We start from the raw sequence: 56,885 nt of genomic DNA, 5'->3' as shown, positions 1-56,885 counted from the left end.
CACAGCAGCAGCGCCCGCTCGAACGCGCCGACGAACAGCTCGTCCTCGTAGGGCCAGAGCGCGAAGTCCAGGACGGTGTCGCCGGTCTCGCTGAGGGTGTCCGCCGGGTAGAGGCGGCGGGCGATCACGGCCGCCTCGTCCGGGTCGGGTACCAGACCCGGACGGAACACCTCGGTGGCCTCGCCCACCCTCGCGCACGCCAGCGCGACCGACCAAGCCATGCTCTCCCCTCCCGCGGCCGGGCGCCGCCCCGGACGCCTCGTTCCGGGGAACGCCCCCAGCCCCCCGACAAGGCCCCGGTCACCGGCCGCGCCGCCAGCGTAAACCCTGTCAGGGCGTGCTGTGGAGAGGGGGGTGCCCGATCTGCTACCAGCCCCGTCCGGCGAACTTCTGGTCCTCGCCGAGGGAGGCGGCGTTGATGCCGACCATGGCCTCGCCGAGACCACGGGACACCTTGGCGATCACACCGGGGTCGTCGTGGAAGGTGGTGGCCTTCACGATGGCCTCGGCGCGCTGCGCCGGGTTGCCGGACTTGAAGATCCCGGAGCCGACGAAGACGCCCTCGGCGCCGAGCTGCATCATCATGGCCGCGTCGGCGGGGGTGGCGATGCCGCCCGCGGTGAACAGCACGACGGGCAGCTTCCCGGCCTCGGCGACCTCCCTGACCAGCTCGTAGGGCGCCTGGAGTTCCTTGGCGGCGACGTACAGCTCGTCCTCGGGCAGGGACTGGAGCCGCCGGATCTCCTGGCGGATCCGCCGCATGTGGGTGGTGGCGTTGGAGACGTCGCCGGTGCCGGCCTCACCCTTGGAGCGGATCATCGCCGCGCCCTCGGTGATGCGGCGCAGCGCCTCGCCGAGGCTGGTGGCGCCGCAGACGAACGGGACGGTGAACGCCCACTTGTCGATGTGGTGCTCGTAGTCGGCGGGGGTGAGCACCTCGGACTCGTCGATGTAGTCGACGCCGAGCGCCTGGAGCACCTGCGCCTCGACGAAGTGGCCGATACGGGCCTTGGCCATGACCGGGATGGACACCGCGTTGATGATCCCGTCGATCATGTCGGGGTCGCTCATCCGGGAGATGCCGCCCTCGGCGCGGATGTCGGCGGGCACCCGCTCCAGGGCCATGACGGCGACCGCGCCCGCGTCTTCGGCGATCTTCGCCTGTTCGGGGGTGACGACGTCCATGATCACGCCGCCCTTGAGCATCTCCGCCATTCCGCGCTTGACGCGGGCGGTCCCCGTCTCCGGCGCCGTCTCCGGTGCGGTGGTGTCGGGGGCGGAAGTGGAAGTGGACACGGGCATACCTCACGAGAACGGGCGATAAGTCGCCTTCCATGGTATTCCCTGCTCGTACGAGCGTTCGACCCGGCACAGTGTCAACGACCCGGGCCCCCGGCCTTACGAGTTGTAGGGCCTGGGTGGAGGGCCTAGGGGATGTAGGGCTTGCCGTCGTTGACGAGGACCACCCAGACCTGTCCCGGCGCGAAGGTCATCGGTTCGCCGGTCGCGGTGGTGAACGTGGTGCCCTGCTCCTCGGACGGACGCGACCACGTGGTCTTGTACGCCTTACCGTCGCGCAGGACGAGGGCCCGTCCGGTTCCGGTGGTGTGGATCAGCGGGGTGTAGCTGCCGAGGAAGTCGTGGAACTTCGACCGGGTCGTCCTGGCGTACTGGACGACGATCGTCCGGCCGCCCAGAATCCCGCCCTCGGCGGCGCGGTCGGGGCGCCCGCCCCAACTGGCGAGCCAGCGCCGGTGCTTGGCCGACCAGGTGAAACCCATCCGCGCGGACGGCCATCTGGCGGTGAAGGACTTGAGTGGCCTGCCGCCCGCGGGCGCGGCGCCGAAGCGGAACCCGATGTCGCGCGGCCCTTCCGCCTTGGGCGCGTGCCTCAGCAGGGCCCTCGGGGCGGCGTAGAGGTTGTACGGCATCGGCTTGGCGCTGGACCTGAAGTAGGCGGCGCCCGTCTTCTCGTGGGAGACGTCGTACACCGGCGCGGCGCGGACGTGCTTCTTCATCTTGCTCTGGACACCGGAGAAGGCGAAGGCGGGGCGCCCGAACTGCGGCAGGATGTGCAGGTCGGAGATCCGGGCGCTGCGGACGGGCCCGACGCGTTCGGGCAGCCGTGACGAGTACACCGTCATCAGCCGGGTCTCGCCGCCCTCGACCTGCTCGACGTACACGATGTCGGCGGCGGCCACCCCGCTCTGCGGCAGCGCGGGACTCGTGTTCTCGATCTTGACGGCGAGAACGGGGTTGGTGACACCCTTCGTCCCGCCGGTGAACGGGTGCGTCGCGGGCGTGGGCGCGGGCGTCGCGGACCCCACCGGCCCGCCGGGATCGCTCGGCGGGGGCGCCGTGGCGGGGCCGCCGGAGTCCGAGCAGGCGGGCAGCGCGGCTGCGCCGAGGACGAGAACGCCGAGCCACGCACCCGCCCTCCGCCGGACGACGGTTCCCCGGCCGCCGCTTTCGGCCCTAACGGATCGCACGTTTCGCCCCTCCCTTGACCGGTCTGCCAGAGGGTAGCGAACGCGACCGAACGCACTCGCCGGTCACGGCACGGCCCGGCCCGCCCCGGATCAGATCCCGGGCGGGTCGTCGTCGATCTCGAAGAAGTCGGGAAGGGGGGCGCGGCCCGCGAGCGGCAGGATCCGGATGAGGGGTTTGCGGCGGGCGATCCTCGCCTGGGCGACGGCGTCGTTGTAGAAGCGGCGGGCGTAGGCGACCTTCGCCGCGGACGAGGACAGTTCGTCCAGCATCGCCGCGCCCTCCCCGGTGCCGCCGGCGGTGAGCGTGCCGACGAACTCGGGCTGGTCGACGACGGCGCGCAGCGCCCGCGACAGGTCGCTCTCGGCGAACTCCCGGTTGTCGGCGTCGGCGGTGCGGGCCTCGTGCGCGGCGGTGGCCAGCACCAGGCTCGCGGCCGGGTCCAGGAGCCGTGAGGCGGCCAGTTCCAGCGCGGCGGCGGCCCGCCTGACCAGGGCCGCGTCCAGCGCCGCCCGCGCCGTCTCGACACGGACGTGCAGCCGGTCGAGCCGGGTCGCGCGCCACGACACGTACACGGCCACCAGGAACACGACGGCGACCCAGAACAGGACGTCGATGATCCAGTCGTACATCGTGCCGCACCCCCTACGCGCCGGGTCCCGACTCGACGACGCCCGCGCCGGCGCCGCCGAGCGTGACCGTCTCGTACACCCTCAGCACGTCGCGGGCCACCGCCGACCAGTCGTAGGCGCGGACGGCCGCGCGGGCCTCCGCCGACAGTTGCTTGCGGCGCGCCGGGTCGTCGAGCAGCTCCCCGGCCGCCGCCGCGAGGGCCTCGTGGTCGCCCGCCGGGAACAGCGCCCCGGCCCGCCCGCCGCGCAGCACCCGTTCGAACGCCTCGATGTCGCTGGCCAGGATGGGGGCGCCCGCCGACATCGCCTCGGCGAGGACGATGCCGAAGCTCTCGCCGCCGAGGTTCGGCGCGACGAACACGTCCACCGAATGGTAGGCGCGGACCTTGTCCTCCTCGCTGACGAGGCCGAGGACGACGACCCGGTCCCGCAACTGCGGGGCGACGCGGGCCGTCACGTCGTCGGCGTCGCCCGGCCCGGCGATCAGCAGCCGCAGGCCGGGCCGGCGCCGCCCGAGGATCTCGAACGCGCGCAGCAGCACGTCCAGGCCCTTGCGCGGCTCGTCCATCCGGCCGAGGAAGCCGAGGGCGCCGCCGTCACCGAGGGGAAGGGACGGGTCCGCCGGGTCCGCCGCCGAGGCGCGTCCGGGCCAGCCGGGCAGCGGTTCGGCCATCGCGTACCGATCGGTCGCGACGCCGTTGGGGATCAGCACGGCGTCGCCGCCGAGGTGCTCGACGAGGCTCGTGCGGGCGGCCTCGGACACGGCGATCCGCCCGGTGATCTTCTCCAGCGCGCTGCTGAGGACCGGCGACATGACCGACAGCGCCCGCGACCGCACATAGGACGCGTGGAAGGTGCCGACGATCGGGCCGTCCGCGGCCCAGCAGGCGAGCAGGCCCAGCGACGGCGCGGCGGGCTCGTGGACGTGCAGGACGTCGAAGCCGCCCTCGCGGATCCAGCGCCGGACGCGGCCCGCCGACCGGAACCCGAAAGCCAGCCGGGCCACCGAGCCGTTGTAGGGCACGGGCACGGCGCGGCCCGCCGACACCACGTACGGCGGCAGCGGCACGTCGTCGTCGGCGGGGGTGATGACCGACACGTCGTGGCCGTGCGCGATCAGCGCCTCGGCGAGGTCGCCGATGTGCTGCTGGACGCCGCCCGGCACATTCCACGTGTACGGGCAGACGATTCCGATCTTCATGCGGCCGATCTTCATGAGCCGACTCTCACCGGCCGCCATCCGCCAGGTCGTCCACCCAGACCTTCTGCAGCATGTGCCAGTCCTCGGGGTGGGCGGCGATGCCCTGCTCGAAGACCCGCGCGAGTTCCTGCGTCATGGCCTGGATCTTCTCCTGCCTGCGGCCCTCCTCCGGCACGGGGATCTCCTCGTGGACCCGCGCCGCCCAGTACTCGCCCTCGTACCAGAGTGTCACGGGGATGAGGGCGGCACCGGTCTGGATCGCGAGCGCCGCCGAAACGGCGGGCATCCGGGCGGTGGCGCCGAAGAACTCCACGTCGATCCCGCTCTCGGTCAGGTCGCGGTCGACGACGAGGCACACCGGCCTGCCGGCGCGGAGCCGCTGGGCCATGCGCCCGTACGCCGACGCGCCCCGGTGCGCGAGGACCTCCATCCCGAGCCCCTCCCGGAACTCGACGAACCGTTCGAACAGCGACTCGGGCCTGAGCCGTTCCGCGACCGTGGTGAACGGGTACCCGCGGTGCACGAGCCACGCGCCGGCGTGCTCGTAGTTGCCCATGTGCGGCAGCGCGAGGATGACGCCGCGTCCCGAGTCGAGATTGGTGAAGATCTTCTTCTCGCCGGTGACCCGCATCCTGCCGAGGATCCGCGCCCGGTCGTACTCGGGCAGCCGGAAGACCTCCAGCCAGTAGCGGAAGTAGGAGCGCAGCACACGTTTGCTGAGCACCCGGACCTCGTCGTCGACGGTGTCCTTGCCGACGACGCGGCACAGGTTCTTCTCCAACTGCCGCACGCCCGCGCCGTGCCGGTGCCAGGTGTGGTCGGCGAGGGCGGTGAACGCGAGCCGGGCCGCGCGCTCGGGCGTCTTCCGGACGACCGTCCAGCCGACCGTGAACGCGGCGTCCATCACCTCGTCCCGCAGGTCCGCGGCACGCGACCGCGGACGGGTCGCGTTCATGGGCGCGGCTCCGGCGCGGGGTCCCTCGGCCGGGCGGCGTCCCTGTCCTGCACGTAGACGGTGGCGAACCGCTGCCCGATCGTGACCGTGCTCAACCCCGCGAGCACCCACAGTGCGACCGCCAGGACGTAGGGGACGCCGAGCCCGTCGAGCCCGGCGGCGACCAGGGCGACGATGAGCCGTTCCGCGCGCTCGGCGATGCCCACGTTGCAGGTGTATCCGAGCCCCTCGGCGCGGGCCTTGGCGTACGACACCACGACCCCGGCGACCATGCAGTACAGCGCGACCCCGGCGAGGGGCTCCTGCCCGTCCCGGTACAGGCCGATCATCAGCCCGGAGAAGATCGCGGCGTCGGCGACCCGGTCCATCGTGGAGTCCAGGAACGCTCCGAACTTGGAGATCTTGCCGGTGACACGGGCGACGGCGCCGTCGAGCATGTCGAACAGCACGAACGCGGTGATGACCATCGTGCCCCAGAAGAACTCACCGCGCGAGAACAGCACGAGCGCGCCCCCGGCGACACCGAGCGTGCCGACGACGGTGATGGCGTTGGGCGAGAGCCCGGTCCGCGCGACCGCGTTTCCGACGGGTTTGAGGACGCGTTCCAACCCGGGCCTGATCTTGTTGAGCATCGCCGTCCGTTCTCGTGTTCTCGGGGCGCCCAATCGTAGTCCGACCGGGGGGTTCCGGTGGCGCGACCGAACCCGCGGCCGGAGTTGCGGTCCGGTTCGCGGCCGGGTTTGCGGTCTCGCGGCACGGACAGATCACGGTTGTTTGCCCTTCGCCCCTTGTGGTCCCGCGCGCCACGGGAAAAGGTGGTGGTACGGGTGTGACGTCGGTCACCCGTTAGGACGAGGTCGGACGCCGCACTCGGACGTCAGGGCCTGACCCCGCGCGGGGGCCGGGCCCCAACCGTACGCGGGCCTGCACGCGGGAGATGACGCGCGAAGACCCGTCCGAGGAGGTAGGCATGGCGGACAAGGGAGGCCACTCGGGAGCCCCCGGCAGGGCACCGGAGGCCGGCGGGTGTGACAAGGTGCGCAACGTCGCGCTGGTCGGCCATTCAGGGGCCGGAAAGACGACGCTCGTGGAGGCGCTGCTGGCCGCCACGGGCACGCTGCAACGGGCGGGAAAGGTCGAGGACGGCACCACGGTCAGCGACTACGACGAGGTCGAGGTACGCCAGCAGCGCTCGGTGAACCTCACGCTCGCGCCCTTCAGCCTCGGCGACATCAAGGTCAACCTCATCGACACACCCGGCTACGCCGACTTCGTCGGCGACCTGCGGGCCGGGCTCCGCGCCGCCGACGCGGCACTCTTCGTGATCTCCGCGGTGGACGGCATCGACGGTCTCAGCCGGATGCTGTGGGAGGAGTGCGCCGCGGTCGGGATGCCCCGCGCGGTCGTCATCACCAAGGTCGACCAGCAGCGCGGCGACTTCGACGACGTGGTGATGTCCTGCCAGGACGTCTTCGGGGAGGGCGTCGCGCCGCTGTACTTCCCGGTGAGCGGCGGGGACGGTCTGAAGGGGCTCATCGGGCTGCTGACGCAGCGCTGCCTCGACTACTCCAACGGGCAGCGCACCGAATGCGACCCCGACCCCCGGTACCTGGACCAGATCGCGGAGCAGCGCGCCACGCTGATCGAGGGGATCATCCAGGAGAGCGAGGACGAGTCCCTCATGGACAGGTACCTGTCCGGTGAGGACATCGACGTCAAGGCGCTCATCGAGGACCTGGAGACCGCGGTGGCGCGCGGCAGCTTCTACCCCGTCCTCGCCACCTCCGTCCCCCACGGCGACCATCCCGGCCCGGTCGTCGGCATGCAGGAGCTGCTGGAGGTCATCACCCAGGCGTTCCCGTCCCCGCTCGAACACGGCATTCCCTCCGTGAACCCGGTGAAGGGCGGCCCGCCGCGGGAGGTCGCCTGTGACCCGGACGGACCGCTGATCGCCGAGGTGATCAAGACGACGTCCGACCCGTACGTCGGGCGGATCTCGCTGGTGCGGGTGTTCTCCGGGACGCTTCGCCCCGACATGACCGTGCACGTCTCCGGGCACGGCATGGCGGACCGCGGCCACGAGGACCACGACGTCGACGAGCGGGTCGGCGCGCTCACCTCGCCGCTCGGCAAGACGCAGCGCACCATCTCGTCCTGCGGCGCGGGCGACATCTGCGCCGTCGCGAAGCTCACCCGCGCCGAGTCGGGCGACACGCTGTCCGATCCCGGCGCCGCGATGATCATGGCGCCCTGGTCGATGCCCGACCCGCTGCTGCCGGTGGCGATCCGGGCCAGGTCCAAGGCGGACGAGGACAAGCTCAGCCAGGCCCTCGGCCGGCTCGTCGCCGAGGACCCCACGCTGCGGCTGGAGAACAACTCCGAGACGCGGCAGCTGGTGCTGTGGTGCATGGGCGAGGCGCACGCCGACGTGCTGATCGACCGGCTGCGGTCCCGGTACGGCGTCGAGGTCGAACGGGTCGAGCTGCGCGTGCCGCTGCGGGAGACGTTCGGCGGATCCGCCAAGGGCCTCGGACGGCACGTCAAGCAGAGCGGCGGGCACGGCCAGTACGGCATCTGCCACATCGACGTCGAGCCGCTGCCGTCCGGTGAGGGCTTCGAGTTCGTCGACAAGATCGTCGGCGGGGTGATCCCCCGGCAGTTCATCCCGTCGGTCGAGAAGGGCGTCCGGCAGCAGATGGCCCGCGGCGTCTCCGCCGGATACCCGCTCGTCGACATCAAGGTCACCCTGCACGACGGGAAGGCGCACTCGGTCGACTCGTCCGACATGGCGTTCCAGGCCGCCGGGGCGCTCGCGCTCAAGGACGCGGCGAGCCAGGTGCCGGTCCTGCTCCTCGAACCCGTCGACGAGGTGGACGTGCTCGTCGCCGACGAGTACGTCGGCCCGATCATGTCCGACCTGTCGTCGCGGCGCGGCCGGGTCCTCGGCTCCCAGGCGGTGCCCGGCGGCCGCACCATGATCAAGGCGGAGGTGCCCCAGCTGGAGATCGTCCGGTACGCGATCGACCTGCGGTCGATGTCGCAGGGCACCGGCACGTTCAGCCGGGCGTTCCTGCGCTACGAACCGCTCCCCTCGCACCTGGCCGACAAGGTCGCCGCCGAGTCCAAGGAGGGCTGACGTCCACCCTGGGAACTGCTCCGGTACGGGGAGAACCCGTACCGGAGCTCATCCCCCGGACTGATCATGATTCGGCCCTGAGGCGGAGGCCGCGCCGGGTCTGACCGTGGGAACCTCGTTTCGCCATGAGAAAAACGGGGGACGCGGCGTCCGGGCCGACGCGCCGCAAGCTCATCAAAGGCCTGGGGATCGCCGCGAGCGGCCTCGCGCTCGGGGGCGGGATCGGCGCCGCGGCACCGCGGGAGGACGGCGAGGCACCGGCGATGGCCGTACCGGACGCCCGGCCCTGGAGCCCCTCCCACGGCCATGTGGACGTCACCTGGTCCGTCGACACCGCGCAGAAGCTGGTGGCCTTGACGTTCGACGACGGCCCCATGCCGAAGTGGACGCCGATGGTCCACGACATCCTCGACGCCGAACGCGTCAAGGCGACGTTCTTCATGGTGGGCGAGCGGGTCGTTCGCAACGCGCGGCTGGTGCACGGGCGGATGGACCGTCACGAGGCGGGCAACCACACCTGGACGCATGTGGACCTGGCCGTGCTCTCCCACGAGGACGTCTGCCGGCAGGTCCGCCGGGCGCACAACGCCATCGCGACGATCACCGGCAAGGAGCCCCGGCATCTGCGGCCGCCGTTCGGCCGGCTGGGCGGCGCGACCCTCAGCGCCGCCGGACAGTTCGGCTACGACCTCACCATCTGGTCGATCAAGATGCTGGAGAAGACGTACCAGCACGATCCGCCGCAGCTCGTCGACTACATCGTCAACAACACCCGGCCCGGCTCGATCGTCCTCGCCCACGACACCGGCAACGAGGACCGGCTGGTCGCGTTGCGGAACCTGGTCCCGATGATCCGGGGCCTGCGCGCCAAGGGGTTCGAGTTCGTGACGGTCTCCGAACTGATGACGGCGGCGGGCCCGCCGCCCGCGGCCGTCCGGGCACGCGGAACCTGACCGCCGACCGTCGGTCGACGGGCCCGCTCAGGAATCGGGCCAGGCCTCGGCGAGCAGCCGGCGGGTGTCCCGCAGGAGCTGCGGCAGGACCTTGGTGTGCCCGACGACCGGCATGAAGTTGGTGTCGCCGCCCCAGCGGGGAACGACATGCTGGTGCAGGTGCGCCGCGATCCCCGCGCCCGCGACGAGACCGAGGTTCATGCCGACGTTGAAGCCCTGCGCGCCGCTGGCCTTGCGCAGCGCCGCGAGAGACCGCTGGGTGAACACGGCCAGTTCCGTGTACTCCGCCTCGTCCAGGTCGGCGTAGTCGGCCACGTGCCGGTACGGGACGACCATCAGATGCCCGGAGTTGTAGGGGTAGAGGTTCAGCACCGTGTACACCGACTCGCCGCGCGCGACGACGAGGCCCTCCTCGTCGGGCATCTTCGGGATGTCGCAGAACGGGCAACCGTCGTCCGCTCCCGCCCCCGTCGGCTTGTTCTCCCCCTTGATGTAGGCCATCCGGTGCGGGGTCCACAGCCGCTGGAAGTTGTCGGGCGCACCGGCGCCGCCCGTCTCCTCCTCGGAGCGGGGCGTCCGCTCGTTCTCTGCGCTCAAGGCGGCGGTCTCCTTTTGTTCACTGCCTGACCAGCAGCATAGAGAGAACCGGCGGTGGGGCAGTAGGCGGGATGCCCGTCGCACGCCCGTCCGGGCGGGCCCGGGACGCGCCCGCGTATCCGACTTCGCGTGACGTTCCGAGGGTCCCTCCGTCACGATGGTCACCCGACCGAACCGTGGGGAGCGATCATGACCGGGCTTGACAGGGGCTTCACCGGCGACGGCGGACCGAGGCCGGAGGGCGGGCCGTTCTTCCCCGGAGCGCCGCTGCCCGCCCCGTCCGCCGCGGTGACGTCCACCACCGGCTCGGGGGCGAACGCGCTGCCGATGACGTTGCACGGCTCGTCCGAGGACATCACGACCCCGGTGGACGGGCGCGTCACGATCGAGAACGGGGTCATCGGGAAGATCGCCGCGCTGGCCGCGCTGGAGGTCGCCGGGGTCGCCGCCCTGGTGCCGCGTCCCGGCGCCCCGAGCCCCGGACCGGGCCCGGACGCGCGGCGCCCGGCGGCCGGGGTGCGCGTCGACCTCGACGAGGACGCGGACGAGGTCACCCTCGATCTCGCCATCGCCGTCGAGTACGGCAGCGTCGTCAAGGACGTGGCCAGGGTGGTGATGGGGAACGTGGCGCGGGTGACCGGGCTGATGCTGGGCACGCGGGTCACGGCCGTCAACGTGTCCGTCGAGGATGTGCGCGTGCCGGGCGATCAGGCCACGGCGCGGGCGTAGCACGTCCGCATCGCGACCCCGACGGAGATCGCCGTGACCTTGACGCGCTGGACGAGCCGGGGCGCGGCACCCCGGAAATGGAACGTGTGCGATCCACGGCCCCGGACGGTGGCCTGCCGCGACTCCGGCGTCCCCCCGCCGCGCAGGAACAGTTCGGCGCGGATCGCGCCGCCGGCGGAGACGCCGACGACGACGTCCACGCCGCCGGGGACGGCGCGGTAGTACGCCGACCCCCGCGGGCACGGGGCGAGGGCGGCCGAACGGCCCTGGTCGGGGAGCGGCGGCCCGCCGGCGCGCCCGCCCGGGTACGGCTCCCCGCCACGATCCCGGCTCGGCGCGGAACCGGTCGGGGTCACGGGGACGGTGCCGCCGGGTACGACTGACCGACCACCGGACGGGACCGCCGGGGTCGAGGCTCCGGTCGTGGTACCGCGCTTCCCGCCGTCCATCAGTGGCATGAGCAGGACGACCACGGCGGCCACCGCGAGCAGCGCCGCGCCGCCGTAGCCCGCGGCCCGGAACCAGGCGGACCGGGCCCAGCCGGGCCGGGCGCCCGGCACCGGCCCGCTGGACCTCATGTCCGCCGTCCTTCGAACAGGTCGTTCCGTCAGATCTGGACGCGGGCCTCGACGGCCTTGACGATCTCGTCGACCGCCTCGGCGATCGGGACGCCGTTCTTCTGCTCGCCGTTGCGGTACCGGAACGACACGGCGTCCTTGGCCACATCGTCGTCGCCCGCCAGCAGCATGTACGGGATCTTCTGCTTCTGCGCGTTGCGGATCTTCTTCTGCATCCGGTCGGCGGAGGCGTCCACCTCGACGCGGACACCGCGCTCGCGCAGCGCCGCGGCGACCCCGCGCAGGTGCGGGACATGGGCGTCGCCGATCGGGATGCCGACGGCCTGCACCGGCGCCAGCCACGGCGGCATCGCGCCCGCGTAGTGCTCCAGCAGCACGCCGAAGAACCGTTCGATCGAGCCGAACAGCGCCCGGTGGATCATGACGGGCTGTTTACGGGTACCGTCCGCCGCCTGGTACTCCAGCCCGAACCGCTTGGGCTGGTTGAAGTCGACCTGGATGGTGGACAGCTGCCAGGTCCGGCCGATGGCGTCCTTGGCCTGCACGGAGATCTTCGGTCCGTAGAACGCCGCGCCGCCGGGGTCGGCGACGAGTTCGAGCCCGGAGTCCGCGGCGGCCTCCTCCAGCGCGGCGGTGGCGGCCGCCCAGTCCTCGGCGGAGCCGATGAACTTCGCCGACTCGTCGCGGGTCGACAGCTCCAGGTAGAACTCGTTCAGCCCGTAGTCGCGCAGCAGGTCGAGGACGAAGGTGAGCAGGTCCTTGATCTCGTCGACCATCTGCTCCTGCGCGCAGTAGATGTGCGCGTCGTCCTGGGTCATGCCGCGGACGCGGGTGAGGCCGTGCACGACACCGGACTTCTCGAACCGGTACACCGAGCCGAACTCGAACAGCCGCAGCGGCAGTTCGCGGTACGACCGCCCGCGCGCCCTGAAGATCAGGTTGTGCATCGGGCAGTTCATCGGCTTGAGGTAGTAGTCGCCGCCGTCGACCTCCATGGGCGGGAACATGTCGTCCTTGTACCAGCCGAGGTGCCCGGAGGTGTCGAACAGGTCGCCCTTGGTGATGTGCGGGGTGTTGACGAACTCGTAGCCGCTCTCCTCGTGCCGCCTGCGGGAGTAGTCCTCCATGACGCGGCGGACGACGCCGCCCTTCGGGTGGAAGACGGCGAGCCCGCTGCCGATCTCGGGCGGGAAGGAGAACAGGTCGAGTTCGGCGCCGAGCCTGCGGTGGTCGCGCTTCTCGGCCTCCTCCAGGAACCGCAGGTACTCGTCCTGCTTCTCCCTGGACTCCCACGCGGTGCCGTAGATCCGCTGGAGCTGCGGGTTCTTCTCGCTGCCGCGCCAGTAGGCGCCGCCGGACCGCATCAGCTTGAACGCGGGGATGACCCGGGTGGACGGCAGGTGCGGCCCACGGCACAGGTCCTTCCAGCGCAGGTCGCCGGACTTGGCGTCGAGGTTGTCGTAGATGGTCAGCTCGCCCCCGCCGACCTCGACGCTCGCGCCCTCGGCCGCGTCCTCGGCGGAGCCGGACCCCTTGAGCCCGATGAGCTCCAGCTTGTACGGCTCGGCGGCGAGTTCGGCGCGGGCCTCGTCGTCGGAGACGGCGCGGCGGGAGAACCGCTGCCCCTGCTTGACGATCTCGCGCATCCGCTTCTCGACGCGCTTGAGGTCCTCGGGGGTGAACGGCTCGGGGACGTCGAAGTCGTAGTAGAAGCCGTTCTCCACGGGCGGACCGATGCCGAGCTTCGCCTCGGGGAACAGTTCCTGGACGGCCTGCGCCATGACGTGCGCGGCGGAGTGCCGCATGATCGCCCGGCCGTCGGCGGAGCCGATCTCGACGGGCTCGACGACATCGCCGTCGCGCAGCTCGGACGCCAGGTCGCGCAGCTCGCCGTTGACCCGGGCGGCGATGACGGCGCGGCCGTCGGCGTCCAGCGCCTGGCCCGCGGTGGTGCCCGCCGGCACCGCCCGCTCGCTCCCGTCGAGGGTGATGCGCAGCTCGGACACGGATACTCCTCGTGGTGAAGGGCCGGGTGGCGATGGATCGGCGGGTTCCGATGCTATCGACTCGGGGTGCGCGCTGAACGCATCCGCTTCCATGTGCCGTTCCTCTCGTCGTGGAGGGCACGGGGCGGTCCCGGAAGGCGGCCCGGACAGCACTGGGGCCCCGGGATCGCTCCCGGGGCCCCACTGCGTGCAATGTCAGGACATGCCGCCGTCGCGCCGGGAGTGACCCGGCGTCGTCGTCTCGAACATGTGCGGCATGGGTCCGATTCTAGCCGATGGGGCGTCGCTTTTTCATTCGCGGACGGCGACGCCGATGACGTGCGGCGAGGCGGGGTTGGCGCGGCCGGAGGCGGGGAACTCGAACCGGCGCTCCTCCCGGACGGTGAAACCCGAGCCGGCGATCCACTCGTCCGTCGGGCGGGACACGTGACAGCCCGCGACGAGGAACGGCCACACCACGTCGGCGTAGCGCTGGAAGCGCACCTTCCCCGGTGTCCGGGCCCGGACATGTTCGTAGTAGCGCAGCTCGCCGCCGGGTTTCAGGACGCGCCGAAACTCGGCCAGCGCGCGGACGGGGTCGCGCACCGAGCACAACACGAGGGACGCCACCGCCACGTCGAAGGAGGCGTCGTCCGCGTCGAGGTGCTCGGCGCGGCCCGGCCGGACGGTGACGGGGACGGGGGCCCGGGCGGCGGCGCGGGCGGCCCTGGCGCGCAGCCGCGGCTCCGGTTCGACGGCGACGACCTCGGTGACCTCCGGCGGGTAGTGCGCGAAGTTGGCGCCGTATCCGGCGCCCACCTCCAGGACGCGGCCGGACGCCCCGGCGAGCAGCTCGGCGCGGTTGGCGTCGCCGCCCGCCTTGGCGCACCCGGCGTCCAGACGCGGGTAGAGCCGGGCGAAGATCGGATGGCTCAGGTCGCTCATTCCCGCAGTCTCCGTCGCCCCGCCGATCACCGCAAGATCATGCACGACGGGATCGGCTCCGCGTTCGCCACCCGCGCTGATACCAGGGAGGCGGGTCGAATCTCCCTCCGCCGGGGCAAGCCGTTCCTGGACCGTTCGTTCTAGGCTCGACCACGATGAACGAGGCAGACCACACCCCCTCCGGGGCCCGCTCCCAGCTGATCGCGGGTGTCCGCTCGGCCGTCGTCCCCGGCCGGGACGACCCGACCGTCCTGTTGCTGCCGGGGCGGCTCGCGCTGCGCGTCCCGATCCTGGTGGTCCTGCTCGCGCTGACGATCGGCTTCACCGGGGGGTCCATCGCCATCGCCATCGTGGACTACCACGTGCGGCCGGGGATCGCCTGGCCGCTCGGCCTGTTGCAGGCGGGGCCGCTGATCTTCGCGGCGCGCTGGCCGCTGGCCGCGTGGCGGGTCGCGGCGGTCGGGCTGCTGCTGACCGTCTTCGTCCGGCATGGAACGGGTTTCATGCCGTGGCCCGTCACCGCGATCCTCGCCCTGGTCGTCATCCTGTTCTTCACCGGGGTCGGCGCGGACCGGCAGACCAGCGTCGGCGTCGGTGCCGTCACGATCTGCGGGGTGCTGACGCCCGCGGTGCTGTTCGGGATGCCGGGCTGGTTCGGCACGATCCTCGCCGGGGTCACGATGACCGCGCTGGCGTTCGGCGACGCGGTCGGCGGCCGGCACTCGGCGGTGGAGGAGCTGCGCAGGCGCGAGGAGCAGCATCGGCAGGACCTGGCCCGGCAGGCGGTGCTGGAGGAGCGCGCCCGCATCGCCCGGGAGCTGCACGACGTGGTGGCGCACCACATGTCGGTGATCGCGATGCAGGCGGAGGCCGCCCCCTACAAGATCCCCGACATGCCGGACGCGGCGAAGCAGACGTTCGGGGTGGTGCGGGACGCGGCGCGCGAGGCGCTCACCGAGACGCGTCGCGTCGTGGGATTGTTGCGGGCGGACGACGAGGGCGCCGAACGGGCCCCGCAGCCCGGTCTGGAACGGCTGGACGACCTGGTCGCCGCGGCCCGCCGCTCGGGGCTGTCGGTCGCGACCGTCGTGGTCGGGATGCCGCGGCCGCTGGACACGGGCGTCGACCTGTCTGCGTACCGGATCGTCCAGGAGTCGCTGAGCAACGCGTCCCGGTACGCGCCGGGCGCGCGGGTCCACGTCGAGATCAAGTACGGCGGGGAGGCGTTGACGGTGTCGGTGACCGATGACGGGCCGCGCAGCACCCCGGAGGAGTCGCAGGGCGGCGGGCACGGCCTGGTCGGGATGCGCGAGCGGGTCACGATGCTGGACGGTCGCCTGGACGCCGGCCCGCGCGACGACAAGGGCTGGTCGGTCGTGGCGGAACTGCCCTATGGAGACGCGAACTGATCTTCGGGGCCCGTAGTGTGGGCGCCGTGACGATTCGGGTGCTGATCGCCGACGACCAGGTGATGATCCGCGACGGGCTCGCGGCGCTGCTGTCCTCCGATCCCGGAATCGAGGTGATCGGGCAGGCGGGCGACGGCCGCGAGGCGGTGGAGATGGCCCGCCGTCTCGACCCCGACGTGGTCGTGATGGACATCCGGATGCCGGAGATGGACGGCCTCGCCGCCACCGCCGAGCTGGTCGGCCCGCCGGACCCGGACGGAAATCCGGCGGGGGCGCGGCCGAAGGTCCTCGTCCTCACGACGTTCGACCTGGACGAGTACGTCTACGAGGCGCTCGGCTCCGGCGCCAGCGGGTTCCTGCTGAAGGACGCCTCCGCCGCGGACCTGGTGAACGGCGTGCGGATCGTCGCGGGCGGGGACGCGCTGCTCGCCCCGTCCATCACCCGCCGCCTGATCGGCGACTTCGCGAGGCGGCGGCGCCACCAGCGGCCGAGCCCGAAGGCGACCGCCGCGCTCACGCCACGGGAGCTGGACGTGCTGCGGCTGATCGCCCGCGGGCTGTCCAACGCCGAGATCGCCGCCGAGCTGGTGCTGGCCGAGCAGACCGTGAAGACGCACGTCGGGCATGTGCTGACCAAGCTGGCGTTGCGCGACCGCACGCAGGCGGTCGTCTACGCCTACGAGAACGGCCTGGTCGGCTAGCCGAACACGTCGTCGCGGGCGAGGTCGAGGGCGGTCAGCACCGCGCCCCGCAGGATGGTGTCGCCCTCGACCGCGCTGGGCCGGATCTCGGTGGCGGCGGGCGACATGGCGGCGAGCCGTTCGGCGACCAGCCCGGCGAGGTGGTCGCCGCCGCGGCGACCGATCCCGCCGCCGAGCACGACCAGCCCGGGGTCCAGGACGGCGACGAGCACGAACACGCTCTGGACGATCCTGTCGGCGAGCGCCTCGGGGCCGAGGTCCCGGGCGATCTCGGCCTCCATCAGGCAGCAGAAGTCCTCGCCGCCGAACCTGAGCAGCGCGACCTCGCCCGCGCCGCCGGACGCGCCGCGCCGCAACCGGCCGTCCAGGACGATCGCCGCGCCGACGCCGTCGTCGATCCACAGCAGGGCGAAGTCGTCGCGTCCCACCGCCACGCCCTCGCGATGCTCGGCGATCGCCGACAGGTTGACCTCGTTCTCCACGATCACCTGGCCGTCGAGCCGCTGCCGCAGCGCCGGACCGAGGTCGGGGCGCCAGCCATGGACGCCACTGTCGTTGACGAGTCCGGTGCGCGGATGGATCAGACCGGGGGTGCCGAGGACGACCGTGTGCGGGGCGCGTCCGCCGCCCGCCTCGGCGATGGCCCGGTCGATGAGCGCCACCAGATCGGGGTCGTCCGGCAGCCGGCGCGACACCGCGCCGAGTTCGTTCCCGGTGATGTCGGCGACGCTCACGTGGACCACGTCCCGGCGCAGGTTCACCCCCGCGACGTGCGCGCGGTCCGCGACGAGCCCGTAGAGGCGCGCGTTCGGGCCCCGCCGGTCGGCGCCGCTCTCCCCCGCCACCTCGATCAGCCCGGCGTCGCGCAGCCGCTCGATCAGGTCGGACACGGTCGGGCGGGACAGCCCGGTCAGCGCGCGCAGCTGCGGCGCGGTCAGCGGGCCGCGTTCCAGCAGCAGGTCGAGCGCGAGCCGGTCGTTGATCGCGCGGGCCATCGTCGGGTCGGCGGTCTTCACGACGCCCATATTAGTCAGGGAGCCTGCGTATTTCTCTTTTCATCAGGAACCCTACCTGTTAATTTCTGGACCATGCATCCTCAGCACCGCGCCATCGGCATCGTGTTCGCGGTCCACGGGGCCGTGGCCGGAACCCTCGCCACCCGCATCCCCTGGATCCAGGACCGGCTCGACCTCTCTCCCACCGTCCTCGGCATCGCCCTGCTGTGCCCGTCCATCGGCGCGTTCACCGCCATGCCGACCGCGAGCCGCGCGGCGCACCGGATCGGCGAGCGGCGCGCCGTGCGCATCCTGCTGACCGCGTGGTGCGCGGTCCTCGCGCTGCCCGCGCTCGCCCCGGCGCCCGTCTGGCTGTTCGCGGTGATGCTGATGTACGGCGCGACCTCCGGCATGTGCGACGTCGTGATGAACGGCCACGGAGTCGCGGTGGAGCGGCATCTGAAGCGCCCGATCATCTCCGGGTTGCACGGCATGTGGTGCCTCGGCAGCCTGGCGGCGGGCGGCGTCGGCATCCTCGCCGCGCACGCCCGCGTGGACGCCCGCCTCCACCTCGGGGCCGTCGCCGCCGTCCTGCTCGCCGTGGGCGCCCTGGCCGGACGCGGACTTCTCGCGGACCGGCCGTCCGAGGGCGTCCCCGCGCCGCGCCGGTTCGCGCTGCCGACGCGGGCCGTCCTCGGCATCGGCGTCGTCGGGTTCTGCGGCACCTTCGCCGAGGGCGCGAGCGCCGACTGGGCCGCCGTGTACCTCACCGAGGTGACGGACGCGGGCCCCGGTCTCGCGGCCGCCGCCTTCACGATCTTCATGTCGTGCATGGCGGGCACGCGGCTCCTCGGCGACCACCTCGTGCGGCGGGTCGGCGCGGCGACGGTCGTCCGGGGCGGGGGCTCGGTCGCCGTCCTCGGCGGCGTGCTGGTGGTGGCGTCCCGGTCGCCGTGGCCCGCCATCGTGGGATTCGCGCTGCTCGGCATCGGGGTCGCGACGGTCGTGCCGCTGGTCTTCGCGGCCGCCGCCGACACCGGCGCGACGCCCGGCGAGGGCGTCGCGGGCGTCGCGACGATCACCTATCTGTCCACCTTGACCGCCCCCGGCATCACCGGCTGGACGGCCGGAGCCCTCTCCTACCCGGCCGCCTTCGGCATGATCATCTGCGTGGTCGCGGTGATGACCCTCTCAGCGGGCGCCCTCCGTCCCCGCGCCACCACGGCGACGGCGCCGGCGTCCGAGCCCGCGAAGACGCCGCTCCCCTAGGCGCACGCGGCTCAGGGGAGGAGGTCGCGGAGGGCTTCGGCGGCACGGTGGCAGTCGTGGAACGTGCAGTACAGGGGGGCGGGCGCGAGGCGGACGACATCGGGCTCGCGGGCGTCGGCGACCACGCCGTGCTTCTCGGCGAGCCGCCGGACGAGGGCGCCCGCGTCGTCCACCCGCAGCGACAGTTGGGCGCCCCGGGCCGCCGGGTCGGGCGGCGTGATGACGGCGAGGCCCTCGACGGGGGCGAGTCGGGACGCCAGATATCCGGTGAGGCGCTCGCTCTTGGCGCGCAGCGCGTCCATGCCGACCCGGTCGAAGATCTCCAGCGAGGCCAGGACGGGCGCCAGCGCCATGATCGGCGGGTTGGACAGCTGCCAGGCGTCGGCGGACGCGGGCGGCGCGATGTCCGGGTCCATCCGGAACCGCACGGACGGGTCGGTGCCCCACCAGCCCGACAGCTTCGGCACGGACGCGTCCCGGACGTGCCGCTCGTGGACGAAACACGCCGCGACGGCGCCGGGCCCGGAGTTGAGGTACTTGTACGTGCACCAGGCCGCGAAGTCCACGTCCCAGTCGTGCAGGCGCAGCGGGACGTTCCCGGCGGCGTGCGCGAGGTCCCAGCCGACGACGGCCCCGGCGGCGCGGCCCGCCTTGGTGATCGCCGGAATGTCCATGAGCTGGCCGGTCAGGTAGTTGACGCCGCCGAGCAGGACGAGCGCCACCGTGTCGCCGAGGCGTTCGAGGTGGGCGATGACGTCCTCGGTGCGCGGGACGTCCTCGCCTGGGCGGGGGGTGAGGCGCACGACGGTCCGGGCCGGGTCGAGACCGTGGTGGACGGCCTGGCTGGCGACCGCGTACGAGTCCGACGGGAACGCCGAGTCCTCGATGACGATGCGGGTGCGCGTTCCGGCGGGCCGGTAGAAACTCGCCATCATCAGGTGCAGGTTGACGGTCAACGAGTTCATCGCGACGACCTCGTGCGGGCGCGCGCCGACCAGGCGGGCGGTGGGCTCGCGGAGCCGCTCGTGGTAGTCCACCCAGGGGCGGCGGCCGCGCGTGTGGGCCTCGACGGCGAGGGTCGCCCAGTCGTCCAGTTCCTCGCGGAGGCGTTCGGCGACGGTCCTCGGTTGGAGGCCGAGGGAGTTCCCCGCGAAGTACGCCGTCTGGTCGTGGGCGCCACCGGGGGCGGGCGGGACGAGGAACTCGTCGCGCAGCGTGGGCAACGGGTCGGTCTCGTCGAGCCGCCGCGCCTCCCGTTCGAGGTTCACTGGGCGCTTCCTTCGGTGGCGAGGAGTTCCTCGGCGGGCGCGGCGGCGAAGAACTCCCGCGCGTTTCCGCCGAGCAGGAGGGCGCGTTCGGCGTCGTCCAGGCCGGGGCACGCCCGGATCGTGGCGCCCGGATCCCGCTCGCCGAGGGGGAACGGGTAGTCGGTGCCGAGCATCACGCGGTCCGCGCCCATCACGTCGACGAGCAGGCGCAGGGCGCGCGGGTCGAACACGGCGGAGTCCACGAAGAAGCGGTCGACGTACTCCGACGGCGGGCGCGGCGAACCGGCGCGGACGATGTCGCGTCGATGCCAGGCGTTGTCGGCCCGGCCGAGCAGGAACGCGAAGCTGCCGCCGCCGTGGCAGAAGCACAGCCGCAGCGACGGCGGGATCCGTTCGAACGCCCCGGACAGCATCAGCCCGAGGATGCTGAGCTGCGTCTCGGCGGGCATCCCGCACAGCCACGGCAGCATGTGGCCGCGCATCCGGTCGGCGCCGAACATGTCCCACGGATGCGCCAGCACCGGCAGCCCGAGGCGGGCGCAGTGCGCGAGGAACCCGGTGATCCCGTCGTCGTCGAGGTTGCGGTCGCCGACGTGGTTGCCGATGTGCACGCCGCGATGCCCGGCCGCCGCCGCGCGGGTCGCGACGTCGCAGGCGAGCGCCGGGTCCTGGAGCGGCACCTGGCACAGCGGCAGGAGCCGGTCGGGCGCGTCGGCGCAGAAGGCGAGGATCCGTTCGTTCACCAGCTCGCACCAGTCGGCGGCGCGTTCCGGCTCGGCGGAGTACCCGAACATGAGGGGGGTGGACGAGACGGCCTGGACGTCCACACCCGTCGCGTCCATGTCGGCGAGGCGGCGGGCCGGGTCCCAGAGCGCCTCCCCGACCGGCCGGTACTCGTCGTCACCGCTCATCATCATGCCGGTGCCGTCGCCGTCGACGCGGAGCCACGGCCGGCCCGCGTCGCCGAGGAGTCCGGCCTCGTGCCTGCCGATGCGCGGGAAGACGTGCGTGTGAACGTCGATGACCGTCACGGGGCCCCCGTCAGACCCGGGCCGCCGTGGTCGGCACCATGTCGTGCGGCCACTCCTTGCCGGGGTGGACGGCGCCGCAGCTCGGGCACGTGCGGTCGCCGTCGTAGAAGGCCTGGAACACCGGCGGCAGGTCTTCCACGATGGAGCGGACCTGGAGTTCCGAGCGGCGCACGAGATGGTGGCATTCGGTGCAGTACCACTCGAACGCCTCCCGCATGCCCGCGGGCCGCGGGATCTCCACGACGAGGCCGATCGATCCGGCCTCGGGACGCTGCGGCGAGTGCCGCACGTGCGGCGGCAGCAGGAAGACGTCGCCCTCGTTGATCTGCACGTCGACCGGCGGGCGCCCCTCCTCCTCCATGACGCGCAGCACCATGTTGCCCTTGAGCTGGTAGAAGAACTCCTCGACCGGGTCGTCGTGGAAGTCGGTCCGCTGGTTCGGGCCGCCGACCACCATGACGATCAGTCCGGCGTCGTCGAAGACCTGGACATTGCCGACCGGCGGTTTCAGCAGGTCACGGTGGTCGTCGATCCACGACTCGAAGTTGAACGGCCGGCCGAAGGACAACTGCGGCAGCTTCATGCTCGGGCCTCCTCACGGGTCCCTGGGTTGCTGGGGTATGTGCGCGACGCACGAGATCTCGACGAGCAGGTGCGGATGCGGGAGCTGGTGGACGGCGACGGTCGTGCGGGCCGGGCCGGTTTCATCGAAGTACTCCCCGTAGACCTCGTTGTAGCCGCCGAAGTCGTTCATGTTGACCAGGTAGGTGGTGACGTTCACGAGGTCGGACAGGTCGCCGCCCGCGGCCGTGAGGAGGTCGCGGATGTTCTCGATGACCGCGCGGGTCTGCGCCCGGATGTCGAGGTCGGTGACGCCCATCGCGTCGGCGCTCGCCCCGGCGAACGTCCCGTCCGGGCGGCGCGCGCTCGTCCCGGACACGAACACGAGGTCACCGGCGCGCCGCAGGTGCGGGAACCGTCCCCGTGGGCGGGCCTTGCCCGCGACGACGATCGCGTCGCCCTCGCGCTGGGCAGGGCCCGGCACGCGGTCCGTCATGTGGTCACCTCCACGCTGCCGAGCCCGGCGGCGGTGACCCGCACGTGCGCGTCCTTCGGCACCGGCACGGCGACGGTGGCCGAGCCCGCCAGGACGATCCACCCGGGTTCCAGCGTCAGGCCCGCGGCGAGCGCGAGCCGGGCGGCGGCCCGCAGCGACCGCGCCGGGTCGCCGAGGATCGCGGCGGACGAGCCCGACTGCACGACACGCCCGTCGATCTCCAGGAGCAGCCCCACGTTGGACACGTCGCGCGGCGGGTGCCAGGCCCCGAACCCGAACCGGGCGGCGGACGCGTTGTCGGCGATGACGTCGGGGAGGGTGAACGAGAAGTCCCGGTAGCGGGAGTCGAGCACCTCGAAGCCGACGGCGACGCCGGTCACGGCCGTCTCCACGTCGGTGACCGAGCGGACCTCGCGGCCGATCAGGTAGGCGATCTCCGGCTCGATCCGCGGATGGACGAGACGGGACACGTCCACCGCCGACTCGGCGAGCATCGCGTCGGTGAGCAGGCCCCAGATGACGTCGTCCACGCCCATCTGCGCCATCTTGGCGCGGCTGGTGAACCCCATCTTCACCCCGGCCAGGCGCTCGCCCCTGACGCGGCGCCGCTCGATCCCGGCGCGCTGCACCGCGTAGGCGGTCGGCACGTCCAGCGGGGTGTCGTCGGTGAGCCTCGCGATCGTCCGGCGGTCGCGGGCGGCGTCGTCGAGGCGCCGAGCCAGCAGGTCCACGTCCACCATCAGCCCTCCTCCTTCCCGAACGCGACACGGACGTCGCCGAGGCCGTCGACGCGGGCCTCGAACACGTCGCCGGGGGCGGCGGGGACCACGGGGCCGAGCGCGCCGGTGAGGACGGTGTCCCCGGCGCGCAGCGGGCGTCCGACGCGGACGAGCGTGTCGGCGAGCCACAGCGCCGCGTTCAGCGGATGTCCGAGGCAGGCGGCGCCGTTGCCGGTGGAGACCTGTTCGCCGCGCCGTTCCATCACCATCCCGCACAGGCGCAGGTCGACGTCCTTCAGCGGGACGGGCCGGTTCCCGAGCACGTACATGCCGGACGAGGCGTTGTCGGCGACCGTGTCGACGAGCGTGATGTCCCAGTCGCGGACCCGGCTGCCGACGACCTCGATGGCGGGCAGCGCGAACGCCGTCGCGCGGATCACGTCCGCGGCGGTGTGCCGCTCGTGGGTCAGGTCACGGTCCAGGACCAGCGCCACCTCGGCCTCGGCGCGCGGCTGGAGGACGGCGCCCACGGGGATCTCCGCCCCGTCCGGGACGGCCATGTCGGCGAACAGCATCCCGAAGTCGGGGCTGTCCACGCCGAGCTGCTCCTGGACGGCGCGCGACGTCAGTCCGATCTTGCGTCCGGCGAGGCGGCGGCCGGCGGCCAGCCAGGTCTCGGTCAGCGCGTCCTGGACGGCGTAGGCGTCGTCCACGGTCGCGATCAGGTCGCGGACGGGGGCGCACGGCACGCCCTCCGCGTAGGCGCCGCGGAGTCGTTCGGCGGCGGTCTCGATGTTCGTGGTCACGGGGTTCGCTCTCAGATCTGGATGCAGACGTTCACGGGCTCGGAGAAGAAGTCCAGGGAGTACTCTCCCCCTTCCCGCCCGATCCCGGACGCCTTGACACCCCCGAACGGGGTGCGCAGGTCGCGAAGATTCCAGCAGTTCACCCAGACGATCCCGGTCTCGACCCGCGGCGCCACCCGGTGCGCCCTGGACAGGTCACGCGTCCACACCGTCGAGGCGAGCCCGTACGGACTGTCGTTGGCGAGGGCGAGCGCCTCGTCCTCGGTGTCGAACGGCGCGACATGGCAGACCGGCCCGAAGATCTCCTCGCGGACGGCACGGGACGTCTCGGGAAGCCCGGTGAGGACGGTCGGCTCGACATGGAAGCCGAAGTCCCGCTCGTCCCCGAACGCCGGCGTGCCACCGCCGGCGACGACCGTGGCGCCCTCCTCGCGGGCGAGCCGGAAGTACGACAGGACCTTGTCGCGGTGCTCGGCGGAGATCATCGGCCCGTAGCCGTCCAGCGCCGCCGCCCGTTCCCCGAGCCGCGTCACGAACTCCTCGAAGATCGGCCGCTCGACGTAGACGCGTTCGGTGCACAGGCAGATCTGCCCGGAGTGGGTGAACGAGGAGCGGACCGTGCCGTCCACGGCGGCGTCGAGGTCGGCGTCGGCGAAGACCAGCGCCGGGTTCTTGCCGCCCAGTTCGAACGAGACCGGGGTGACGTGGTCGGCGGCGTTGCGCATGATCGCGGCGCCGGTGGCGGACTCGCCGGTGAACGCGATCGCGTCCACGTCCGGGTGCCCGGTGAGGAACGCGCCCGCCGCGTCGGGGCCGTGCCCGTGCACCAGGTTGAACACGCCGGCCGGGAGCCCCGCGTCGTCGATGACCCGCGCGAGGAGGGTCGCGGTGGACGGCGTCTCCTCGGACGGTTTGAGCACGACCGTGTTGCCGCACGCCAGCGCGGGAGCGATCTTCCACGTCGACAGCAGGAGCGGCAGGTTCCACGGGGAGATGACCGCCACCACGCCCAGCGGGCGGCGCACCGTGTAGTTGAGCGCCTGCCCGGTGCCCGTGCTCCATCCGGGGACCTGGGTCGTGTACGCGCGTTCGGGACGTCCATACAGCAGGTCCGCGTACGCGCGGAAGTTGCCGACGGCGCGGGGGACGTCGACCGTCCTGGCGAAGTCGCGGGGCCTGCCGGTGTCGGCGACCTCGGCGTCGACGAACTCGTCGAACCGTGCCTGGATGCCGTCCGCGATCGCCCTCAGCGCGGCGGCCCGGTCCTCGACGCCCGCCGTCCCCCACGGGCCGCGCAGGGCCGTGCGGGCCGCGGTGACGGCATCGTCCACGACCTCCCGGGTGGCCTCGGGGACGGCGCCGAGCTCCGCGCCGTCCCCGGGGCCGATGAGCGGGAAGACCGGTCCGTCCGAACGGAAGACTCCGCCGACGTAGTGCTCAGCCTTCATCGCTCCCCTCCCGTGGCCGACGGTCCGATCCTCCGCCCGGGAAGCTATGCCTGGCAAATACCAATCGACCATGGAGCTATCACGAAACTGTGATAGCAAGGGGAAGGTGCGCGCGATCGACCTGCTCAACGGGCGGCTGAAGCTCCGCCATCTCGTCCTCGTCGTCGCCATCGCCGACCAGGGCAGCGTCCTGCGGGCCGCCGAACACCTTCGCCTGGCGCAGCCCGCGGTGACCCGCAGCCTGCGGGAGGTGGAGGGCATTCTCGGCGTCGAGCTGTTCACCCGGGGGCCGCGCGGGGTGACGCCGACGATGTTCGGGGACGTCCTCATCGAGCACGCCCGCGCCGTCCTCGCCGAACTGCGCCGCGCCGAGGAGCGCATCGCGGGCCTCGCGGACGGAGCGGTCGGCACCGTCACCATCGGCACGCTTCTCGCCGGGTCGAACGTCCTGCTCCCCCGCGCGATCGCCGCGCTGAAGCGGGACCGTCCCGGCATCACCGTGATCGTCCAGGAGGCCACCTTCGACGCCCAGGTCCCGCGGCTGCTCGACGGCGAGATCGACCTGATCCTCGGCCGCCTCAACCCGATCGGCGACCTGAGCGGGCTGCGCCAGATCACCCTCTACGGCGAACCCGTCCGCCTCGTCGCCCGGCGCGGCCATCCCGCCCGCGCCCGGCGCTCCCTCGGCCTCGCCGACCTGCTCGACTACCCGTGGGTGCTGCCGCTGGAGCAGACCGCCCTGCGCACCGAGCTGGAGCAGGTCTTCCGCGCGGAGGGCCTGTCCCCGCCCGGGAACCTGGTCGAATGCACCTCGGTCCTGACCGTGCGCACCCTCGTCCGCGACACCGACATGATCGCCGCGCTGCCCGATCTGGTGGCCCGGACCGACGCCGACATCGCGCCGCTGCCCGTCCCGCTGGAGACCGTCCGGCGCCAGGTCGGCGTCACGCTGCCCGCGCACCGGTCCCCGACGCCGTCGGCCCGGCTGATGCTGGACCATCTGCGCCGCGAGGCCGTCGAGATCAGCGGGTCGGGCGACTGATCACACCGAGCGCACGAGATCCACGAGCGTCCGGCCGACCACCGACTCGGCGTCGCCCAGATCGAGGACGACATCGAAATGGTCACGCTCGGGGACGACCATCAGATCACCGGCGTTCCAGTGCGGCTGGAACAGCCGTGACTGCGTGAGGAATCCGTCCCCGTCGTTCTCCGCGACGACGAACACGGCCGGGCATCGCCGTCCCGCAGGTAGGAGCGCGGGGCTCGACGCCGCCGCCCGTTCCAGGTCCAGCCGCACGTACTCGTTCACATAGATCCGGGTGATCGGCCGGATGTCGAACAGCCCGCTGACCGGCATCGCCGCCTTGACCACGTCCTCCGGCAGCCCGAACCGCTCCTGCCAGCCGCCGACCATCGTCATCCCGGTCAGGTGCCCGCCCGCCGAGCTTCCCCCGACCACGATCCGCTCCGGGTCGAGACCGTGCTCGCGGCCCCGCCGGTGCACCCACGCGACCGCCGCCCGCACCTGCCGGACGATCTCCTCCAGCGTCGCCTTCGGCGCGAGCGTGTAGTCGGGCACGACGGTCGCGATGCCCTGCTCGTGGAGCATTCGCGCCATGAACGACGACACGTCCCGCGACAGCGCCATCCAGTACCCGCCGTGCAGGTAGACGAACACCGGTCGCGGTTCGCCTCCGCCGACGCCCCAGACGTCGAGCCGTTCCCCGCTCTCCTCGTCGTAGACGATGCCGGGACGACCGGGAAGGCCGTCGACGGCACGCGCGGAGTCCGTCCGGTACCGCGCCATGTGCCGCGCGAAGAGCTCCGGCCCCGCCTTCCGTCGCACGTTGTACGCGACGTCCAGTTCCTCGTCGCTCAGCTCACTGCCCGGCCAGTCGCTCACGTCGAAACTCCCCTCGCCATCCGGCCCAGCCTCCCGCTCCGAGGCGAAACGATCAAGCGCGGACCGGTCGGCTACGACCAGACCGGGGTGGCCGACTCGTACACCCGCCCGTCGGAGCCGAAGACGAGGTGGCGGTCGAAGTCGGCGGCGAACCAGCGGTCATGGGTGACGGCCAGGACGGTGCCCGCGTACGAGGTCAGACCTTCTTGCAACGCCTCGGCGCTGGCCAGGTCGAGGTTGTCGGTCGGCTCGTCCAGCAGGAGCAGGGTCGCGCCCGACAGTTCCAGCAGCAGGATCTGCAACCGGGCCTGCTGTCCCCCGGACAGCGTCTCGAACGGGCGGGGCCCGGCGGGGGCCAGCTCGTACCGGGCGAGCGCCGCCATGGCGTCGTTGCGGGTCAGCGCGTTCTCCGCCATGAGGATCTGCGCGGGTGTGCGGCCCTGCAGGTCAGGGCGCACATGCGTCTGGACGAAGTGTCCGGGGACGACCCGCGCCCCCAGCCGCCGGGCGCCGCCGTGGGGAACGTCCTCGCCCGCGAGCAGGCGCAAGAAGGTCGACTTCCCGGATCCGTTCGACCCGAGCACGGCGACGCGTTCGCCGTACCAGACTTCGACGTCGAACGGCTGCGTCAACCCTTCCAGTTCGAGCGACTCGCAGATGAGAGCGCGTTTTCCCGTGCGGCCACCGCGCAGACGCATTCGCACGTTCTGTTCTTTGGGGGCGCTCTGCGGCGGCCCCGCCTCCTCGAAGCGTTGCAGGCGGGTTCGAGCCGCCTGGTAGGAGGACGCCACCGCGTCGTTGTTCGTGGCGCGCTGCCGCAGGGTGTGGACGAGCCGTTTCAGCCGCGCGTGCTCGTCGTCCCAGCGGCGGCGCAGCTCATGGAGGCGTTCGGTGCGGTCGCGGCGGGCCTGCGCGTAGCCCGCGAAGCCGCCGCCGTGCACCCACACGTCACGTGATTCCACGGTGACGATCCGGTCCGCGGCATCCGCGAGCAACTGCCGGTCGTGCGACACGAACAGAATGGTCTTGCTCGTGGCGCGAAGCCTTTCGGCCAGCCATTCCTTGCCTGCCACATCCAGGTAGTTGTCGGGCTCGTCCAGCAGGAGGACCTCGTCGGGGCCGCGCAGGAGGGCCTCCAGGACGAGACGTTTCTGCTCACCACCGGACAGCGTGGTCACCCCACGCGATCTCACCTCGTCGAAGTGGCGGCCCAGCGCCTCCGTCGTGCAGGTGTCCCAGACGACCTCGATGTCGTATCCGCCCGCGTCCGCGTAGTCGGTGATGGCCTGCGCGTAGGCGAGTTGGCTCCGCTCACTCTCCTCCAGCGCGGTCTCGGCGCGGGCCAGCGCTCGGGCCGCGTTCCGCAGCCGCTCGGGGGCCACCGACAGCAGCAGGTCGTGGACCGTGCGGTCGTCGCGAAGGGCGCCGATGAACTGGCGCATGACGCCGAGGCCACCGGAACTGGTCACGACGCCGTCCGAGGGCGAGACGTCCCCCGCGATCAAACGCAGCAGCGTGGTCTTGCCCGCGCCGTTCGGGCCGACGAGCGCCGCCCTGGCTCCGTCCCCCACGCGGAACGACACGTCGTCCAGCAAGGGACGACCGTCGGGCAGCGCGTAGGTCAAACGGCTCACCTCGATATGCCCCACAGAACTCCTCGTACAGTGTTCGAGTCACTGGATCAATGATCCGGTCGTCGTTCAATGTACTAGTCTGCGGGGCATGACCGAGAGCGTGTGGCTACGGAAGGGCCGTCCCCGACGGGAGGCGCCGCCTCTGACCCGCGAGCGGATCGTCGAGGAGGCCGTGGCACTGCTGGACGAGGAGGGCACCGCCCGGCTGACGATGCGGCGGCTCGCCGAACGGCTCGACACCGGGTCCACGACGCTGTACTGGCACGTCAAGACGAAGGACGACGTGCTGGAACTGGCCCTCGACGCCGTCTTCGGCGACGTCCCGCTCCGCGACCCGGGTCCGGACTGGCGCGCCGACGTGGTCGCGCTGATGTCCGGCTGGCGGCGCGCGATGCTCGACCATCCCTGGTCGGCGGCGGTGCTCGGCGGACGCCCGCTGCTCGGCCCCAACGTCCTGGCCCGCACCGACGCCCTCTACGCCGCCCTGGCCGCCACGGGCGTGACCGGCCCCCGGCTGGCCGCCGCCGCGTACGCGGTCGCCAACTACGTCATCGGGTCGGCGCTCATGCAGATCGGCGCGCGCAACGACGACGACCCGGCCGCGGAGGAGGCGGCGCGGGAGCACCTCGCCCGCGACCGCGCCCGGTACCCGACCCTCGCCGCCCACGGTCACCTGCCCGGGGACCAGTGGGACTCCGCGTTCGCCCAGGGTCTGGACCACATCCTGGACGGCCTGTCCCGCGGGCCCTGACCCCCGGCGTCAGGGCCCGCGGAGTTCGATGGTCTTCAACCCCGGGGCGGCGTCGATCTCCCGGCCGCAGAAGCGTTCGGTCACCCACGTCTTCTTCGAGAACAGGCGGGTCTGGTCGGCGTAGTGCGGGGACGTGGGGTCGGCCGACTGGGAGTAGGTCAGCAGGGTCCGCGTGTCGGGGCAGCGGTCACCGTCGAAGGAGACCACCTGCACGTAGCTGGTGCCGTGCGCGATCTCGACATAGCCCTTGCCCGGCGTCCACCGCGCCTCGATCTTGTTGAGGATGCCGAGTGCCTCGGTGCCGCCGCCGATCGGGATCCTCTCGCCGTTGCGCGTGACGTACTGGTGGTCGCCGAGCGGCGCGTCCAGGGGAATTCCGGACGACGTCAGCTCGTCGACCGCGGCACGGAGGGCCTGGCGCGCCGCCGGTGAGCCGGGGTTGAAGTCGCGTGGCGTGTTCACCGGGTCGGACGCGTCGAACGGTGTCCTCCACACGTCCCGCTCGGCGGCGGTCCTGCGCCAGTAACGGTCGAAGAGCAGGGCGCCGCGACTGCCGGAGTCGACCGTCCTGTCCCACGCGGCGAGGACGTCGCAGGCCTTGCCGAGTTCCATGTCACGGCACATGGCGACGGTGCCGGACACCGCCAACTCCCCCGCGGGGCTGCGGTTGGCGAAGATCAGGTCCTGCATGTCGGCGCGGGTGAACGGGCCCTCGGCGAGCTGGTCCCGGACGGCGACAAGGCCGCTTCGGGTCCGGAGGGACCGCATCGTGTTCTCACTGCCGATGACGCGGTCGTAGCCGGTCAGCGGTTCGTCAGGGTTCGACAGCCAGTGACTGTCGTTGGAGTTGGTGACGTAGTCGCCGCGGCTCAGCACCGGGTAGCGGTCGGTGTCCAGGATGCCCGGTTGGACGGCGCCGGGGGCCTTCCCGGGCGTGCAGGAGGAGTCGGCGCCGTTCAGGACCGCAAGACCGGCCGTCCGGAACAGTTCGCGGCCGAAGGGGGTGTTGCACCGGCCCGCGAACTCGTCGGGGATGTTGGGCAGCACCTGGATCTGCGCGAACAGCGCCTTGCCGCGCGCGTCGGCGGCGATGGTGTTGACCCAGGGCAGGCCCTGGGTCCGTTTCAGCGCGCGGACGGCCGCGTCGGTGGTCCGGGCCTCGCCCAGGGCCAGTGACGTGTTCGCCACCCGCAGGTTCGTCGCGTTCGGGTCGATCAGGGCATAGGCGGTCTGGGTCGTCCACGGAAGTTCGATGTCGTCGACGGACGACACGACAGGCCCATGGTGGGTACGCCACAGCGTCTTGGTGACCGGCTTCAGGGAACCGTCCTGCTGCTTGGCCTGGACGGTGACCTCGTCCTTGGTCATCTTCCGCGCCTTGCCGTCCACGAGGTAGGACGTCGGGTCGCCCGGCGCCAGGCGCAGTTCGGTCAGCGCGAACGGCAGGCCGGTGGCGACCGTGTGGCTCCACGCGAACGTCGCGTTGTGGCCGATGTTGACCAGGGGCGATCCGAGGAGTGCGGCGCCGCTGACGTCCAGCTTCCCGGGGATCGTCTGGTGCGCCTGCCAGAAACGTCGTCCGCCGTGCCACGGGTAGTGGGGGTTGCCGAGGAGCAGGCCACGCCGGTTCGCGGTGGCCTTCGCGCCGACCGCGATCGCGTTGCTGCCCATGTCGGCGCCCGCGATCAGGTTCCGCGCCGCCTCGACGGCCTCCTGTCGAGGCTGCGTTCGCGGCTGCGTTCGGGGCTGCGAGCCGTCACCGGGCGGGGTCGCCGACATTGCTCCGTCGGCGACGAGGCCGGAGCCGATGAACATGGCCAGGGCGTACATGCGGCGGTGCACGTCCCGTTCGGTGATGGGACGCAGCCATGGCGCGCCCTTGCACGCCGGATCGGTGATCTCGCCTTCGCGGAGGTAGCGGTTGTATCCGGCGGCCCAGCCGCGGGCCAGGTCGCGTACCTGCGCGGCGGGCCCGTAAGGGGCGGGTTCTGCGGCCAGCCGCTCGACGATGCCGCTGTCGTTGATCCGGGTGAAGAAGACGTCGCTGGCGAGGTTCGTCGACGCGGAGGACAGCGACCCGTCAGGGGCGGCGTCCGGGCCGAAGTACCGCGAGCGTTCCCCGCTCAGGGTGACGATGCCCTGCGCGAGCAGGCAGATGTTGTCCTTCGCCGCCGCGTAGCCGGTGCCGTAGCCGAGGCCCCGGTGGCTCGACGCGGTGATGTGGGGGATGCCGTACTCGGTGTACCGGATGGTGACCGACGGGCTGCGCCCGTTCTCCGCCGCGACGGACGACGTGGCGGGCACCAGAAGCGCCGCGGCGAGTACGGCGGCTCCGGCCACACGCAAGGGAGTACGTAACATCCGGAATCTCCTTGATCATGATCGCTCTGCCAAGCTCGCACAGGCCCGCGTGTCTGACAACCCCCTAGGGGATGAGTGCGGGAAGGTCCGCGGCGTGGTCCTGGAGATAGGCGGCGAGCGTCTCGGGGATCAGGGCGATGGACGCGAGGGCGGCGGCCGCGCAGGGCACGAGGTCGACGTCGTAGCGGCCCCTGGCGGGGTCGGGGTCGTCGAACTCGGGACCGTGCCTGCGGGACAGGTCCATCGACACCAGGCGGCACACGTAGAAGGTGTTCAGCCGGAACAATTCGGGACTCTGCTCGGCGCAGGCGAAGACCTGCCGGACGGGCCCGGCGGTGGCGCCGAGTTCCTCGTCGAGTTCGCGGCGCAGGGCCGCCTCGGGGCTCGCGTCCGTGGGCTCGATCTTGCCGCCGGGGGTCGTCCAGTAGACCGGACGGTCCGGCCGGGTGCGGCGCAGCAGGACGAGCGCGTCGCCGTCCAGCAGGAGGGCCCGCACCGCCCTCCTGATCCGAGGCCTCTCCATCATGAGGCGATCATGATCCGCACGGCAGGTCCACTTCGGATGTCGCCCTCCCCCTCGGGCCGTCGACGCGGGAGGCCGTCGAGCGCGGCGACCCGTCCCGCCATCATCGCGCACGCCGACGGTCGACCGGGCGTGTTTCGCGACGGACGGGTCACCGTCCGCGCCGAGTAGCCGACACGCAGGGCCCCGGCGCCGTTACCATCACCAGTGCCAAGATCCTGTTGGCATGCTCTGTATCGGAACGGCGTGAAATGGATGATCTGGAGGTCCGGCGGCTGCCGGGCGATCTGGCGCGGCTGTTCGACCCGTCGGGACACGGCGGCGGGTTCGGCGGCCGCGCCGTCGACGCTGCCGAGCGGACGCTGTCGGTGCCGCTTCCCGACGGGGACCTGGTCTGGCCCGACCCCGGGTATCCGCAGCGCCTGCTGCCGCTGCGTCCCGCGTTCTGGCTGAGCGAACAGCCCGTCCACGGTGACCTGTGGGCCGGGCTGCGCGCCGAGCACGCCCGCTCCGGCCTGTGGCCGCTGCTGATGGACGAGACCGACCAGCCGTGGGCGTCCGGGCAGATCGCCCCCGAACCCGTGACGGAGGTCGGCAATTACGTCCCGCAGGCCTTCATGTCCGAGGTGTGGTCGGACTGGGCGGAGCAGGCGGCGCCCGAGGACCTCGACGACCTGGCCCCGTTCGGACGGCACTGCCCGGGGCTCGCCCCGCCCGGCGTCCCGGTCGACGACCCGGACACGGTGGCCGACCGGTACGCCCGCGCCCTCGCCGAGCGCGGCCTGTCGCTGGGGCTGGTCGCGGTGGAGCGCGGCGCCGACGCGGTCGCCGCCGTCGGCTGGCAGGGCGCGCTCAACCACAACGAGTGGACCGCGCCGCTCGCCGCCGTCCTGCGCGGCTGGGAGGACCGTTTCGGCGCCCGCGTCGTCGCGCTGGGGTTCAACACCCTGGAACTCAGCGTCGCGGCGCCACCGATCACGACACGGCACGCCGTCCATGTCGCCGCCGAACACTGGGCGTTCTGCCCCGACATCCTCTTCCAGGGCCCGGGGACGCTCGCCGGGTACGCCGAGGAGATCCGCGGCAAGACGAACTGGTCCTTCTGGTGGGACTGACCTACCCGGGACGACCCGCCCACCGATGTAAAAAAGGCGGTCATAGCACGTAAACGTCCAGGTCATACCCGATGGCCCCGAACCGGAACGGCGATTACGGTGGGCGGGTGAGCACCGGGTGGCGCGACCGGATCGCACGATGACGGTCGCCGCGACCACGACGCTGGTGGTCGACGACGACGACACCGAGCGGTGCACCATCGGCGGCTGGCTGCGGCGCGCGGGCCACACCGTGGTGGAGGCCTCGACGGCGGCGGAGACCTGGGTCCGGCTCACCGAACACGCCGTCGACCTGGTGGTACTGGACGTGCGGCTCCCGGACATGAGCGGCATCGAGGTCTGTGAGCGGATCAAGGCGGCGCCGGACACCAGGGCGCTGCCCGTCATCCACATCTCCGCGCAGGCCGTGGGCGTCGCCGACCGCGCCCAGGGGCTGCGGCGCGGCGCCGACGCCTACATGGTCGACCCGATCGACCCCGGCGAGTTCCTCGCGACGGTCGAGGCGGTGCTGCGCTACTACCAGGCGCTGCGCCGCGCCGAACGGATGGCCGCCCGGATGGCCGAACTGACCCGCACGTCCCTGGACATCAACGCGGCGACGTCGTTCGACGGGCTGGCCGCGGTCGCCGCCCGCGGCGCCTTCGCGATCTTCGGGGTGCCGGCGTCGGTGTTCGTGCTGCCACCGGACGGCCGGGTACGGCGCACCATCGAGTTCGGCATCGGGCCGTGGCGCCGCGACTGCCCACCGGAGATCCCGGCGCGGATCGCCGCGCTGACGAGACTCGGCGACGACACCGGCACCGAGGTCGCGCGGGTGCCGCTGCGGCGGTGGCTGGAGCTGCTGCCCGACAGCGTCGCCGACGACGATCTCATGCTCGTGGTGTCGAGGCTCAAGCACGACCGTCCGCCCATCGGCATCGCGGTCGGCATGCGCGGGGCGCGGACGGAGGACGACACCAACCTGCTGCGCCAGCTCGGGCAGGCGGTGGCGCTCGCGATGGAGGCACTGCGCTCCTACACCGAGGAGCACCTGACGTCGCTCACCCTCCAGCACAGCCTGCTGCCCGCGTCGCTGCCGTCCGTGCCCGGCTGGTCGCTGGCCGTCCGGTACGAGCCCGCCAGCGACCAGGCCGAGGTCGGCGGCGACTTCTACGAGGTCATCGATCTCGGCGACCGGGTGCTGGTCGCCATCGGCGATGTGCAGGGCCACTCCCTGTACGCCGCCACCGTCATGGCGGAGGTCCGGCACGCGCTGCGCGCCTTCGCCGCCGAGGGCCACGACTCCGTCACGATCCTCGGCCTGCTCAACGACGTGCTGCACCGCTACCACGACGACCAGACGGTCACCATGTCCGTGATGACGCTGGATCCCCGGGGCGGCGCCGCGCACATCGCCACCGCGGGGCACCTTCCCCCGCTGCACATTTCCGACGGGCAGGCCCGCTACGGCCGCGGCGGTGGTCTCCTGCTCGGTTTTCCGCGCGAACCGGGCTTCGGTGACGGCGTGGCGGTCGAGGAGGCCCGCGTGCCGCCCGGCGGGACCATCGTCCTTCTCACGGACGGGCTGGTCGAGGACCGCGGCATCCCGCTCGCCGACAACCTGGAGCGGCTGCGGACCGTGGCGGCGGACGTGGACGACGAACTGGAACGGTACGGCGACCGGATCATCGCCGAGTTCGGCCACCGGGAGGACGACGTCGCGCTGGTCGTCGTCCGCCGCGACGAGCCGTGACCGGGCCGGCGGAAGGCGTCAGTTCATCCGGGACCGGGGCAGTTCCTGTTCGCACCAGACGACCTTGCCCTCGGCGGTGCGGCGCACGCCCCACCGCTGGGCGAGGCGTCCGACGACGTGGAGGCCGCGGCCCGACTCCTTCATGTCGCCGTCCTCGCGGTGGCGGACGCGGGGACGGCCGTCGGAGGAGTCGAAGACCTCGCAGACCAGGCCGCCCTCCCGGATGAGCCGCAGCCTGATCCGCCCGCCCGCGTGCTGGATCGCGTTGGTGACGAGTTCGGACGCCAGCAGCATGGTCGGGTGGGCCAGGTCGTCCAGGCCCCACCGGGAGAGTCGGTCGCGGACGAGTCCCCGGGCCCGGCGGACGGCGGCGGGCTCGGCGGGCAGTTCCCAGGTGGCGTGCCGGTCGGCGGGGATGCGGGCCAGGCGCGCCACGAGCATCGCGATGTCGTCGCGGTGCTCGTCGTCGTAGACGCCGTCGAGGGCCGCCTGGCACAGGTCGTCCAGCGATCGGGCGCCGCCGCCTCCGAACACGCCGCGCAGGCGGGCGAGGCCGTCGTCGATGTCGCGGGCCCGGTTCTCCCCCAGACCGTCGGTGTACAGGAACAGCAGGGTGCCGTCCTCGACGGTGAACTCGCGGCTGACGATGGGTCCGTCACCGCCGACGCCGAGCGGCGGCGCGGGCGGCACCGGCAGGTACTCCGGTTCCGTGCCGGGCGGGGCGAGCAGCGGCGGCAGATGCCCCGCGCTGGCGACCTCGCACCGTCCGCTGACCGCGTCGTAGACGACATAGGCGCAGGTCGCGAAGTGCGGTTCGCGTTCGCCGAGGGTGCGCATCAGCGAGTCGAGCCGTTCCAGCGCCTCCGCGGGCGGCAGCTCCAGCCCGGCGAGGGTGTGGATGGCGGTGCGGAGCCTGCCCATCGTGACGGCGGCCTTGACGCCGTGCCCGGCGACGTCGCCGACGACGAGCGCGACCCGGGCGCCGGGCAGCGCGATCGACTCGTACCAGTCGCCGCCGACCTCGATGAGGCGGCTGCCCGGCAGGTACCGGTGGTGCACCTCGACCGGCGACGGCGCCGACAGGCCCGTCGGCAGCAGGCTGCGCTGGAGGGTGAGCGCGGTGGCACGCTCCCGTGAGTACTGCCGGGCGCTCTCGACGAAGATGGACGCGCGGTTCGCGAACTCCATCCCGATCTCGACGTCGTAGGCGTCGAACGGGCGGTGCGCGACGGTGCGCGTGCAGACGAAGAAGCCGAGGACGCCCGCCGCCGACGTGATCGGCAGCAGCAGCATCGAGGCGCCCTTCAGCAGGTCGCCGACCGGCGGGCGGCGCAGGTCGGCGGCGAGGGCCGCCGCGCCGTCGCCGCCGAGGGCGCGCAGCACCGGCTCCCCGGAGGCGATGCACTGCGCGTACGGGGTGCCGGGCGGGTACACGACGGACTCGCCGGTGGGGAACGTCGCGTCCCACGCCGGGTCGTCGTCGTCGAAACCGATGGCCATCCGGCGCAGCTGCGGGCCGTCCGGACCGTCCGGCTGCTCGTCGGCGTCGAGGTGGCTCTCCAGCAGGAGCAGGCCGCCGGAGTTGCAGAAGTGCGGGACCAGGACGTCCATCAGGCCGCGCGCCAGCATCTCCAGGTCGAGGGTGGAGCCGATGCGCGGGAGCGCGTCGTCCAGCAGGGCCCTGCGGATGACGGCGGGGTCGACGAACCGGTCGACGAGGGGCACCGGCACCCGGACGACGGCGAGCGCCGCGATCTCGGGCGCGGAGCCGCTCAGCGGGTGGACGGTGACGACCGCGTCGAGCATCCCGCCGGACGCGGTCTCCATGGCGAGCATGGTGGTGCGTTCCCGCCCGGCCTTCAACGCCCCCAGCAGCGGTTCCCGCGCGCCCGGGATGATCTCGTCCAGGTGCGCGCCCAGCAGACCGTTCCCGTCCGGGGACAGAACGGCCGCGGCATTGCGGTCGAACTGGAGTACCCTCCCCGACGAATCCATGCCGAGGATCAGAATTCGGGTGGACGACTCCATCGCTCGATTATGGGACATGGCCGGGGCGCGTGCGGCCGATACGGAACGGTAGGCGGATTCGGGGGCCTCAGGCCTTCCCGAAGACCTGCGGCGGCGGGACCGGCGCGACGATCTCCTCGCCGTCGCGCAGGGGCGCCGCGCCGGCGCTGAACGCGGCGAGGTCACCGCCGTCGAGGAGCCGGGCCCGGACGGCGCCGCCCGCCGCGCGACGCCGCAGCACGTCCACCGGGAGCGGTTCACGCGACCCGGCCACGATGAGGTTGCCGAACCGGCGGCCGCGCAGCACGCCCGGGTCGCCCATCAGCAGCGTGTGCCGGAACACCGACCGGACGGTGGCGGCGACGCGGCGGGCGAACGGCAACCGGAACCCGTCGGCGACGTTGACCAGGTAGACGCCGTGGGGACGCAGCACCCGCGCCGCGTCCACGACGAACTCGCGGGTCGCGAGGTCGGGCGGCATCGACGCCTCGGCGAACGCGTCCATCACGACGAGGTCGTCGGCGTCGTCGGCGAGGGCCGCGACACCGGCGCGTCCGTCGGTGACGCGGATCCGCAGGCCCGGCACGTCCTTGACCGGCAGTTGCTCCCGGACGAGCCGCACCAGCCCCGCGTCCGGCTCCAGCACCACCTGCCGGGACCCCGGCCGGGTCGCGGCGATGTAGCGGGCCAGCGTGCAGCCCGCGCCTCCGATGTGGACCGCGTCGAACGCCTGACCGTCCACGCCGAGGGAGTCGACGACGTCGCCCATCAGCCGCATGTACTCGAAGTCGAGGTAGGTGGGGTCGGACAGGTCGACGTACGACTGCGGCACGCCGCCGACCAGCAGCATCCAGCCGCCGTCGCGGTCGGCGTCCCGGAGCAGCTCGGCCTCGCCCGCGTCGATCGGGTACAGGTTCGCCCGGGGTCCGCGCCTGCCCTTGCGTGCCATGGCCCCACCCTACGGAAGCCGCCGCCGCGTTGCCCATCACGCCGACGCCCATCACGTCGACGCCTTCACGTGGGGTCCGGGAGGGCCTCTTCCGCCGCGAAGTGGCAGGCGCTCGGGTGGTCGGAGCCGGGGCGCGCCTCAAGCGCGGGTTCCCGTTCGGCGCAGACGTCCCGGGCCTGCGGGCAGCGTGTCCGGAACCGGCAGCCGGACGGTGGGTCCAGCGGCGACGGCGGCTCCCCGTCCAGGAGGGTCCGCCGCGTCCAGGCGGGCGCGTCGGGGTCGGGCACCGGGACGGCCGACAGCAGCGCCCGCGTGTACGGGTGGGTGGGACGCTCGTAGATCCGGGCCTCGTCGCCGGTCTCGACGATCTTGCCGAGGTACATGACGGCGACGCGGTCGGAGATGTGCCGGACGGCGGCCAGGTCGTGCGCGATGAACACGTATGCGAGCCCGAGTTCCCGTTGCAGGTCGGCGAGCAGGTTCATCACCTGCGCCCGGACGGACACGTCCAGCGCCGACACCGGCTCGTCGCACACGATGACGTCGGGACGCGGCGCGAGCGCCCGGGCGATCCCGACGCGCTGCCGCTGGCCGCCGGAGAACTGGTGCGGGTACCGGTCGAGGGCGTCGGGGCCCAGACCGACGATCTCCAGCAGTTCCCGGACGCGGCGCCGCCGCTCCCCTCTCGGCACGACTTCCGGATGGATCGCGAACGGCTCCGCGACGATGTCGCCGACGGTCATGCGCGGGTCGAGGGACGAGTACGGGTCCTGGAGGACGATCTGGACGCGGCGGCGCAGGGCCCGCAGTTCGGGGCCGCGCATCGCGAAGATGTCCCGGCCGTCGAAGTGGACCGTCCCGGCCGTGGGACGTTCGTCGGCGAGCAGCAGCCGCGCCAGCGTCGACTTCCCGCACCCGGACTCGCCGACGACGCCGAGTGTCTCGCCGCGGCGCAGCTCCAGGTCGACGCCGTCGACGGCTTTGACCTGCCCGACCGCGCGTCTGACCAGCACACCGCGCGTCACCGGATAGTGCTTGACGAGGCCCTGCGCCCGCAGGATCGGCTCCTCACCCGGTTCCGGCACCGTGCACCTCCTCGGCGAAGTGGCAGGCGGAGTCGTGCCCCGGCGCGACGGTGACGAGCGGCGGCGCCTCGGCCGCGCAGACCGCCTCGGCGCGGGCGCAGCGCGGCCGGAACGGGCAGCCGGACGGCAGCGCCGCCGGATCGGGCGGCGCGCCGGCGATCGGGACGAGCGGCGCCCTGCGCGAACCGAGCCGCGGGCCGAGCCGTGGAACCGAGGCCAGCAGCCCCCGGGTGTACGGGTGGGCGGGCCGCGCGTACAGGTCGCGGACCGGTGACCGTTCGGCGACCGACCCCGCGTACATGACGACGATCCGGTCGGCGACCCCGGCGACGACGCCGAGGTCGTGGGTGATGAGGACCAGGCCCATGTTCAGCTCGTCCCGCAGCGCGGCGAGCAGCCGCATGATCTGCGCCTGCACGGTCACGTCGAGCGCGGTGGTCGGCTCGTCGGCGATCAGCACGTCCGGCTCCAGCGCCAGCGCCATCGCGATCATGACGCGTTGGCGCATACCGCCGGAGAACCGGTGCGGATGGTCGCCGAGCCGACGCCCGGCGGACGGGATCCGCACCCGCTCCATCAGCTCGACGGCCCTGTCCCGCGCCGCCCGGCGGCCGAGGCCGCGGTGCACCCGGTACATCTCGGCGAGCTGGTCGCCGACGGTGAACACCGGGTTCAGCGCCGTCGACGCGTCCTGGAAGATCATCGAGAGGTGTTCGCCGCGGTAGGCGCGGCGGCGGCGTTCCGGAAGGCCGAGCAGTTCCGCGCCGCGCAGCCGCACCGACCCGCGGTCGACCTGCGCGGGCGGGGAGTCGAGAAGGCCCATGACGGCCTGCGCGGCGACGCTCTTGCCCGATCCCGACTCGCCGAGGATCGCGACCGTCTCCCCCTCCGCGAGGGTGTAGGAGAGGCCGTTCACCGCGCGGACGTCCCGGCCCCGGACCCGGAACCGGACGTGCAGGTCGGCCACCTGCAGGAGCGGCGCTTCCGGGCGCGGCGCGGGGACCGCCGGGTCGTTCGTCGTCATGGCGTCACCGCAGCCTGGGGTCGAGTGCGTCGCGGACGGCGTCGCCGAGCATCAGGAAGCTCAGCACCGTCGCCGACAGGAACACGGCCGGGAAGGCCAGCAGGTGGGGATGGTCGAGGAAGGAGTCCTTCGCCTGTCCGAGCTGGAGCCCCCAGGACACCTCCGGGTACTGGAGGCCGACGCCGAGGAAGTCCAGCGTCGCCTCCCCCACGATCACGTTGCCGACGTTGAGGGTGGCGACGACGACCACCGGGGCGATCGCGTTCGGCAGGACGTGCCGGGTCATGATCCGGCCGTCGGACGCGCCGAGCAGCCGCGCCGCCCGCACATAGCCCGTGTCGCGGACGGCGATGACCTGCCCCCGCATGACGCGGACCATCGTCGTCCAGCCGAGCAGCACCAGCACCAGCGTCATCGCCCCGATCCCGTGCCCCGGGAACGCGACGAGGACGACCGTGGCGCCGAGCACGAACGGCAGTCCGAAGAACACGTCGGTGAGCCGCGCGATCAACGCGTCCACAACGCCGCCGTGGTAGCCCGCGAGCGTTCCGAACACGACCGCGATGAGCAGCGCGCACACCGTGACGGCGACGCCGATCAGCAGCGTCGGCCGGGCGCCGTGCACCACGTGCGCGTAGTAGTCGCAGCCCGCGAGGTCGGTGCCGAACCAGTGACGGCCGGACGGGCCGAGCCCCGCGTCGTTCGGGTCACAGCCCGCGTTGGCGGCCCGGTCGGTGAACAGCGCCGGTACCGCCGCCATCGCCGTCACCAGGGCGAGGACCGCCACCGACCCCCAGAAGACCCAGCGGCACCGCAGGTCGTGCCACGCGTCGTCCCACAACGAGGCCCGTCTCATCACTCGTACCTGATCCGCGGGTCGAGCACCCCGTACAGGACGTCCACGAGCAGGTTCACCGCGAGGAAGATCAGCACGAGGACGGTGACGGCGCCGACCACCACCGGCCCCTCCTTGAGCTGGATCGACTGGAACACCTGCTGTCCGACGCCGGGCAGGTTGAAGATCCCCTCGGTGACGATCGCGCCGCCCATGAGGTTGCCGAGGTCGACGCCGAGGTAGGTGACGACGGGGATCAGCGAGTTGCGCAGCGCGTGCCGCCCGACGACCCGCGCCCGGGACAGTCCTTTGGCGGTGGCCGTGCGGACATAGTCGGCGCGCAGGTTCTCCGCCAGGCTCGTCCGGGTCAGGCGTGCCACGTACGACAGGCCGAGCGACCCCAGCACGATGCCCGGGAGCAGGTAGCTCACCGGCCAGCCGTCGTCGGTCCCGGCCGTCGGGAGGAGGTGCCAACGAACACCGAGGAGGAGCTGGGCGGTGTAGCCGAGCACGAACACCGGAACCGCGATGACCAGCGTCGTCCCGCCGAGGACGAGGGTGTCGGCGAATCTCCCGCGCCGCAGGCCCGCCCACACTCCGAGCGCGATCCCGACCGCGAGCTCGAAGATCCAGGCGGTGATCGCGAGCCGCGCGGTCACCGCCCAACGTCCGCCGAGCATCTCCGCCACGCTCTGGCCGGTGTAGTTCTCCCCGAGATCGCCTCGCGCGAGGCCCGCCATGTACTTCGCGTACTGCACCAGCAGCGGATCGTCCAGGTTGTACCTGTCGCGCAGCGTCCGCAGGACGTTCTCCGGGACGGGCTTGTCCCCGGCGAGCGCCTGGATCGGGTCACCGGGCAGCGCGAACACCATCGCGTAGACGAGCAGCGTCGTGCCGAAGAAGACCGGGACCGCCTGAAGAAGCCGCCGGAGGACGAATCGCCACATCGTCGGCTATTTCACCGTCACTTCGGTGGCGATCAGGCCCGTCGCGTACGGGGTGATCGTCACATTGTCGACGTTCCGCGACCGGCCGCTCTGCCCCGCCCACGTCCACAGCGGGACCAGGGGCATCTCGCGGAGGGCGATGTCCTCGGCGCGGTGGTAGTACCCGATGGCCTCCCGCTGGTCGGCCGCCCGTTTGGCCTTGGCGATGAGGTCGTCGAACTCCCTGTTCGTCCAGCCCATCCGGTTGTTGTCCGAGCCCAGCATGTTCTCCAGATAGTTCTGCGGGCTCGGATAGTCGGCCTCCCAGTTCTGCCGGTACGGGCCCTTCTCCTTACGTTGGCGCAGTATGGAGAAGTAGTCGGACGCGGGCACCTGGCGGAACCGGATGTCCTTGATGCCGAGGGTGTCGCGCAGGGAGTTCGCCACGATCCGCATCCACTGGGCGTACGTCGGCTGCGCGTTGGAGAAATACAGCTCCAGGGTGCCGCTGAACCCGCCCGCCTTGGTGAACAGCGACCGCGCCTTACCCGGGTTGTACGTGCACAGTTCGCCGCACGCGTTCGGCCGGTGCCCGTCGACGATGGCGGGAAGCAGCGAATCGGCGGGGAAGAAGTCGCCGTTGTAGACGGCCTTGTCGATGCCTTCCCTGTCGATGGCCATCGAGATGGCCTTGCGCAGGTTCGCGTCGGCGAACCGCTCGTCCCACAACGGGAAGCCGAGATAGTCGATCGTGCCGGTCCTGCGGGTCAGGAACCGGTCGCCGAGAAGCCGCTTCGCCTCGGGGACCTTGGCGGACGGAATCGTCTGGAGCACGTCGATCCGCCCGGCCCGCAGATCGGTGTAGGCGGTGTCGGCGCTGGAGTAGCTCTTCCACGTCACCCCCTTGTTCCGGGGTTCGCGCGGCCCGGCGTACCCGGGAAACGCGACGAGTTTGATCTCCCTGTTGCGTTCCCAGTCGCCGTCCATCATGTACGGGCCGTTGCCGATCGGATGGTCGTCGAACGCCTTCGGATCCCGCAACCCGGCCTTCGGCATCGGCGCATACGCCGGATAGGTGAGCAGCAGCGGGAACTGGCCGAACGGCTCGTCCAATGTCACCTTCAACAGGTACGGACCGATGACCTCCACCCCGGAAAGCGCCTTCGCGGCGTTCCCGCGGTTCATCGCCTCGTACCCGTCGATGTACGAGAAGTAGGCGTTGGCGGCCATTCCCCTGGGCCCGTAGGCCGCGTTGTTCCACGCGTCGGCGAAGCTCCGCGCGGTCACCTCCTCCCCGTTGTGGAACCGTCGCCCCGACCTCACCTTGATCGTCCAGACCTTCTGGTCGGTGGAGGTGACGGACTCGGCGGCCAACGGAACGGCCCTACCGCCCGCGTCCAGCGTCATCAGGTTGTCGAACAGCTCACTGATCACGTCGAAGGAGTAGCTGCTCGTGGTGTCGGCGGGCACGAGATGGTCGGGCTCGGGATGCCCCACCGTGAACATGCCCGCACTCGCCCCGGCCTCGTTCCCCCCACACCCCGGCAATCCCAGCAACGCCACCACCAGGGCGAGTCCACCGCCCCCGACACGAAGGCCCCGCCCAACGCCCTTCTGGCCCGCCATACCCCTCCCCCGCCGCACACCGTCGACTGCCTCACCTAGATTGCTGCCACCGGATACTCACGGTGACCACACGACTACGGCGCTGACGGAGTCGAAACCAGATCGAGACGTTCGCCCTCGTCCTTGACGGCGTCCGGCGGCGAAAGAAGATAAAACCTTTGGCACGAAGGGAAACCGACGGGGGGAAGATGCGCGACGATCCGCTCAAGTCCACGGCGTCCGGACAACTCACGGCGGCGACGCCCACCTCCGCGGACGAGGTGGGGCGGATCTGCGCCGAGCTCATCCGGTTCGACACCACGAACCGTGGTGAGGGGGTGGCCCACCCGGAGCGGCCCGCCGCCGAGTACGTCGCGGGGCTCCTGGACGAGGTGGGCGTCCGGTCGACGATCGTGGAATCGGCGCCGGGCCGGGCGAGCGTGCTGGCCCGGGTCCCGGGCACGGATCCGTCCGCTCCGGCGTTCCTGATCCACGGGCATCTCGACGTGGTGCCCGCCGATCCGGCGGAGTGGGCCGTCCCGCCGTTCTCCGGCGAGGTGCGCGACGGGTGCGTGTGGGGGCGCGGCGCGGTCGACATGAAGGGCAGCCTCGCGATGACCCTGGCGACCGTCCGGCGGCGGCTGCGCGAGGGACGGCGCACCCGCGGTGACCTGGTGCTGGCGTTCCTGGCGGATGAGGAGTGCACCGGCGACTTCGGCTCCCGCTACGTCGCCCGCGAGCACCGCGCGTTCTTCGAGGGCTGCACGGAGGCGATCAGCGAGTCGGGCGGGTTCAGCGTGGACGCGGGCGGAACGCGGATCTACCCGATCGCGACCGGTGAGCGGGGCACCATGTGGATGAGGTTGACGGCGCGTGGCACCGCCGGGCACGGGTCGAAACCGGCGCCCGACAACGCCGTCGCGGAGCTGGCGCACGCGGTGTCGCGCCTCGCCGCGCACACCTGGCCCGTCCGGCTGACCTCGGGTGTCCGGGCCCTGCTGGACGGCCTGGCGGACGCGCTCGGCACCACCATCGACCACGACCGTCTGGACGCGGAGGCCGCGCGCCTCGGCGGTGTCGGCCGCCTGTTCACCGGCACGATCCGCAACTCGGCGAACCCGACGCGGCTCGCCGCCGGATACAAGGTCAACGTCGTGCCCGGGACGGCGACCGCCGAGGTCGACGGCCGGTACCTGCCCGGCACCGGCGCGGAGTTCCTCGCCACGGTCGACCGGCTCCTCGGCCCGAAGGTGACCCGCGAGTTCATCAACTACGAGGAGGCCCCGATCGCGGACCCGGCGGGCCCCACCTTCGCCGCGCTCGCCGACTCCCTGCGCGCCGAGGACCCGCTCGCCCGTCCCGTCCCCTACGTGATGGCGGGCGGCACCGACGCCAAGGCGTTCCACGACATCGGGATCACGAGCTTCGGTTTCGCCCCGCTGCTGCTCGGCCCGGACCTCGACTACCTCGGGATGTTCCACGGGGTGGACGAACGCGTCCCGCTGGACGCCCTCGCGTTCGGCACCCGGGTCCTGGACCGGTTCCTCGACACCCGCTGACAGGGACGACGGAACCGGACGCGTTCCGTCGAGACCCGCCCGACCTGCTGGTTCCGCGTCCGGCCGGGGTAGGGATCCGGTCGTGGACTTCTCCAGTGCGGCCGACGAGCTCTACGGCGTCCGGCCCGCCGAGTTCGTGGCGACGCGCAAGCGGCTGGTCGAGGACGCGAAGGCGGCGGGCGACGCGCCGCTCGCCAAACGCGTCGGCGCGCTGCGGCGGCCGACGCTGTCGGCGTGGGCGGTGAACCTGCTCGCCCGCTCGGCCGCCGACGACCTCGGGCGGCTGCTGGACGTCGGCGACGAGATCCGCGCGGCGTGGGGGTCGGGCGGCGGGCTCGGCGATCTGGAACAGCGCCGGGCCCGGCTGGTGGGGGCGCTGGTGCGGACGGCGGGCGACCTCGCGGCGGACGCGGGCACCCCGCTGCGCGAACAGGCCGTCCGGGAGGTGGAGGACACCCTGCAGGGCGCCACCGTGGACGCCGGGATCGCCGACGAGGTACGGGCGGGACGGCTGGCCCGGCCGCGCAGCCACACCGGTTTCGTCCCGGCCGGCTTCCCCATGACACGGCAGGAAGAGAGGCCACGGACGGCGCCCGAACCCGAAGAGAAGCCGCCCGCGGACAAGAAGCGAAAGAAGAAGGCGGCCCCCGAGCGGGCCGTGTCGAATGTCACCCGGACGAGCGCGGCCCGGGCTCGGCGGGCCGAGACCCTGCGGCGGCGGGCCGAGGAGGCCGACCGGAAGCTCTCCGAACGCGAGGGGCGCGCGGACACGGCGAGGTGGGAGGCCGCGGAGGCGTCCGCCAGGGTGGGCCGCCTCCGCCACGAACTGGAGCGGGCCCTCGCCGAACGGGACGCGGCCACCCGCCGCGCGGAACGCGCCGAGGAGAACCGGGCCCGCGCCGAGGTGGCCGCCCGGGAGGCACGGGAGGCCGCCCGGGAGGCACGCCGGGCCGCCGACCGCGACGCCCGCCACGGCTGAACCACCGGCGTCGCCCCGGAACACGGTCGCCCGGAGAACGGCCGGCAGCGGTACGGCCCCGCAACCTGCCACCGCGCCCATCGTCAACGTCGACCACGCCGCGTCCTCCACCAGCGCCCGCTCGCCGCGCAGGTCGAGCCGCGCCGACGGCTCGTCCCACAGCGTCATCGAGATCCCCCGCCCGGAGCGATGAGTTTCCTCCGGGTCGCGGGTCTGTATTGAGTGACGGGGGCGGGGCCGTCCGGACGGACGACCCCATCGAAGATGCCGCCGCGCTCTTCCTCCGGGTGCCCGAGGCGCGCCGGGCGTCCCCGGCGCGGCGGTCCGGCGGCCGTGTCGTGGTCGGCGCGGAAGACCACGGCACGGCCACCGGCGTGCCCCGGCGCCGAACGGCCGAAGATCGCCGAGTTACGCTGAGCTTCCCATCTCCGGCGAAAGGAGTGGCGATGACGGTCGCCCCCGACGTCACCGCGATCGCCTCCGCGGAAGAGCTGCGCGAGATCCTCGGCGCGCCGATGCCACGGGCCGTCAAGAAGGAGCGCCTCCGGCTGCACGCCCGCGACCGGGACTGGCTCGCCCACACGCCGTTCTGCCTCATCGCCACGAGCGACGCCGAGGGGAATTGCGACGTCTCGCCGAAGGGCGACCCGCCCGGGTTCGTCCACGTCATCGATGACACGACGATCGCGATCCCCGACCGGCCCGGCAACCGTCGCGCCGACGGGTTCCTGAACATCCTGAGCAACCCGCACGTGGGGCTGCTGTTCCTGATCCCGGGGCGCGGCGAGACCCTGCGGATCAACGGCAGGGCCACGCTCGTGCGGGACGCGCCGTTCTTCGACGAGATGATCGTCCAGGGGCATCGTCCGGCGCTCGCCCTGATCGTCGAGATCGACCAGATCTTCTTCCACTGCGCCAAGGCGCTGATGCGCTCGAAGCTGTGGAAGCCGGACACCTGGGAGCCGGACGCGCTGCCCTCCCACGCCCGCCTCATCAAGGACATCCAGCGCGTCGAGCAGAGCCTCGAGGAGTTGGAGCGTTACTACGCCGAGGAGACCTACGCGAAGGGGCTGTACAACACCTGAGCCGGGACGGGTCGACCCCCGCGCCCGTCGCGCGGGGGTCTCGGGTCGTGGCGGCGGACCGTGCCGGGGTCAGCCGCTCTTCCGGCGAAACTGCCGCTGGTGGTCGGCACGACCGTGCGTGCCGCGCACCTTGGAGCCGCCCTTGCCGGACTTGCCGTCGTTCTTGCCCGCCTCTTCGCGCTTGCGTTCCAGGGCCTCCCGGAACTTGCGCTTCACGTCGTCCTCGCCGTGCTCGGGTTCTCCTGACGAGTCGGTCATGCGGACCTCCAGCTCTTGTAGGGCACCCCTAGCCTCACATACCCCGCGGAGCGTGGCCATCCGCGCACGCAGTGAAGATCATCACGGGGAATTCCGAATAAACCGGCCGACAATGGTCGATCTCTCCTAGGGTTTGTGCCCGTGGATCCGCAGAAACCCCAGGCAGAGCCCGGTCATCCGCCGCTGGAGGCGCTCGCCGTCCAGCCGCTGTTGAACCGCGACTACGAGTCCCGTCCCGCCGCCTTCTTCGAGCGTCTGCGCGAGGAGTACGGCCCGGTGGCGCCGGTGGACGTGCTCGGGGTGCCGTCGTGGCTCGTCATCGGCTACTCGCAGACCCTCGACGTGCTGCGCGACACCCGGGGGATCTGGAGCAGAAGGGTCGACAACTGGCGCGCCTACCGGGAGGGCGCCGTCCCCGCGGACTGGCCGATGCTGCCGGTGGTCGAGTCCGACAGCTCGGCGTTCCGCGACGGCGCCGACTCCACCCGGCTGCGCGGCGCCTGGAGCGCGGCCCTGCGCCCGTTCCAGAACCGCGCCCGGGACGAGGCCAAGGAGCTGGAGCGGGCCGTCCGCCGGTACGCCGACGAGCTGATCACGGTCATGGCGGAGGGCGGACGCACCGGCGGGGCCGACCTGTCGGCGCAGTACGCCCGACCGCTCCCGCTGATGGTCATCGGGCGGCTGCTCGGCGAGGGCGCGGACGGCGACGACGAGCTGATCATCGACCTGTGGCGGATCCTGGACGCCGGACCCGACGCGCACGAGGCGTCGGAGCGCCTCGTCGCCCGGGTCGCGGGCGTGTGCGCGGACCGGACGACCGTCCCGGGACAGGATCTGCCGTCGTTCATGCTGGCCGCCGTGCCCGACCTGACCGCCGCGGAGCTGACCCGCGAGATGGCGATGATGACGGGCCTCGTCGGCGATGTGACCGGAACGCTGATCTGCAACACCATCACCGAGATCCTGATCGGCGGGACCGGCGCCCGCGACAGCATGTCGGCGGGCATGATCCAGGAGGCGATCAACCGGGCGGCGGCCGCGAACCCGCCGATGGCGAACCTGGCGTTCCGGTGGGCGCGGTCGGACGTGCGCCTCGGCCGGTTCCAGATCGCGGCCGGCGACCCCGTCCTGGTGTCGCCCGCCGCCGCGCACCTGGACCCGGCGTTCACCCGGACCTCCGCGCCCGACTCGATCTACAGCTCCCGCGCGCACCTGGCGTGGGGCGCGGGCCCGCACGCCTGCCTCGGCCGCGAACTCGCCACCACGATCACGACGATCGCGGTGGAGCGGCTGTTCGACCGGTTCTCCGGGCTGCGGCTCGCGCTGCCCGCCGACCAGCTTCCGTGGCGCTCGTCCCCCCTCATGCGAGGCCTGCGGTCGCTGCCGGTCACCTACGAGCTGGCGGACGACCCGGCTCCCGTCCCGGCCGGCGCCGCGGACGAGAAGCCGGAGCGGAACGGTTCCGCCGAGGACGAGTCGACCTCGCTGGTCCGCCGCGTCCTGCGGATGATGCGCCTGTCGCAGTCCTGAACGGACGCGTCCGGGCAGGGCCGGCCGGGCGGCTCCCATGTTTGGGCGCACCCGCCCGGGAACGTTTCGCTCACCGGCACGGAAGGACGCGCGGGAGGACGAAACGATGCCAGACAAGAGCGACAAGCACGGCGCCAAGGTGGACGAGGAGCTGAGCCGCGAGACGCACGGCATGGTCAGCGGCGGCCATCCCACCCACGCCGAGGAGTTCAAGGAGACCGAGCCGTTCTCCGACGACCACCCCGCGAACCCGACCGGGTCGTCCGCCGGGAACCGGGAGGGTTCACCACCCGGGATGAGCGCGCAGGACGTCGAGGGCCGCAGCGCCCTGGCCCGGCTGCTGACCGGCGTCCGGTATCCGGCACGCCCGAACGAACTGGTCAGACACGCCGCCGAGGGAGGCGCGCCCGACGAGGCCGTCGAGCAGCTCCGGACGCTCCCGAAACGCGAGTACGAGAACGTCGCCGACGTGGCCGAGGAACTCGGCTACGGCCGCGAGGAACGCCGCTACTGACCGGCCGAACGGCCCGCATGACGACGGGACCTGGTCGCCCACGGCGACCAGGCCCCGTCGTCATGGGTCAGGGCCTGCGCTCATTCGGGGGGCGGCCGTCGCCGATCACGTTCTCGACGTGCCGCGGTTCGTGGACGGCGCGGTCCGCGGGCGGCCCGCACCACCGGCCGAGCGCGTCGCGGATCGCGGCGGCCCGCCGGTCGGGTGCGGTCTCGTCCGTCGCCCACGCGATGTGACCGTCCGGGCGGACCAGCGCCGTCGTGCGGGTCGCGCCGCCGGCGAGGGCGCAGTGCACGCGTCCGGCCCACAGTTTCGTCGCCAGATAGGTCACCGCCGGATCGTTCGCCCCGACGACCAGCACGAACAGCCCGTCGCGAAGCAGCGCGTACAGCCGCCCCGGGCTCCCGCCGAGCGGGACGTCCGGGGCGCGCCGTCCGGTGAGGCGATGCGCGCCGCGCGGCGCCGGGTAGGCCAGGTCGATGCCGGAGACGGCGCCCGCGAACCGCCGCGCCACCGGCCGGGCGTGCGTCGCCGTCCACAGGCCCACGCTGCGGGCCCTGCGCAGCCACGGCTGCTCCAGGAGGGCGAACCGCAGAAGCGCGCCGCTGCCGCGCACGACGAGCCGCCCGACCGGGTGCCGCTCCTCGTGGTAGCTGTCGAGCAGCCAGGACGGCGCCCAGCCCCACAGCTCCGCGGCCAGCTTCCACCCGAGGTTCGCGGCGTCCTGCAACCCGGTGTTCATGCCCTGCCCGCCCGCCGGGGAGTGGACGTGCGCGGCGTCGCCCGCGAGGAACACCCGGCCCACCCGGTACCTCGGCACCTGCCGTTCGTCGCTGTGGAACCGGGACGTCCAGCGCGGTTCGTGCATGCCGTGGTCGGTGCCGAGGGCACGCCGCGTCACCTCCCGCAACTCGTCGAAGTCGACGGGCTCGGAGTCGGACGCCTGGTGACGGCGGTTCCACGCGATCACCCGGTACCAGCCGTCCCCGAACGGCGCCAGGAACGCGAACGCGTCACCGGACGAGTCGACGGTGAGGACGTCCTCGGGCGCGTCCCGCAACCGGACGTCGGCGAGCATCATCGACCGTACCGCCGCCTGACCGGGAAACGGCACCCCGAGCAGGCGCCGGACGGTGCTGCGGACCCCGTCGGCGCCGACGACGTAGGAGGCGCGGCGGGTGCGCGTCCCACCGTCCGGATCGCGGACGTCGACGTCGACACCCGCCGCGTCCTGGCGGAGCCCGACGACCTCCGCACCGTGAACGATCTCCGCGCCCGCGTCCAGGGCCCGTCGCCTGAGGACGCGTTCCGTCTCGTACTGCGGCACGACCAGCAGGTACGGGAACCGGCTCGGCAGCCTGGACAGGTCGACGGCGTTCCGCCCGAGCAGCCTCAGCTCGCTGACGGGCTCGCCCGCCTCGGTGAGGTCGTCCGCGAGGCCCCGCGCGTCGAGCAGCTCCAGCGTCCGCGCGTGGACGGCGAACGCCCGTGTCAGGTTGCTCGTCACCTTCTCGCGGCGTTCCAGCACGGTACAGCCGATCCCGGCCGCGGCCAGATCACCTGCCAGCAGGAGCCCGGTGGGACCCGCTCCTACGATCAGTACGTTCCCGGTCGGTTCACCGGTGGGCGACATCCCGCTCCCCTTTCGGCTCAACAGCGGCACGGCCCCCGTTCTCGGAACACTTCCCCGTAACCACCGGACCTCACAGGATCCGGCGTTCGCGTCCCGCCCATTCCTTCTCGCGCAGCTGGAACTTCTGGACCTTCCCGGTCGACGTCTTCGGCAACGCCGCCACGAACTCCACCGCGTCGGGCGCCTTGAAGCGGGCGAGGCTCCGGCGAACATGCTCGACCAGGTCGGCCTCCGTCACGGCCTGCCCGTCGCGGAGCACCACGAACGCCTTGGGACGCTCGCCCCACGTGTCGTTCGGTATCGCGACGACGGCGACCTCCAGCACCGCCGGATGCGAGTCGATCGCCCGTTCCACCTCCACCGTGGAGATGTTCTCGCCGCCGGAGATGATGATGTCCTTGGACCGGTCGCGCAACTCGATGTAGCCGTCCGGGTGGCGGACGCCGAGGTCACCGGAGTGGAACCAGCCGCCCCGGAACGCGTGCGCGGTCGCCTCCCCGTCCCGGTGGTAGCCCTTCATCACGTTGTTGCCCCGCATGACGATCTCGCCGAGCGTCTCACCGTCCGCGGGAACGTCGTTCATGTCGTCGTCGACGACGCGCAGACCGTCCGTCTGGATCATGCCGACGCCCTGCCGGGCCAGCAGCCGGGCCCGGTCGGACGCCGGCAGCTCGGGCCAGCCGGGCTGCGGTTCGCACACCGAGTACGGCCCGTAGGTCTCGGTCAGCCCGTACACGTGCACGATGTCCGCGCCGAGTCCCTCCATCTGCGCGATGATCGTCGGGGAGGGCGGCGCGCCCGCCGTCGTCACGGTCAACGGCCGCTCCAGCGGATGCGCCTGCGCCGCGTTCGCGATCGTCACCAGGACCGTCGGGGCGCCGTTGAGATGCGTGACGCCCTCGACGTCGATGAGCCGCCACACCTCACCGGCGACGACGGCGCGCAGGCACACCTGCGTCCCGCCGACCGCGGTGAGCGCCCACGGCGTGCACCAGCCGTTGCAGTGGAACATCGGCAGCGTCCACAGGTACACGCTGGCGGAGGAATGCCGCGAATGGACGACCTCGCCGAGCGCGTTCAGATATGCCCCCCGGTGCGTGTACACGACGCCTTTCGGGCGTCCCGTCGTCCCGGACGTGTAGTTGATCGAGATGGCGGTGTTCTCGTCGTCCACGCCCCAGGGGAGCGGCTCGTCCGAGCCGCGCGCCAGCAGTTCCGCGTAGGCCACGCCACCCACCGCGGGATCGGGCTCCGCGCCGACCGCGGGGACGGTCACGACCTGCGGCAACGAGCCCGCGAGCGGCGCCACCGACCCGTGCAGGCCCGCGTCCACGACCAGGGCCTTCGCCCCGGAGTGACCGAGGATGTAGCGGATCTCCTCGGCCGCGAGCCGCGTGTTGATCGCGACGAGGACCGCCCCGGCGAGCGGGACGCCGAAATGCGCCACCAGCAACTCCGGGACGTTCGGCGCGAGGTAGGCGACCCGGTCGCCCGGCCCGATCCCCGAGGCCCGCAGCGCGTTCGCCAGCCGGGTCGCCTCGGCCGCGAACCCGGCGTAGGTGACACGGCGGTCCCCGTAGACGTAGGCCGTCTTGCCGGGGAACACCTCCGCCGACCGTTCGAGGAACGCCAGCGGCGTGAGCGCCGTGTAACCCGGGCCGTTGTCCATCGGGAGCCTCCGGTGCCGTCGGCCGGGGCCCGCCGCTCGCCCGAGCACCGCACCCCCGGCGATGATGTGACCTGCGTCTCAAGCATCCCACGCGGGCGAGCGCGCCGTGGCGGACTCGTCACGGCGCGTCCGTCAGTGTTCGGTGTGCCGCTGGATCTCCAGACCGAGATGGATGCGGTACCGGTCGGCCCGATAGGTGGCGAACGCGACCTCCGCGCACGTCCCGCGGCTGAACGTCCGCTGCCGCAGGAAGAACACGGTGCCCCCCGGTTCGATGCCCAGCAGCTCCGCCCGCTCGGCGTCCGCCGGACCCGCCTCGATCGTCTGCTCCCCGGCGTCCATGACGATGCCGTACTCGCGTTCCAGCGCGGCGAACAGCGACGACTCCGGCGCACGACGCTCGAACAGGTCCGGCGCGAGCGTCGCCGGAATGTGCGAGCGCTCCACCGCCATCGGCTCCCCGTCCGCCAGCCGCAGCCGCTCCAGGACGTGCACGGCCGTGCCCGGGACGACACCGAGATGACCGGCCAGGCGAACGTCGGCCGTGACCGTACGCGTGTCGAGGTCGACGCACGCGGGACGCATCCCCCGGGCGAGCATGTCCTCGGTGAAGGACACGAGCTCCTTCGGCATCTGCACCTTCGGACGGGACACGTACATGCCCTTACCGGGGATGCGGCGGACCCGGTCCTCGGCGACGAGCTGGTCGACGGCCTTCCGCACGGTCATCCGCGACACCCCGAACCGCAGGCACATCTCGCGTTCGGACGGGACGGGCGCGTCCACCGGCAGCCGCCTCTGCTCGATCATGTCGAGCAGGATCGCGCGGAGTTGAAGGTACTTCGGGAGGGGCGACGAGGGATCGATCACCCTTCATGAATATCCGATCCCGCTCAGGATCGAGACGGCGCGTACGGTCGTGTAGCCCCGCCACTCCAACTCAGCGGCGGGCGAGTAAGACGCGAAGTCGACGCGCCACCCGCCGTCCTCCTGCTGTTGGTCGTCCAGTCGGCGCAGCTCCGCGTCCACGACGTCCGGGTCGAACAGCGCCCTCACGGGACGGTCGGGGTAGGGCGCGAAGTCCAACGGTCGCATCATCTCGTCCGGCAGGCCGCCCTGGACGTGCACGAGCCCGTCCTTCGGAACCTGCCGACCGAGCAACTCGATGACCTCGACATCATGAACGGCATCGGCGAGCCACAGCGTGAACACCAATTCCAACGCGTGCAGGTCACCCTTCGTCCGAGCGGTGTCAAGGCAGAACCGCGTGGCACGCCGAAGCCACGGATGCGCGGCGACCGCCTCGTGGTGATCGGCGACGCGCTGCGCCATGGCCGCGACGACCGCCGTGATCTGCAAGGACGACGCCTCGGGATCGGCGCCCGTCCAGAACGGCGCGCAGCCGGTCGGATCGGGGACGGGCAGCGCGAACGGCAGACCACCGTCCGGCAACGTCACCGACTCCAACCAGTCGCAGAGCGCGACCGCCTCCGGAACCGTGACCGGAGCCAGCTCGGCGAACACCTCGAACGCGTGCAGCGCCGCACCCGGCTGGCTCGTCCGCGACCGCAGATCGGGTTCGAGACCATGCCCGTAGCCGCCGTCGGGGTTCCGGTAGGAGTTCACGGCGGCCAGCAGCGCATCGCGATCGCCGGTTCCCGTCAGCGACTCGAACCGCCGACGGTCGAGCATGCGCGCGTGCGTGGCCATGAATTCCGACGCCTTGTTCAGATCCATGACTCCAGCGTGGCCGTCACACCCACCACCGTCTTGCAACTTTCGGCCATCACCAGGTGAAACGCTCGTCTAACCCGCCCGCAAGGAGAGGCCCAGCGCCTGGAACTGCTCCACCGGCCGGTGGTAGCCGCGTTCGATGTGGTGGACGCCCCGCAGCGTGGACGGCCCCTCCGCCACCGCCGCGGCCAGCACCGCGGAGAACCCGGCCCGGATGTCGGGCATCGTCACGTCCCCGCCGCGGAGCTTGCTCACTCCCCGCACGACCGCCGAGTGCAGCGCGGCCGTGTCGTGGTACCGGCAGGCGGGCCCGCCCAGACACGTGTCGTAGACCTCGATCTCCGCCCCCATGCTCTGCAACGCCGGAACGTACGCGAGCCGGTTCTCGTACACGGTCTCGTGCAGCACCGACATACCGTCGGCCTGGGTGAACAGCACCATCAGCGGCGTCTGCCAGTCCGTCGCGAACCCGGGGTGCGTGTCGGTCTGCACCGCCGCGGGCGTCAACCCGTCCGGCGCCGAGGCCATGATCCACTCATCGGTGATCTCGAACCGGGCGCCCATCCTGGTCAGCGTCGTGATCGCCGTGACGAGCCGGTCCTGCGGGCACCCGTGGACCCGGACCTCTCCCCTGGTGACGAGCCCCGCCACCAGGTACGAGAACGCCTCGATCCGGTCACCGCCGAGCCGTGTCTGCGCACCGCTCAGCCGCTCGACGCCCTCGACGACGATCCTGCGGTCCGGCGCGAACGAGATCCGCGCCCCCATCCGCTGCAGGAACAGGGCCAGCTCGATGATCTCCGGTTCGGTGGCGGCATTGCGGATCACCGTCTTGCCCACGGCGCGCACCGCCGCCAACAACACCGTCTCCGTAGCGCCGACACTCGGATACGGAAGATCGATCCGCGTCCCCACGAGCCTGGACGCACGCGCGTGAATCCCGTCGGCCGCATGCGTCACCTCGGCCCCGAACGCCTTCAACGCCTCCACGTGGAAGTCGACCGGACGCCTCCCGATCGGGTCACCCCCGACCAGCGGCACGAACGCCTCACCGGCCCGATGCAGCAACGGCCCCAACATCAGGATAGGGATGCGGTTCAGCCCGGTGAACGCCTTACCGACACTCGGGTCCGACACGCCCCCCGGCACGACCGTGACCTCACCGCCGGACCGCTCGACCGTCATCCCGACGTGCTCCAGCATGCCCGCAGTGATTCCGACCTCACCGACGTCCGGCGCGTTGCCGATGGTGCTCGGCTCGTCCCCCAACATCGCCGCGACCATGTGCTTGCTGACCGCGTTCTTGGCCCCGCGCACGGTGACGTCCCCACGCAACGGCCCCGACGGCTCGATCCGCCACAATTTCTCAACCACCCGAGCAGCCTAAGCCCTGCACACGATCAACCCACACCCCCGACATGGGCACCACCGCCCCACACCAAGCCTTGGCACGCAGACTCATGCGCCCAAACCTGTCGGCCTCGACCGGGCCGACCCCGCCGGGGCACCGCGGTCGCGCCGGGGCAGATGTGTGGGTTGGCCCCGGCGCGACCATGGGTTCGATGTTCGTCGAACGGACCAATCCTCTCCTACCTCACGTTGCACAAGCGTTGCGCCCCCTCCCCAACAACGATCATGCGGTCGAGTGGGCGCCGAGCGCGGCCCCCACGGGCACCAGCGCGGCCGGCAGACAGCCCGTACACGTGCACGATGTCCGCACCGAGCCCCTCCATCTGCGCGATGATCGTCGGGGAGGGCGTGAGGATCGCGAACGCGGCGCAGGCGCCTCCGCTGGAGCGACCATTGACCGTGGGACGGCGAGCGCGCCGCGAGCAGACCGGTTCCACCCTTTACATTGTAGATCTTTTCTCGCTTCCAGCGGCGCCCGTATCACCAGCCGCGGCCCGGCTCTGCGGCACGACCCTCGTTTCCAACCTGGCCTCTCGCTCGGCGCGCCGGCGAGACCGGCCGACACGCTACCGACCTCGTCAGCCGAGGCGCGGACGAGGTCGTGGTCAGCGCAGTGATCTTCGCCATGATGGCCCTCATTGCCACGGGCCGGCTGCACCGGCTGCGGTGGCGGGGGCCGACCGTCCTCGGCTCGCTCACGTATCGGCGAACGCCTCGCGAGGAGCTGGAGGCTCTGTTCAAGCGGATGCGCACTCTTGCGGGACGCCTTCATGTGGGGGGCATCCCCCAAACCCGGCTGCCAGCGTCGGCCCCCACGTCGCTCTTGCGCGCTTTCCCGCTGTCGGACGAGGATCACGGGGAGGACAGGATTGCCGTTGCGCTGTACGCGACGGGCCCGACCGGCGCTGTACTCGACGAGAATGCAAGAGCCTCGGTGCGTTCAGCTAGGCCAGGGCGACGCTGCTAACGCACATCGATCTGATGTCCACCATCACGACAGGGCAACACGACGCCTGCCCCTGGGGGACTTTCAAGCCCGAAAATGAGAAAGGGCCCCGCCGAACAGCGGGGCCCTTTCCTACAAAAAATGTCCGGCGGTGTCCTACTCTCCCACACAGTCTCCCATGCAGTACCATCGGCGCTGAAGAGCTTAACTTCCG

The 56,885-nt window shown here is 72.1% G+C and carries 51 protein-coding genes and 1 rRNA gene (1 of these 52 running past the window's edge); 15 read left to right on the top strand and 37 right to left on the bottom strand.

Annotated elements, in window-relative coordinates:
• From BZB76_RS33300 to pgsA, 7 genes are all read right to left on the bottom strand, one after another.
• Positions 1 to 221, bottom strand: the 5' end (the start) of a protein-coding gene (locus BZB76_RS33300; protein ID WP_121438426.1) for a DUF6928 family protein. It extends 394 nt beyond the left edge of the window; the window shows 221 of its 615 coding nt (coding positions 1–221); its start codon is at positions 219 to 221; its stop codon lies off the left edge, out of view.
• A gap of 145 nt (positions 222 to 366) precedes the next feature.
• Positions 367 to 1,302, bottom strand: coding sequence for a pyridoxal 5'-phosphate synthase lyase subunit PdxS (gene pdxS, locus BZB76_RS33295; protein ID WP_121438425.1), 936 nt, complete (start codon positions 1,300 to 1,302; stop codon positions 367 to 369).
• A 125-nt stretch (positions 1,303 to 1,427) separates the two neighbouring features.
• Entirely contained in the window at positions 1,428 to 2,489 is a 1,062-nt protein-coding gene (locus BZB76_RS33290) for a DUF3048 domain-containing protein (protein ID WP_121438424.1), read from the bottom strand.
• A 90-nt stretch (positions 2,490 to 2,579) separates the two neighbouring features.
• Positions 2,580 to 3,119: a LemA family protein gene (locus BZB76_RS33285; RefSeq protein ID WP_121438423.1), complete on the bottom strand. Its 540-nt coding sequence runs from the start codon at positions 3,117 to 3,119 to the stop codon at positions 2,580 to 2,582.
• A 13-nt stretch (positions 3,120 to 3,132) separates the two neighbouring features.
• Positions 3,133 to 4,320 (bottom strand): glycosyltransferase family 4 protein, encoded by a 1,188-nt coding sequence (locus BZB76_RS33280; RefSeq protein ID WP_121438478.1) that lies wholly within the window; start codon positions 4,318 to 4,320, stop codon positions 3,133 to 3,135.
• A gap of 25 nt (positions 4,321 to 4,345) precedes the next feature.
• Complete coding sequence (locus BZB76_RS33275) at positions 4,346 to 5,275, bottom strand: phosphatidylinositol mannoside acyltransferase (RefSeq protein ID WP_121438422.1); 930 nt, start codon at positions 5,273 to 5,275, stop codon at positions 4,346 to 4,348.
• On the bottom strand, positions 5,272 to 5,907 hold the full coding sequence (pgsA, locus tag BZB76_RS33270; RefSeq protein WP_121438421.1) for a phosphatidylinositol phosphate synthase: 636 nt from the start codon (positions 5,905 to 5,907) through the stop codon (positions 5,272 to 5,274). The genes BZB76_RS33275 and pgsA overlap by 4 nt, the downstream gene beginning before the upstream one ends.
• 338 nt (positions 5,908 to 6,245) lie before the next feature.
• Here pgsA and BZB76_RS33265 point away from each other — a divergent pair, with 338 nt between their 5' ends.
• Both BZB76_RS33265 and BZB76_RS33260 read left to right on the top strand, forming a co-directional pair.
• Positions 6,246 to 8,411, top strand: a complete 2,166-nt coding sequence (locus BZB76_RS33265) for an elongation factor G-like protein EF-G2 (protein WP_121438420.1) — start codon at positions 6,246 to 6,248, stop codon at positions 8,409 to 8,411.
• Positions 8,412 to 8,536: 125 nt separating this feature from the next.
• Entirely contained in the window at positions 8,537 to 9,364 is an 828-nt protein-coding gene (locus BZB76_RS33260; RefSeq protein WP_121438419.1) for a polysaccharide deacetylase family protein, read from the top strand.
• Positions 9,365 to 9,391: 27 nt separating this feature from the next.
• Here the strand turns inward: BZB76_RS33260 and BZB76_RS33255 are convergent, their stop codons facing one another.
• Positions 9,392 to 9,961: an HIT family protein gene (locus BZB76_RS33255; RefSeq protein ID WP_246007372.1), complete on the bottom strand. Its 570-nt coding sequence runs from the start codon at positions 9,959 to 9,961 to the stop codon at positions 9,392 to 9,394.
• A 189-nt stretch (positions 9,962 to 10,150) separates the two neighbouring features.
• On the opposite strand from BZB76_RS33255, the gene BZB76_RS33250 reads away from it, so the two are divergent.
• On the top strand, positions 10,151 to 10,690 hold the full coding sequence (locus BZB76_RS33250; RefSeq protein ID WP_121438418.1) for an Asp23/Gls24 family envelope stress response protein: 540 nt from the start codon (positions 10,151 to 10,153) through the stop codon (positions 10,688 to 10,690).
• Here the strand turns inward: BZB76_RS33250 and BZB76_RS33245 are convergent.
• The 3 genes from BZB76_RS33245 to BZB76_RS33235 form a co-directional block, all read right to left on the bottom strand.
• The gene (locus BZB76_RS33245) at positions 10,669 to 11,268 is read right to left on the bottom strand and encodes a hypothetical protein (RefSeq protein WP_121438417.1); all 600 of its coding nucleotides are present in this window, start codon (positions 11,266 to 11,268) and stop codon (positions 10,669 to 10,671) included. The genes BZB76_RS33250 and BZB76_RS33245 overlap by 22 nt on opposite strands.
• A gap of 29 nt (positions 11,269 to 11,297) precedes the next feature.
• Entirely contained in the window at positions 11,298 to 13,274 is a 1,977-nt protein-coding gene (gene thrS / locus BZB76_RS33240; RefSeq protein WP_246007371.1) for a threonine--tRNA ligase, read from the bottom strand.
• A 291-nt stretch (positions 13,275 to 13,565) separates the two neighbouring features.
• Positions 13,566 to 14,198 (bottom strand): class I SAM-dependent methyltransferase, encoded by a 633-nt coding sequence (locus BZB76_RS33235; protein ID WP_121438415.1) that lies wholly within the window; start codon positions 14,196 to 14,198, stop codon positions 13,566 to 13,568.
• A 155-nt stretch (positions 14,199 to 14,353) separates the two neighbouring features.
• Here BZB76_RS33235 and BZB76_RS33230 point away from each other — a divergent pair, with 155 nt between their 5' ends.
• Both BZB76_RS33230 and BZB76_RS33225 read left to right on the top strand, forming a co-directional pair.
• On the top strand, positions 14,354 to 15,607 hold the full coding sequence (locus BZB76_RS33230) for a sensor histidine kinase (RefSeq protein WP_121438414.1): 1,254 nt from the start codon (positions 14,354 to 14,356) through the stop codon (positions 15,605 to 15,607).
• 26 nt (positions 15,608 to 15,633) lie between these two features.
• On the top strand, positions 15,634 to 16,308 hold the full coding sequence (locus tag BZB76_RS33225; RefSeq protein ID WP_121438476.1) for a response regulator: 675 nt from the start codon (positions 15,634 to 15,636) through the stop codon (positions 16,306 to 16,308).
• Here BZB76_RS33225 and BZB76_RS33220 read toward each other — a convergent pair.
• Positions 16,305 to 17,324, bottom strand: coding sequence for an ROK family transcriptional regulator (locus tag BZB76_RS33220; protein WP_211343329.1), 1,020 nt, complete (start codon positions 17,322 to 17,324; stop codon positions 16,305 to 16,307). The genes BZB76_RS33225 and BZB76_RS33220 overlap by 4 nt on opposite strands.
• A 72-nt stretch (positions 17,325 to 17,396) precedes the next feature.
• On the opposite strand from BZB76_RS33220, the gene BZB76_RS33215 reads away from it, so the two are divergent.
• Positions 17,397 to 18,572, top strand: a complete 1,176-nt coding sequence (locus tag BZB76_RS33215) for an MFS transporter (protein WP_121438412.1) — start codon at positions 17,397 to 17,399, stop codon at positions 18,570 to 18,572.
• An 11-nt stretch (positions 18,573 to 18,583) separates the two neighbouring features.
• Here BZB76_RS33215 and kynU read toward each other — a convergent pair whose 3' ends face one another.
• Genes kynU through BZB76_RS33180 form a run of 7 tightly spaced genes read right to left on the bottom strand, consistent with a single transcriptional unit; the run spans position 18,584 to position 24,901 of the window.
• Positions 18,584 to 19,840, bottom strand: coding sequence for a kynureninase (gene kynU, locus BZB76_RS33210; RefSeq protein ID WP_121438411.1), 1,257 nt, complete (start codon positions 19,838 to 19,840; stop codon positions 18,584 to 18,586).
• Positions 19,837 to 20,871 (bottom strand): amidohydrolase family protein, encoded by a 1,035-nt coding sequence (locus BZB76_RS33205; RefSeq protein WP_121438410.1) that lies wholly within the window; start codon positions 20,869 to 20,871, stop codon positions 19,837 to 19,839. The genes kynU and BZB76_RS33205 overlap by 4 nt, the downstream gene beginning before the upstream one ends.
• A gap of 10 nt (positions 20,872 to 20,881) precedes the next feature.
• On the bottom strand, positions 20,882 to 21,454 hold the full coding sequence (locus BZB76_RS33200; protein WP_121438409.1) for a 3-hydroxyanthranilate 3,4-dioxygenase: 573 nt from the start codon (positions 21,452 to 21,454) through the stop codon (positions 20,882 to 20,884).
• Positions 21,455 to 21,466: 12 nt separating this feature from the next.
• The gene (locus BZB76_RS33195; protein WP_121438408.1) at positions 21,467 to 21,928 is read right to left on the bottom strand and encodes a RidA family protein; all 462 of its coding nucleotides are present in this window, start codon (positions 21,926 to 21,928) and stop codon (positions 21,467 to 21,469) included.
• On the bottom strand, positions 21,925 to 22,668 hold the full coding sequence (locus BZB76_RS33190; protein WP_121438407.1) for a 2-keto-4-pentenoate hydratase: 744 nt from the start codon (positions 22,666 to 22,668) through the stop codon (positions 21,925 to 21,927). Before BZB76_RS33190 ends, BZB76_RS33195 begins: the two co-directional genes overlap by 4 nt.
• Entirely contained in the window at positions 22,668 to 23,453 is a 786-nt protein-coding gene (locus BZB76_RS33185) for a 2-keto-4-pentenoate hydratase (RefSeq protein ID WP_170180883.1), read from the bottom strand. The genes BZB76_RS33190 and BZB76_RS33185 overlap by 1 nt, the downstream gene beginning before the upstream one ends.
• Before the next feature lie 11 nt (positions 23,454 to 23,464).
• Positions 23,465 to 24,901 carry a 2-hydroxymuconic semialdehyde dehydrogenase gene (locus tag BZB76_RS33180; protein WP_121438406.1) on the bottom strand — a complete coding sequence of 479 codons (1,437 nt, stop codon included), beginning with the start codon at positions 24,899 to 24,901 and terminating at the stop codon, positions 23,465 to 23,467.
• Positions 24,902 to 25,007: 106 nt separating this feature from the next.
• On the opposite strand from BZB76_RS33180, the gene BZB76_RS33175 reads away from it, so the two are divergent.
• Entirely contained in the window at positions 25,008 to 25,943 is a 936-nt protein-coding gene (locus tag BZB76_RS33175) for a LysR substrate-binding domain-containing protein (RefSeq protein ID WP_121438405.1), read from the top strand.
• Here BZB76_RS33175 and BZB76_RS33170 read toward each other — a convergent pair whose 3' ends face one another.
• Positions 25,944 to 26,807 (bottom strand): alpha/beta hydrolase, encoded by an 864-nt coding sequence (locus BZB76_RS33170; RefSeq protein WP_246007370.1) that lies wholly within the window; start codon positions 26,805 to 26,807, stop codon positions 25,944 to 25,946.
• A 71-nt stretch (positions 26,808 to 26,878) separates the two neighbouring features.
• Positions 26,879 to 28,456, bottom strand: coding sequence for an ABC-F family ATP-binding cassette domain-containing protein (locus BZB76_RS33165; RefSeq protein ID WP_121438404.1), 1,578 nt, complete (start codon positions 28,454 to 28,456; stop codon positions 26,879 to 26,881).
• A 73-nt stretch (positions 28,457 to 28,529) separates the two neighbouring features.
• On the opposite strand from BZB76_RS33165, the gene BZB76_RS33160 reads away from it, so the two are divergent.
• Complete coding sequence (locus BZB76_RS33160; RefSeq protein ID WP_121438403.1) at positions 28,530 to 29,192, top strand: TetR/AcrR family transcriptional regulator; 663 nt, start codon at positions 28,530 to 28,532, stop codon at positions 29,190 to 29,192.
• A gap of 9 nt (positions 29,193 to 29,201) precedes the next feature.
• On the opposite strand, the gene BZB76_RS33155 is transcribed toward BZB76_RS33160, so the two are convergent.
• Both BZB76_RS33155 and BZB76_RS33150 read right to left on the bottom strand, forming a co-directional pair.
• Positions 29,202 to 31,553, bottom strand: a complete 2,352-nt coding sequence (locus BZB76_RS33155) for a penicillin acylase family protein (protein ID WP_121438402.1) — start codon at positions 31,551 to 31,553, stop codon at positions 29,202 to 29,204.
• Positions 31,554 to 31,617: 64 nt separating this feature from the next.
• Positions 31,618 to 32,079, bottom strand: a complete 462-nt coding sequence (locus BZB76_RS33150; protein WP_121438401.1) for an NUDIX domain-containing protein — start codon at positions 32,077 to 32,079, stop codon at positions 31,618 to 31,620.
• 248 nt (positions 32,080 to 32,327) lie between these two features.
• Here BZB76_RS33150 and BZB76_RS33145 point away from each other — a divergent pair, with 248 nt between their 5' ends.
• Together BZB76_RS33145 and BZB76_RS33140 are read left to right on the top strand one after the other, a co-directional pair.
• Positions 32,328 to 33,191, top strand: coding sequence for a DUF4253 domain-containing protein (locus BZB76_RS33145; RefSeq protein WP_121438400.1), 864 nt, complete (start codon positions 32,328 to 32,330; stop codon positions 33,189 to 33,191).
• Positions 33,192 to 33,309: 118 nt separating this feature from the next.
• Positions 33,310 to 34,923, top strand: coding sequence for a SpoIIE family protein phosphatase (locus tag BZB76_RS33140; protein WP_246007369.1), 1,614 nt, complete (start codon positions 33,310 to 33,312; stop codon positions 34,921 to 34,923).
• A gap of 18 nt (positions 34,924 to 34,941) precedes the next feature.
• Here the strand turns inward: BZB76_RS33140 and BZB76_RS33135 are convergent, their stop codons facing one another.
• From BZB76_RS33135 to BZB76_RS33105, 7 genes are all read right to left on the bottom strand, one after another.
• Positions 34,942 to 36,951 (bottom strand): ATP-binding SpoIIE family protein phosphatase, encoded by a 2,010-nt coding sequence (locus BZB76_RS33135; protein ID WP_246007368.1) that lies wholly within the window; start codon positions 36,949 to 36,951, stop codon positions 34,942 to 34,944.
• A gap of 67 nt (positions 36,952 to 37,018) precedes the next feature.
• Positions 37,019 to 37,879, bottom strand: coding sequence for a spermidine synthase (locus tag BZB76_RS33130; RefSeq protein ID WP_121438398.1), 861 nt, complete (start codon positions 37,877 to 37,879; stop codon positions 37,019 to 37,021).
• A gap of 65 nt (positions 37,880 to 37,944) precedes the next feature.
• Positions 37,945 to 38,964, bottom strand: a complete 1,020-nt coding sequence (locus BZB76_RS33125) for an ABC transporter ATP-binding protein (RefSeq protein WP_121438397.1) — start codon at positions 38,962 to 38,964, stop codon at positions 37,945 to 37,947.
• Complete coding sequence (locus BZB76_RS33120; RefSeq protein WP_121438396.1) at positions 38,948 to 39,988, bottom strand: ABC transporter ATP-binding protein; 1,041 nt, start codon at positions 39,986 to 39,988, stop codon at positions 38,948 to 38,950. The genes BZB76_RS33125 and BZB76_RS33120 overlap by 17 nt, the downstream gene beginning before the upstream one ends.
• A gap of 4 nt (positions 39,989 to 39,992) precedes the next feature.
• Positions 39,993 to 40,844, bottom strand: coding sequence for an ABC transporter permease (locus tag BZB76_RS33115; RefSeq protein WP_121438395.1), 852 nt, complete (start codon positions 40,842 to 40,844; stop codon positions 39,993 to 39,995).
• The gene (locus BZB76_RS33110; protein ID WP_121438394.1) at positions 40,844 to 41,770 is read right to left on the bottom strand and encodes an ABC transporter permease; all 927 of its coding nucleotides are present in this window, start codon (positions 41,768 to 41,770) and stop codon (positions 40,844 to 40,846) included. The genes BZB76_RS33115 and BZB76_RS33110 overlap by 1 nt, the downstream gene beginning before the upstream one ends.
• 6 nt (positions 41,771 to 41,776) lie before the next feature.
• On the bottom strand, positions 41,777 to 43,255 hold the full coding sequence (locus BZB76_RS33105; RefSeq protein ID WP_121438393.1) for a peptide ABC transporter substrate-binding protein: 1,479 nt from the start codon (positions 43,253 to 43,255) through the stop codon (positions 41,777 to 41,779).
• Positions 43,256 to 43,563: 308 nt separating this feature from the next.
• Between BZB76_RS33105 and BZB76_RS33100 the strand changes: the two genes are divergently transcribed.
• From BZB76_RS33100 to BZB76_RS33090, 3 genes are all read left to right on the top strand, one after another.
• Entirely contained in the window at positions 43,564 to 44,913 is a 1,350-nt protein-coding gene (locus BZB76_RS33100) for a M20/M25/M40 family metallo-hydrolase (RefSeq protein ID WP_121438392.1), read from the top strand.
• A gap of 82 nt (positions 44,914 to 44,995) precedes the next feature.
• The gene (locus BZB76_RS33095; RefSeq protein WP_121438391.1) at positions 44,996 to 45,892 is read left to right on the top strand and encodes a hypothetical protein; all 897 of its coding nucleotides are present in this window, start codon (positions 44,996 to 44,998) and stop codon (positions 45,890 to 45,892) included.
• Positions 45,893 to 46,338: 446 nt separating this feature from the next.
• Positions 46,339 to 46,977 carry a pyridoxamine 5'-phosphate oxidase family protein gene (locus BZB76_RS33090; RefSeq protein ID WP_121438390.1) on the top strand — a complete coding sequence of 213 codons (639 nt, stop codon included), beginning with the start codon at positions 46,339 to 46,341 and terminating at the stop codon, positions 46,975 to 46,977.
• Between the two features lie 69 nt (positions 46,978 to 47,046).
• Here the strand turns inward: BZB76_RS33090 and BZB76_RS33085 are convergent, their stop codons facing one another.
• Complete coding sequence (locus BZB76_RS33085) at positions 47,047 to 47,235, bottom strand: DUF5302 domain-containing protein (RefSeq protein ID WP_117405071.1); 189 nt, start codon at positions 47,233 to 47,235, stop codon at positions 47,047 to 47,049.
• Between the two features lie 141 nt (positions 47,236 to 47,376).
• On the opposite strand from BZB76_RS33085, the gene BZB76_RS33080 reads away from it, so the two are divergent.
• Together BZB76_RS33080 and BZB76_RS33075 are read left to right on the top strand one after the other, a co-directional pair.
• Positions 47,377 to 48,765 carry a cytochrome P450 gene (locus BZB76_RS33080; protein ID WP_170180881.1) on the top strand — a complete coding sequence of 463 codons (1,389 nt, stop codon included), beginning with the start codon at positions 47,377 to 47,379 and terminating at the stop codon, positions 48,763 to 48,765.
• Between the two features lie 106 nt (positions 48,766 to 48,871).
• Entirely contained in the window at positions 48,872 to 49,279 is a 408-nt protein-coding gene (locus tag BZB76_RS33075) for a DUF2795 domain-containing protein (protein WP_121438388.1), read from the top strand.
• Positions 49,280 to 49,346: 67 nt separating this feature from the next.
• Here the strand turns inward: BZB76_RS33075 and BZB76_RS33070 are convergent, their stop codons facing one another.
• From BZB76_RS33070 to rrf, 6 genes are all read right to left on the bottom strand, one after another.
• A complete protein-coding gene (locus tag BZB76_RS33070; protein ID WP_121438387.1) occupies positions 49,347 to 50,912 on the bottom strand; it encodes an FAD-dependent monooxygenase in 1,566 nt (521 codons plus the stop codon).
• A 70-nt stretch (positions 50,913 to 50,982) separates the two neighbouring features.
• Positions 50,983 to 52,581, bottom strand: a complete 1,599-nt coding sequence (locus BZB76_RS33065) for an acyl--CoA ligase family protein (protein ID WP_121438386.1) — start codon at positions 52,579 to 52,581, stop codon at positions 50,983 to 50,985.
• Positions 52,582 to 52,713: 132 nt separating this feature from the next.
• Positions 52,714 to 53,451, bottom strand: a complete 738-nt coding sequence (locus tag BZB76_RS33060) for a GntR family transcriptional regulator (protein ID WP_121438385.1) — start codon at positions 53,449 to 53,451, stop codon at positions 52,714 to 52,716.
• A gap of 3 nt (positions 53,452 to 53,454) precedes the next feature.
• Positions 53,455 to 54,318, bottom strand: a complete 864-nt coding sequence (locus BZB76_RS33055) for a hypothetical protein (protein WP_121438384.1) — start codon at positions 54,316 to 54,318, stop codon at positions 53,455 to 53,457.
• A 69-nt stretch (positions 54,319 to 54,387) separates the two neighbouring features.
• Positions 54,388 to 55,689, bottom strand: a complete 1,302-nt coding sequence (murA, locus tag BZB76_RS33050; RefSeq protein WP_121438383.1) for a UDP-N-acetylglucosamine 1-carboxyvinyltransferase — start codon at positions 55,687 to 55,689, stop codon at positions 54,388 to 54,390.
• Between the two features lie 1,125 nt (positions 55,690 to 56,814).
• Positions 56,815 to 56,885: ribosomal RNA gene (gene rrf / locus BZB76_RS36870) — 5S ribosomal RNA — on the bottom strand; the annotation flags it as partial.

The sequence above is a fragment of the Actinomadura pelletieri DSM 43383 genome, assembly GCF_003634705.1.
In the GTDB taxonomy this organism is placed as follows: domain Bacteria; phylum Actinomycetota; class Actinomycetes; order Streptosporangiales; family Streptosporangiaceae; genus Spirillospora; species Spirillospora pelletieri.
Note: the sequence above shows the minus strand (reverse complement) of the source record. Positions and strands in the feature narration are given on the sequence as shown.

What these genes read in the sequence shown, in the direction of transcription:
- BZB76_RS33065 (WP_121438386.1), bottom strand. Translation starts at nt 52,581, where the DNA reads ATGGACAACGGCCCGGGTTACACGGCGCTCACGCCGCTGGCGTTCCTC.
- BZB76_RS33110 (WP_121438394.1), bottom strand. Translation starts at nt 41,770, where the DNA reads ATGTGGCGATTCGTCCTCCGGCGGCTTCTTCAGGCGGTCCCGGTCTTC.
- BZB76_RS33075 (WP_121438388.1), top strand. Translation starts at nt 48,872, where the DNA reads ATGCCAGACAAGAGCGACAAGCACGGCGCCAAGGTGGACGAGGAGCTG.
- BZB76_RS33190 (WP_121438407.1), bottom strand. Translation starts at nt 22,668, where the DNA reads ATGGTGGACGTGGACCTGCTGGCTCGGCGCCTCGACGACGCCGCCCGC.
- BZB76_RS33115 (WP_121438395.1), bottom strand. Translation starts at nt 40,844, where the DNA reads ATGAGACGGGCCTCGTTGTGGGACGACGCGTGGCACGACCTGCGGTGC.
- BZB76_RS33215 (WP_121438412.1), top strand. Translation starts at nt 17,397, where the DNA reads ATGCATCCTCAGCACCGCGCCATCGGCATCGTGTTCGCGGTCCACGGG.
- BZB76_RS33070 (WP_121438387.1), bottom strand. Translation starts at nt 50,912, where the DNA reads ATGTCGCCCACCGGTGAACCGACCGGGAACGTACTGATCGTAGGAGCG.
- BZB76_RS33160 (WP_121438403.1), top strand. Translation starts at nt 28,530, where the DNA reads ATGACCGAGAGCGTGTGGCTACGGAAGGGCCGTCCCCGACGGGAGGCG.
- BZB76_RS33090 (WP_121438390.1), top strand. Translation starts at nt 46,339, where the DNA reads ATGACGGTCGCCCCCGACGTCACCGCGATCGCCTCCGCGGAAGAGCTG.
- pgsA (WP_121438421.1), bottom strand. Translation starts at nt 5,907, where the DNA reads ATGCTCAACAAGATCAGGCCCGGGTTGGAACGCGTCCTCAAACCCGTC.
- BZB76_RS33055 (WP_121438384.1), bottom strand. Translation starts at nt 54,318, where the DNA reads ATGGATCTGAACAAGGCGTCGGAATTCATGGCCACGCACGCGCGCATG.
- BZB76_RS33155 (WP_121438402.1), bottom strand. Translation starts at nt 31,553, where the DNA reads ATGTTACGTACTCCCTTGCGTGTGGCCGGAGCCGCCGTACTCGCCGCG.
- BZB76_RS33195 (WP_121438408.1), bottom strand. Translation starts at nt 21,928, where the DNA reads ATGACGGACCGCGTGCCGGGCCCTGCCCAGCGCGAGGGCGACGCGATC.
- BZB76_RS33180 (WP_121438406.1), bottom strand. Translation starts at nt 24,901, where the DNA reads ATGAAGGCTGAGCACTACGTCGGCGGAGTCTTCCGTTCGGACGGACCG.
- BZB76_RS33280 (WP_121438478.1), bottom strand. Translation starts at nt 4,320, where the DNA reads ATGAAGATCGGAATCGTCTGCCCGTACACGTGGAATGTGCCGGGCGGC.
- BZB76_RS33250 (WP_121438418.1), top strand. Translation starts at nt 10,151, where the DNA reads ATGACCGGGCTTGACAGGGGCTTCACCGGCGACGGCGGACCGAGGCCG.
- BZB76_RS33245 (WP_121438417.1), bottom strand. Translation starts at nt 11,268, where the DNA reads ATGAGGTCCAGCGGGCCGGTGCCGGGCGCCCGGCCCGGCTGGGCCCGG.
- BZB76_RS33100 (WP_121438392.1), top strand. Translation starts at nt 43,564, where the DNA reads ATGCGCGACGATCCGCTCAAGTCCACGGCGTCCGGACAACTCACGGCG.
- BZB76_RS33130 (WP_121438398.1), bottom strand. Translation starts at nt 37,879, where the DNA reads ATGGCACGCAAGGGCAGGCGCGGACCCCGGGCGAACCTGTACCCGATC.
- BZB76_RS33285 (WP_121438423.1), bottom strand. Translation starts at nt 3,119, where the DNA reads ATGTACGACTGGATCATCGACGTCCTGTTCTGGGTCGCCGTCGTGTTC.
- BZB76_RS33235 (WP_121438415.1), bottom strand. Translation starts at nt 14,198, where the DNA reads ATGAGCGACCTGAGCCATCCGATCTTCGCCCGGCTCTACCCGCGTCTG.
- BZB76_RS33260 (WP_121438419.1), top strand. Translation starts at nt 8,537, where the DNA reads ATGAGAAAAACGGGGGACGCGGCGTCCGGGCCGACGCGCCGCAAGCTC.
- BZB76_RS33230 (WP_121438414.1), top strand. Translation starts at nt 14,354, where the DNA reads ATGAACGAGGCAGACCACACCCCCTCCGGGGCCCGCTCCCAGCTGATC.
- BZB76_RS33265 (WP_121438420.1), top strand. Translation starts at nt 6,246, where the DNA reads ATGGCGGACAAGGGAGGCCACTCGGGAGCCCCCGGCAGGGCACCGGAG.
- BZB76_RS33145 (WP_121438400.1), top strand. Translation starts at nt 32,328, where the DNA reads ATGGATGATCTGGAGGTCCGGCGGCTGCCGGGCGATCTGGCGCGGCTG.
- BZB76_RS33120 (WP_121438396.1), bottom strand. Translation starts at nt 39,988, where the DNA reads ATGACGACGAACGACCCGGCGGTCCCCGCGCCGCGCCCGGAAGCGCCG.
- pdxS (WP_121438425.1), bottom strand. Translation starts at nt 1,302, where the DNA reads ATGCCCGTGTCCACTTCCACTTCCGCCCCCGACACCACCGCACCGGAG.
- BZB76_RS33085 (WP_117405071.1), bottom strand. Translation starts at nt 47,235, where the DNA reads ATGACCGACTCGTCAGGAGAACCCGAGCACGGCGAGGACGACGTGAAG.
- BZB76_RS33135 (WP_246007368.1), bottom strand. Translation starts at nt 36,951, where the DNA reads ATGGAGTCGTCCACCCGAATTCTGATCCTCGGCATGGATTCGTCGGGG.
- BZB76_RS33105 (WP_121438393.1), bottom strand. Translation starts at nt 43,255, where the DNA reads ATGTTCACGGTGGGGCATCCCGAGCCCGACCATCTCGTGCCCGCCGAC.
- BZB76_RS33150 (WP_121438401.1), bottom strand. Translation starts at nt 32,079, where the DNA reads ATGATGGAGAGGCCTCGGATCAGGAGGGCGGTGCGGGCCCTCCTGCTG.
- BZB76_RS33275 (WP_121438422.1), bottom strand. Translation starts at nt 5,275, where the DNA reads ATGAACGCGACCCGTCCGCGGTCGCGTGCCGCGGACCTGCGGGACGAG.
- BZB76_RS33200 (WP_121438409.1), bottom strand. Translation starts at nt 21,454, where the DNA reads ATGAAGCTGCCGCAGTTGTCCTTCGGCCGGCCGTTCAACTTCGAGTCG.